The sequence below is a fragment of the Micromonospora sp. NBRC 110037 genome, assembly GCF_001652995.1.
Lineage (GTDB): Bacteria > Actinomycetota > Actinomycetes > Mycobacteriales > Micromonosporaceae > Micromonospora > Micromonospora chalcea.
On sequence record NZ_BBVA01000004.1, the window covers coordinates 1 to 55,501 of the forward strand.

The following is a 55,501-nucleotide window of genomic DNA, read 5'->3' on the forward strand; positions in this document are numbered from 1 at the left end:
GGTGGTTCGCTCGATGGCGCGATGACCACACGTTGATGCGTCTGCACGACCGGTTGCGGGAGCAGTGCCGTACCGCCGCCGGACGGCACGCGCATCCCAGCGCCGGAGCGATCGATTCTCAGTCGGTGCGCGCCGCGGACACCGTGCCCCGACACAGCCGCGGTTTCGACGTCGCGAAGAAGGTCAACGGCCGTAAACGCCACATCGTCGTGGACACCATGGGCCTGCTCCTGGCCGTCATGATCACCGGCGCGCACGTCAACGACCGCACCATCGCCCGTGACCTGCTCTGGCGCACCCGGCTGTTCCACCCCCGCCTACGCCTGCTCTGGGCAGACGGCGGCTACATCGGCACCCTGAGCACCTGGGCCCGCCACGCCCTCGACCTCACCGTGCACCTGGTCCACAAACTCCCCGGACAACACACCTTCGTCGTGCTGCCCCGCCGCTGGGTCGTCGAACGCACCTTCGCCTGGATCAGCAAGAAACGCCGCTGCGTCCGCGACTACGAACACCTACCCACAAGCCACGCCGCCTTCGTCACCTGGGCCATGATCCACGTCATGGTCACCCGCCTGGCCCGACACACGAAACCGGCCCAGGCAACCCACACCTGAGCCGGAATCTCAAACACTCACTAAGAGATACGAAGGCCGGCACCCCGAACCAACGGGGTGCCGGCCTTCACGCCTGTCCGGACCCGTCCGGGTGAACCCGGCGCGGTAGCCGGGGTGGGCGCGGCAGCGGCGGGGGTTGGATGCGGGACATGGACGAGGTGGACGTCGCGGCACTGCGGCAGGCGTACGACGAACTGTTCGCGGAGATCGACGCGGGCGGGTTCGGGCCGCCGCCGGAGGGGCAACTCAGCGCCGAGCAGATCGTCGCGCACCTCGCCGCCAACGACGAGCTGATGAGCGAGGCGACCGAGGCGGTGCTGGCCGGTTCGCCGTTCGCCTACTACGACCTGGACACCATTCACCGGCCGCAGCTGGACGCGCTGGTGTCCGAGTGCGGCGGGCTGGACGGCCTGGCGGTGCTGTTCCGGGCCACCAGCCAGAAGCTGTGCGCGCTGGCCGACCGGCTCGGCCCGGCGGCGGAGACACCTGTGGACACGGTGCTACGCGAGGGCTTCGACCTGGACGTGGACGAGTCGCTGCCCTGGGGCAGGGCGCTGGACCTGCACATCCGCGTGCACCTGCCGCTGCACCTGACCCAGCTCCGCGCCCTGCGCCGCCAGCCCCACCTCGCCTGACCGCGGGACCGCCCGCCGCCGATCCGCCCCGCCGCTGATCATGGAGTTGTGGCGGTGGACAATTCCGGCACGTCCGGCCTTCCAGGCGCCACAACTCCAAGATCGACGGGAGCGGGGCGCGGGGAACGCGGGGACGTCGCGGGGGACGCCGCGGGGGAAGGGTGGCGGAACGTGCGGCGGTAGGCGGTGGGGGCCACGCCGACCCGGGCGTGGAAGTGCTGGCGGAGCGCGGCTGTGGTGCCGAAACCCGCGTCCTGGGCGATGCGGTCGACGCTCAGGTCAGTGGTCTCCAGCAGCACCCGGGCGTGCTCGGTGCGCTGCTGGAGCAGCCACTGCGCCGGGCTGAGCCCGGTCTCGGAGCGGAAGTGCCGGGTGAACGTGCGGACGCTCATCCGCGCGTGCGCGGCCATCTCGCGCAACGCCACCGGCTCGTGCAGGCGCTGCCGGGCCCACTCGCGGGTGGCGGCGGTGCCGTGGTCGGTGCCCCGGGGCACCGGCCGTTCGATGTACTGGGCCTGCCCGCCGTCCCGCCACGGCGGCACCACGCAGCGCCGGGCCGCCCGGTTGGCCGCCGCGCTGCCGTGGTCGGTGCGGACGACGTGCAGGCACAGGTCGATGCCGGCGGCCACCCCGGCCGAGGTGAGCACGCGCCCGTCGTCGACGAAGAGCACGTCGGGGTCGAGTCGTACGCCGGGGTGCAGGCGACGGAAGCGTGGGGCGTACGCCCAGTGGGTGGTGGCCGGGCGGCCGTCGAGCAGACCGGCGGCGGCCAGCACGAACGCGCCGGTGCAGATGGACATGACGCGCGCTCCCCGGGTGTACGCGGCGCGCAGCGCGTCGGCCACCTCGGCGGCCACCGTGCCGTCGAGCAGCGGCGGACCGGCGTGGATGCCGGGGACGATCACGGTGTCGGCGGTGTCGAGGAGTTCCAGGCCGTGGTCGGGGAGCACCTGGAAGCCGGCGCTGCTGCGTACCGGCTGCCCGCCGGGGGTGCACGTGGCGACGAGGTACAGGGGGACGCCGCCGTCGGTGCGGGCGGCGCCGAAGACCTGGGCGGGGGTGCCGAGGTCGAGTGCCACCACGCCGTCGAGGGCGAGGACTGCGACCCGGTGCGGTACGGACATGGCCCGATTATTGCGCACGATGGCTTTCCGGCCACTCGTCGGCGAGGCCACCCCGGTCCGAGACTCGGCTGGTGAACCGATCCCGCCTGCACCCGGCCTGGCTCGTCGCCGCCGTCGCCTTCGTCGCGCTCGTCGGCGCGGCCGGTTTCCGGGCCACACCCGGCGTGCTACTGCACCCGCTGCACGCCGAGTTCGGCTGGCCGCTGGCGACCATCTCCGCCGCCGTCTCGGTCAACCTGCTGCTGTACGGGCTCACCGCGCCGTTCGCCGCCGCGCTGATGGACCGGTTCGGCATCCGCCGGGTGGTGGCCGGCGCGCTGGTGCTGGTGGCCGCCGGCAGTGGCCTGACCGTGGCGATGACCGAGAGCTGGCAGCTCATCCTGTGCTGGGGCGTCCTCGTCGGGCTGGGCACCGGCTCGATGGCCCTGGCGTTCGTGGCGACGGTGACCGGGCGCTGGTTCGTCAAGCGCCGGGGCCTGGTGACGGGTGTGCTCACCGCCGGTGGGGCGGCCGGGCAGCTGGTCTTCCTCCCGCTGCTGGCGGTGCTGGTGCGCGACCACGGCTGGCGCACGGCGGCACTCGTCGTGGCCGGGGCCGCGCTGGCGGTCGTACCCCTTGTGGTGTGGTTGTTGCGCGAGCACCCGGCGGATCTGGGGCGGCCCGCCTACGGCGCGACGGAGGTCGTGCCGCCGGCCCGGCCGGAGGGCGGCGCGGCGGCGCGGGCGGTCGGCGCGCTCGCCGCCGCCGCGCGGACGCGGCCGTTCTGGCTGCTCGCCGCTGGTTTCGCGATCTGCGGCGCGACCACGAACGGCCTGGTGGGTACGCACTTCGTGCCGGCCGCGCACGACCACGGCATGCCGGAGACCACAGCGGCCGGGCTGCTCGCCCTGGTCGGGCTCTTCGACATCGCCGGTTCGATCGCCTCCGGCTGGCTCACCGACCGGGTCGACGCGCGGCTGCTGCTCGGCGCCTACTACGCGTTGCGCGGGGCGTCGCTGCTGGTGCTGCCGAGCCTGTTCGCCGGGTCGGCCCGGCCGAGCATGCTGGTCTTCATCGTCTTCTACGGGCTGGACTGGGTGGCGACTGTGCCGCCCACCGTGGCGCTGTGCCGGGAGTGGTTCGGCGCGTCCGGGGCGGTGGTGTTCGGCTGGGTGTTCGCCGCGCACCAGTTCGGGGCCGCGCTCGCGGCCACCGGCGCGGGCCTGGTCCGGGATCGGCTCGGCGACTACGCGATGGCCTGGTACGTGGCGGGCGCGCTGTCGGTCGGCGCGGCCGGGCTGTCGCTGCTGCTGCGCCGCCGTCCCGCCGACGAACCGGCGTTCGCGCTCCCGGTGGTCGCGGGCCGGCGGGCCTGGAGCTATCGGGGTTGACGCCCGCGCTGCCGGTCAGCCGACCGCCCACTGCTGCTCCGGAGCGCCGCTGCAAGGCGCCTGCTCCAGCTCACGGCCGGGCTCGGTGCCCGCGTCGTCGACCTGCGCGCACTTGCCGCTGTGCACGGCGACCAGCAGCGCCACGCCGTCGCCGGCCTGCTGGAACCGCCACTGCTGGTTGGCCTGCCCGTTGCAGGACCACTGCTGCACGTCCGTGCCGTCGTCGGTCTTCGCCTCGTTGACGTCCAGGCACTTGTTGCTCGCGGCGTTGACCAGCAGGTAGGTGTCGTTCGTGACCGGCGTGACCACCCACTGCTGCTCGGGCCCGCCGGTGCAGTCGGCGAGCGCGGCCTGCGCGCCCTCGGCCTCGTCGCCGGTCACGCCGAGGCAGCGCCCGGACGGCACGCCCCGGAGCACCTTCGGCGTGGCCACCGGCGCGGCCGGGGTGGTCGGCGCCGCGCTCGGCGAGGGCGAAGACGACGGCGTGGGCTCCGCCGACGGTTCCGCGCTCGGCTCGCTCGCCGTCGCGGTCGGTACTGCCGCCGCCGGCACCACCGGCCGCTCGTCGCCACCGCCGAGCACGCCGGTGGCGAAGAAGGCCCCGAGGAGTACGCCGGTCACGCCGACGCCCAGCGCGATCCGCATCAGCGGGTCCTGCGGCAGCCGGAGACCACGGGCGCCACGGGCGCGGCGGGCCCCGTAGACGGTGCCGGACGGGTCGGAGTGCGGGTCGGCCATGGGAGCATGGTGACCCACCGGGGCCGCCGGGTGCCAGTCACCCCGGCGGCACGGTGACTCAGTCGACGACCCGGACGTCCTTCCAGAACGCCACCCGGTCGCGGACCATCTCCGCCTCCGGCTTCGGGTCGCTGTAGTACCAGACGGCGTCCGGGCTGGTCACGCCGCCGTGTTCGAGCGTGTAGTAGGAGGCGGTGCCCTTCCACGGGCAGACCGTGTGGGTGTCGGAGGGGCGGATCAGGTCCTGGCGCAGGGCCGTACGGGGGAAGTAGTGGTTGCCCTCGACCAGCACCGTGTCGTCGCTCTCGGCGACGACGAGGTCGTTCCAGACGGCTTTCGGCATGTCCTCCACGCTATGCCGCCGGCCCTCCACCGGCCACCGCTCAGCGCGTCGGCTCCTCGTCTGTCACGTCGGCCACAGTCGCGCCGAGCGTGGCCAGCGCGGTGTCCGCGTCGACGGCGACGGCGAGGCCGTGCTCGCCCGCGCCGAGCGTGATCTCCCGGCTGCGCAGCCGCTCGTCGGCGACCACCGGCCAGGCGGTGGTGGAGCCGAACGGCGTGATGGTGCCGCGCGCGTACCCGGTTGCGGCCTTCGCCGCCTCGGCGTCCGGCATCGACAGCCGGCTGACACCGAGCAGGGCGCGCAGCTTCGGCCAGGAGATCACCCGGCCGCCGGGGGTCAGCACGAACAGCAGGTCGCCCTCGCCGCGGCGGACCACGATCGTCTTGACCACGTCCGGCACCTCGACGCCGCGCGCCGCGGCCGCCTCGGCGAGGCTCGCCACCGGGCCGTGCCGGATGACCCGGTACGGCAGGCCGGTGTGGTCGAGAGCGGTCAGCGCGGGATTCGCCATGGCGGTCACGGTAACGCGCGCGCCGACTGTGAGTCGGCGAGGCCATCGTGGACGTCCCCCGAATTGTCGTACCCGCGCGTAAGGTGATCTCATGCACGCTGTCCGTGATCATGAACGGGCGGTGGACACGCTGCGGCGCTCCTACGCCGCGGTGCCCGCCGGGGAACCCGTACGGCTGGCCAAGCAGACCTCGAACCTCTTCCGGCCGCGTTCCGCTCCGCGAACGCCGGGTCTGGACGTGAGCGGCCTGACCGGGGTGCTCGCCGTCGACCCGGCGGCCCGCACCGCCGACGTGCAGGGCATGTGCACCTACGAGGATCTGGTCGACGCGACGCTGCCGCACGGCCTGATGCCGCTTGTCGTGCCGCAGTTGCGCACGATCACGCTGGGCGGCGCGGTGACCGGGCTGGGCATCGAGTCCACCTCCTTCCGCAACGGCCTGCCGCACGAGTCGGTGCTGGAGATGGACGTGCTCACCGGCTCGGGAGAGATCGTCACGACCCGGCCCCGGGGCGAGCACGCCGAGCTGCACCGGGCCTTCCCCAACTCGCTGGGCAGCCTCGGCTACGCCACCCGGCTGCGCATCGAGCTGCAACCGGTACGCCGTCACATGGCGCTGCGCAACATCCGGTTCACCCGGCTGGAGGAACTGGTCGACGCGGTCGGCGAGGTGGTGGCCAAGGGCGCCTGGGGCGGCGAGCCGGTCGACGCCATGGACGGGGTGATGTTCAGCCCCGGCGAGGCGTACCTGGTGCTCGGCACGTTCACCGACGAGGCCGAGGACGGTCCGTCCGACTACACCGGCCAGGAGATCTACTACCGCTCGTTGCGCCGGCGTACCCGGGACACGCTCACCGCGTACGACTATCTCTGGCGCTGGGACACCGACTGGTTCTGGTGTTCGGCGGCGTTCGGGGTGCAGCACCCGGTGGTGCGGCGGCTGTGGCCGCGGCGCTACCGGCGCAGCGACGTCTACCACCGGATCGTGCGGCTGGAGCACCGGCACCAGGTGGCCGCGCGCGTCGACAGGTGGCGGGGCCGCCCGGCCCGCGAACGGGTGGTGCAGGACGTGGAGGTTCCGCTGGACCGCACGCCCGAGTTCCTGCGCTGGTTCGCGGCGAACGTGGGCATGACGCCGGTGTGGCTGTGCCCGCTGCGGCTGCGCGAGCCCGCCGGCCCCGGGTCGGCGAAGGCGTGGCCGCTATATCCGCTCCGACCGGGCGAAACGTATGTGAACATCGGCTTCTGGGGAAGCGTGCCCATCGCGGCGGGCGCCGCCGACGGGGACGTCAACCGCCAGATCGAGCGCATGGTGTCGGAGGTGGGCGGTCACAAGTCGCTCTACTCCGACGCGTACTACGACCGGGGCGAGTTCGACCGGCTCTACGGCGGGGAGACCTGGCGTGCCGTGAAGGACCGCTACGACCCGGACCACCGACTCACCGGACTGTACGAGAAGGCGGTATCCCGAGCATGAGTCTGACCGACCGAACACCGGGGGCGGCGAGCGCCCCGGCCGGCCCGCCGGCGGGCGGCCGGCGTACCGGACCCACAGTCGCGGACGTGGTCCGCGCGGTCACCACCGGCGACCTGCCCGTCCGGGTGACCGGCTACGACGGCAGCGCGGTGGGCCCGGCCGACGCCGGCATCACCCTGGCGATCCACACCGAGCGCGGCTTGTCCTACCTGCTCACAGCGCCCGGCGACCTGGGCATGGCCCGGGCCTACGTCAGCGGCGACCTCGGGCTGGAGGGCGTGCACCCGGGCGACCCGTACGAGGCGCTGCGGGTCATCAAGGACGAGGTGCCGCTGCGGATCCCGGCGATGAGCGAGGCGCTCGCGCTGGTCCGCGGGCTGGGCTGGGAACGGCTGCGTCCGCCGCCGCCCCCGCCGCAGGAGGCGGCCCCGCGCTGGCGGCGGCTGATGACCGGGCTGCGTCACTCGCGTACCCGGGACAGCAGCGCGATCTCGCACCACTACGACGTGTCGAACGCCTTCTACGAGAAGGTGCTCGGGCCGTCCATGACGTACACCTGCGCGGTTTTCCGCAGCCCCGGCGACACCCTCGAAGAGGCGCAGCGGGCCAAGTACGACCTGGTCGCCGGCAAGCTGGCGCTCAAGCCGGGGATGCGGCTGCTGGACGTCGGCTGCGGCTGGGGCGGCATGGTCCGGCACGCGGCCCGCGAGTACGGCGTCAAGGCGCTCGGTGTGACGCTGTCGAAGGCTCAGGCCGAGTGGGCGCGGGCGGCGATCGAGCGGGAGGGGCTGAGCGAGCTGGCGGAGGTGCGCCACCTGGACTACCGGGACGCGCCGCACGAGCAGTTCGACGCGATCTCCTCGATCGGGCTGACCGAGCACATCGGCGTGCGCAACTACCCGGCCTACTTCGGCGCGCTGCGCTCCCGGCTCAAGCCCGGCGGGCGGCTGCTCAACCACTGCATCACCCGGGCCGACAACCGGGCGCCGCACCGCTCCGGCGCGTTCATCGACAGGTACGTCTTCCCGGACGGCGAGCTGGCCGGTCCGGGCCGTCTGATCAGCGAGATCCACGACGCCGGGTTCGAGGTGCACCACGAGGAGAACCTGCGCCAGCACTACGCGCTGACGCTCGCCGGCTGGTGCCGCAACCTGGTCGAGCACTGGGACTTCTGCGTCGGCGAGGTCGGGCCGGGCACCGCCAAGGTGTGGGGCCTCTACATGGCCGGCTCCCGGCTGGCGTTCGAGCGCAACGGCATCCAGCTGCACCACGTGCTCGCCACGCACAACGGCCCGGAAGGGGTGAGCGGGTACCCGCTGCGTCCGGACTGGACGCCCTGACCGGTCGTACCGACGAGAGGCCGCGCGGACCGCGCGGCCTTTCGTCGAAGTCATTGACAAAGAAGTTTTGTACGTACAAACTAATTTTGCCATGAGAGACGTCCTGTACCTGGAACAGCGCGAGCAGGCCGAAGCCCTGCTCAAGCCGCAGCGCATCGAGGTGCTGCGGCAACTGGCCGAACCCCGCACCTGCACCGAGGTCGCGGCCCGGCTGGAGCAGACGCCGCAGCGCGTCTACTACCACGTCAAGCAGCTCGTCGCGGCCGGGCTGGCCGAGCAGGTGGCGCAGCGCCAGGTGCGCGGCATCACCGAGGGCATCTACCAGGCCGCCGCCCGGTCGTACTGGCTCTCGCCCCGCCTGGTCGGCCGCATCGGCGGCGCCCGCCGCGCCCGCGACGAGCTGAGCCTGGGCTACCTGCTCGACCTCATGGAAGAGGTCCAGGCCGACATCGCCGCGCTCGACCGCGCCGCCCCCGAACTGCCGTCCATCGGCGTCTCCGGCGAGATCCGGGTGCCCGCCGAGCGACGGCAGGAGTTCCTGCACGACCTGCAGACGACGCTGCAGGACCTGTTCACGCGCTACGGCGGCGCCGAGGGCGACGCCTTCAAACTCGCCGTGGCCTGCTACCCGAAAGGCGACAAGCATGAGTGAGCCGATGACCATCCGCGCCCGCCTCGCCGCACCCGTGGCCACCGTCCGCCGGGCCCTGACCGACCCCGCCGAGCTGCGCGTCTGGCTGGCCGAGCACGCCGAGGTCGAGCTGCCCCGGCGGTACGAGTTCTGGGGCCGCTACACGCCCGAGGGCGACGCGCCACACCAGCGGCTGCTGCACGTCGACGACCGGACGCTGCGCTTCGCGTGGACGCTCGACGGGGTGGAGACCACCACCGAGTTCGAACTGGAGCCCGACGGCGACGGCACGATACTCACGCTGCGGCAGAGCCACTTCGACTACGCGGAGGCGATGAGCGGCAGCAGCATCCGGGGCGTGCTCCAGACGTACTGGTACCTGGCGATCGCCCACCTCAACGACCACCTGGACGGCCGGCCGCTGCTGCCGCGTACCGACTTCACCTCCGCCGACCTGCGCGGCGAGGTGGTCATCGACGCCCCGATGGACAAGGTGTGGACGTCGCTCACCGACTCGGAGCAGGTCACCGCCTGGTTCGGCTACCCGATCGGCGTGGAGCCCTGGGAGGGCGGCCGGTACGCGATGGGCGGCCTCGACGCCGGTGAGGCCGCAAAGGTGTTCGACGTGACGCCGGGGCGGGCGCTGTCCATCGACTGGGGGCCCGTCGGCGTGACGTCCTGGGAACTGGCGGAGTCCGACGGCCGGACGAAGCTGACGTTCGTGCAGTCCGGCTTCGACGAGGGCAACCCGCCGTACGCGGCGTGGAGCGGCAACGTGGCCGGGTGGGCCGAGCTGCGGCGCTTCCACGAGGTGCCCAACTGGAAGCCGATCTGGCTGTAAGGAAGGGCCCCCTCTTAACGCCTCCGGTAGAGGAGGGGGCCCCTTTTAACACGGCGCCCGGGTGGGTAATGCCGGGCGATGTTCTTCATCTTCGGGCTGCGGACCAAGGTCGTCCGGTCCGGCGTCGTCACCGAGGTCTGCCGCAACTGCGGCAACCATGCCGCCCAGGTGATCACTCGCCGGGTCACCAAGTTCAGCCTCTTCTTCGTCCCGCTGATCCCGCTGCGCACCCGGTACGCGCAGCAGTGCACGTTCTGCGGCGCCGAGTACGACATCTCCCGCGCCGAGGCCGAGCGCCTCCCGGTCGGCTGACCGTGACCCGCTTCCTCTACTGGCTGATCGGCCGGCAGCCGGCCGCTCCGGCCGCCCCGCCGGTGCACACCGCCGCCCGTCCACCCTGCACGCCCGGGCGCCGGCACCACCGCCGGCGTCGCCGGGTCGCGGGCGCGCAGTCGCCCCGCTCGCCCTGGAACCGTTCCGCCGACCGCTGACGCACCGTGTTAATAAGGGGCCCTTCCTCTACCGGAGGCGTTAACAGGGGGCCCTTCCTTACACTTCATCGGGTGGAAGATCGGCTGGCACGGATCAGGGGTGGTGGGCCGCCCCGGCGGCACAACGCCCGTACCATCGCCGCGCTGACCGGCAACCCCGGCTGCACCCGCCGCGCCGTGCTGGACAGCGCGGGCGCGGACAAGCCGGCGCTGGCCGAACGACTCGGCTTCCCGGCCCGCTTCGGTCAGTCCCGCTTCGCGATCACCCGCGGCAACGCGTTCGAGGCGCAGGTGAAGGCCGACGGCGGGAAGGAACTGCTGCGCCTGGTCGCGGAGCGGCTCGGCGTACCCGTCCCGGAATGCGCGACCTGGACCGACCTCGGCGCCGACGACGACCGGCCGGAACGGTCCCGGGCGGCGCTCACCGCGAGCGGCGACGGCCCGGCGCTGTTCGACCACCCGCTGCTCGGCCTGGACGTGGCGGGTACCCGGGTGCACCTGGAACCGGATCTGGTCGCCGCCCGGCTGGCGGGCCGGTTCCACGTCGTGGAGATCAAGTCGTTCCCGGTGATCGACGGGCAGGCCGACCCGGGCAAGGTCGCCGCCGCCGCGATCCAGTCCGCTGTCTACGTGCTGGCGTTGCGCGAGCTGCTCGCCGCCGAGGGACACGACCCGGAGCTGGTGTCGCACGAGGTGGTGCTGGTCTGCCCGCGCGACTTCGCCAACCAGCCGGTGGCCAGCCTGCTCGACGTGCGCCGCCAGCTGCTGGTGCTGCGCCGCCAGCTGGCCCGGATGGCCCGGGTCGAGGACCTGCTCGCCGCCGTACCGGCCGGGTTCACGGTCGACCCGGCGGCCGATCCGGCGACGCTCGCCGCCGCGCTGCACGAGGTGCCGGCCCGCTACGCGCCTGATTGCCTGGCCGCCTGCGAGCTGGCGTACTTCTGCCGGCACGAGGCGCGCGGGCAGACCGGCGCGCTGGGCCGGCCGGTCCGCGAGGCGCTGGGCGGCGTCGAGGAGGTGGCGGACGTGCTGGCGCTCGCCGAGGGTTCGGCCGCGCCCGAGCCGGGGCAGGCGGAGGCCGCCGCGCTGCTGCGGGCCGCCGCGCGCCTGCGCGCCGACGCCCTCGCCGGGCAGACCGCATGAGTACGCTGCGCGCGCTCGCCCGGGCGCAGGCGGTCGCCTCCGGGCGGGCCCAGCCGGTGGCCACCGTCCGGCACCTGCACCTGTCGGAGCGGCCCCTGGTGCTGGTGCCGCTCGCGCTCGCCGGTGAGGCGAACGCCCCGCTCGCCGCGATGGTCGGCGCCGCGCCCGACGACGCCCGGCTGCTGGTGGTGCCGCAGCCGCGCAACCGGGACCAGCGGTTCGCGTTCGCCGCCGAGCTGGCCGCGATCGTGCTGCCGTACCTGGACGAGTTCCGTGACCTGACCGAGGCGGTGCCGGTGGACCGGGGCCGCGACGTCCGCCACCGGTACGTCGACGCGCCGCAACTGCTGGTGCCGAACCCGGCCGGGATCACGTTCCTGCGGCTGTTCGGGCGCTCGACCCGGTTCCGCCGTACCGACGGCGACTATCCGGTGCACCAGTCGGTGCCGCTGCTGGGTCGCTGGCTGACGTTCTTCGCCGAGCGTGCCGAGCAGCCCGGCTCGTCGGCGCTGCTGGCGTTGACCGAGGCGCTGACGTTGCACTGGGCGACCGGGCAGAGCGTGGTGGAGGACCTGCATCTGCCGGCGGTGCTGGGCTGGCTGGACCCGCCGGCCGGGCTGACCGGGGCCGAGGCGGCGGCCCGCGCCGAGGACCCGGCACACTGCCCGCCGGCCGGGCCGGCCACCGACCCGGACTTCGACAACCGTCGGCTCGCCCCGGCGATCGAGGCGTACACCCGGGCCGGGGACGACCCGGCGGCCCGCGCGGCCGCGTACGACGAGCTCGCCGGCCTGCTGCGCGACCAGCTCGCGCCCACCTGGGAGCTGATGTGGCGCGGCGTCGGCCTGCTGCGGACGCTGCCGGCCGGTGCTCGGGTGGCCGGCCGGTGGGCCGGTGACCGGGACGCGTTCACCGCGCACGCCGAGCACGTCGACGCCGGGGGCGGCCCGCAGCCGCGGCGCGACGGCGCGGTGGCGGCGGCGCTGCGGTTGCAGCGGCTGGAACGGGCGTCGACCGCGTGGGCGGTGCAGCGCGCCTACGACGATCCGCTGGTGATGGCCGAGCACCGGCTGTCCGGTGAGGCGTTCGTCGGTGAGGTGACGCTCGCCGACCCGGCGCGGGTGGACGACTCCGGCAAACGGCCGGTGCTGCGCCCGCGCATCCAGGTGGTCACCACCGAGCCGGTGCCGATGCCGGTGGGCGCGAGGCTGTACTCGCCGCAGCGCCCGGCGCAGAAGGCGACTGTGGTGTTCGTGACGCCCGGCGCGGACGGCAAGACCGAGGTGGTGCTGGAGCTGTCCGGCGGGATGGGCCGGGGGCTGACCGCGCCGCCCGGCAGCGTTCCGGAGGTGGGCGAGCGGATCTGCCTGACCAGCCTCTCCGACGGTTTCCTGCCGGGTGGGGCGTTCCCCGCGCCGGAGGAGACGCCGTGGACGCACGGCGGCCCGCCCGGCACGGCCGCCGCAACGCCGGACCCGGCCCCGGCGGAGGACTGGTCCTGACCGTCACGGTCCGCTGACCGACAGCCGTCGACTCTGGCGGCGGCCCCCGGCGCTGACTAGGCTTGCGCCGTCCGTCGTCCTGCCCTCGGCGTCGAGGGTGCACGTCTGGAAGAGAGCCGGAGCGCATCGTTGTACCCCAGCTCGACGTGAGCCTCGCCGCCGCTGCGCCGGCCCGTCATCCGCTCGCCGGCCGTGTCGGACTTGTCGCGGCCGCCGTCGTCGTACTCGGGGAGACGGCCTGGCTGGTCGCCCGGCTGCCCGGCGCGGCGCTGGTCAGCGACCTCGGCGCGGTGGCGGTGTCGAGCCTCGCGGCGGTGCTCTGCGTCGGCGCGGCGCGGCGCCACCCGGTCGCGCTACGCCGGTTCTGGGAGCTGCTCGCGGTCACCATGGTCCTCGCCGCGCTCGGCCGTACGGTGTGGACGGTCGAACGTCTCGGCGGGCTCGGGCTGCCGCACACGCCGCTGGTCGCCGGACTGTTCGCCGGCGGCATCGTCACCGGCACCGCCGCCCTGCTCAGTTTCCGCGCCGGCCCGCGCAGCCTGATCGGCCGGGCCCGCACCCTGCTCGACGGGGTCATCGTCGGGCTGGCCCTCCTCCCGATCGGCTGGGTGGTGGTGTTCCAGGAGATCACCGAGGCCGGCCTGGCCGATCCGATGCGTACGTTCGGCCTGCTCTACCCGATGTTCGACCTGATGCAGCTCACCATCCTGGTGGCGGTCGCCGGCCCGGGCCGGCCGATGTGGCGGGCGCTCACCGTGATCGGGGCGGGCCTGGCGATCCGGGCCGGCGCGGACGCCGTCTACGTCTCCCTGGTCGCGCACGGCAACTACACGCCCGGTCACCCGGTCGACATCTGCTGGCCGCTGAGCTACCTGCTGGTCGGCCTGGCCACCCGCTATCCGCCGCCGGTCGACGAGGACGGCGACGACGACGTGGTCGAGTCACCGCTGCCGCCGTGGTGGCGGGTGGCGCTGCCGTACCTGCCGGTGGGCGGCGCGATCGTCGCGGTCATGCTGTCGCGGCGGCCCAGCGGGCAGACCCCGCACGTGGTCTTCGTCGGCATGATGGCCCTGCTCGGCGTACTGGCGCTGCGTCAGGGGCTGGCCGCGAACGAGAACCTGCGGCTGGTCGGCCGGCTGCGCCGGCTCGCGTACTCCGACCAGCTCACCGGCCTGCCGAACCGGCTGACGTTCGTCCGGCGGCTGCGGCGGGCGTTGCGCACCGGCGGGCCGGTCGCCGTGGTGCTGCTCGACCTGGACGGCTTCAAGCAGGTGAACGACAGGTTCGGGCACGCCGCCGGGGACCGGCTGCTCACCGCCACGGCGGAGCGCATGCGGGACGCGGTCGGCCCGGACGGGATGATCGCGCGGCTGGGCGGCGACGAGTTCGCGGTGCTGGTCGCCGGGGACCGCGCGGTGCCGCCCGAGCGGCTCGCGATCCGGCTGCTGGCCGCGCTGGAGCCGCTGCCCGGCGAGGAGGACCTGGGAGTGCACCCGTCGGCGAGCATCGGCATCGCCGAGTACGGGCCGCAGCACGCCTCGCACACCGACCTGCTCCGCGACGCCGACATCGCCATGTACGCGGCGAAGGCGGCCGGCAAGGCCGCGTACCGCACGTGCACGCCGCAACTGCGCGAGTCGGCGGTCAGCCGCGCCGAGCTGATCGCCGACCTGCGCCGGGCGGTGGACGAGGGCCAGTTGCTGATGGAGTTCCAGCCGATCGTCGACCTCGACACCGGCGCGGTACGCAGCGCCGAGGCGCTGGTGCGCTGGCGGCATCCCCGCCTCGGCGTGCTCACCCCGGCCCGGTTCCTGCCGCTGGCGGAGGAGACCGGGCTGATCGTGGCGATCGACAGGTGGGTCATCCACGAGGCGTGCCGGGCCGCCGCGACCTGGCGCGCGCACGCGCCGGAGGTGACGGTCGCGGTCAACATCGCCGCCGCCCACCTGTGCCGGCCCGACCTGATCGCCACCGTCACCGGCGCGGTCGCCGCGGCCGGCCTGCCGCCCCGCGCGCTCACCCTGGAACTCACCGAGTCCGCGCTGATCGAGGGCAGCGAGGCGGTGCTGGACCGGCTGTCCCAGCTGCGTGACCTCGGCATCCGCATCGCCATCGACGACTTCGGCACCGGGTACTCCTCGTTGAGCTATCTGCACCGCATCCCGGCCACCGAGCTGAAGATCGACAGGTCGTTCGTGTCCCGGCTGGACGCCGGGGACAGCCGCGCGTACGCCACAGTCGAGATGGTGAACCGGCTGGCCGGCGCGTTCGACCTGGCCGTGGTGGCCGAGGGGGTGGAGACGGTCGCGCAGCACGCGGCGGTCACCGCGATCGGCTGCCGGCAGGGCCAGGGCTGGCGGTACGGCCGCCCGGCCGCCCTGACCGACCTGCTTCCCGCGTTGTCCGGGGCGGGCGCGGACCGCTGACCGGCCCGGGTCCACGGGGGCCGAAGGTCCCGGACGGGACAGGGGGTTCGACCCTGCTCACGGGCGGTCCGGCACCGCCATGATGGTTCTCGTCAACAAGACGAACACACCCTCCACACGGGAGCTTGATATGAAGCGACGGACTCTCGACCTGCTGTTCAGCATCGGTGGGCTGGGCCTGGCGGTCCTGCTGCTCGTCGTCGGCGTCGTCCTGACGACGAACGCCAACTTCGCCAACGACTACGTACGCAGCCAGCTCGGCGAGCAGAACATCACCTTCACCCCGGCGGACAAGCTCTCCGACGAGGAGAAGAAGTCGGACTGCCTGCGCGAGTACGCCGGCCAGAAGATGACCACCGGCAAGCAGGCGGAGTGCTACGCCAACGAGTACATCGGCCTGCACCTGAAGAACATGGCCGGCGGCAAGACCTACGCCGACCTGGGCGAGCCGCAGAGCGCGCTTCGTGAGCAGGTGGCCCAGGCCGAGCAGAGCAACGCCGCCAACCTGGCCGACCTGCAGAAGCAGCTCGCCGAGGTGACCGCCCAGCGGGAGACCGTGTTCAAGGGTGAGACGCTGCGCGGCCTGCTGCTCACCTCGTACGGCTTCAGCGAGTTCGGCCGCAAGGCCGAGCAGGGCGCCCTGGCCGTGTACCTCGGCGCGGGCCTGCTCCTGCTGCTCTCCGCCGCCGGCCTGGTGCACGCCTTCCGCACCCCGCCGACCGCGACCTTCGCCGCCCCGGAGAAGGAGAAGGTCACCAACTGACCGCACCGACGACGCCCCCGGCCGATCCTGGTCGGGGGCGTCGTCGTGTTTTCCGGCTTGACCCTCACGCAGCGGAAGGCGGCAGCCTTGGTCGCGGAAGGGAGGGAACCATGGCGTACACGGTGGGGCAGGTGGCGCGGGCGGCCCGGGTGACGGTCCGGACGCTGCACCACTACGACGAGATCGGGCTGCTGCGGCCCAGCGGGCGCACGTCGGCGGGCTACCGCCGCTACGACGAGGCGGACCTGGACCGGTTGCAGCTCATCCGCTACTACCGGGAGCTGGGGTTCCCGCTGGAGGAGATCGCCGAGATCCTGGACGATCCGGACGCCGACCCGGTGGCGCACCTGCGCCGGCAGCACGAGCTGCTGTCCGGGCGGATCGGGAAGCTCCAGGAGATGGTCGCGGCGATCGAACACGCGATGGAGGCGAGGACGTTGGGGATCCAGTTGACGCCGGAGGAGCGGTTCGAGGTGTTCGGGGACTTCGACCCGGACGAGCACGCCGAGGAGGCGGAGCAGCGCTGGGGCGGCACCGAGGCGTACCGGCAGTCGCAGGAGCGCGCGGGCCGCTACTCGAAGGAGGACTGGCTGCGCAACAAGGCGGAGAACGAGGAGTGGGGGCGGCGGTTCGCCACGCTGATGGACTCGGGCGCGCCGGCTGACGGCCCGGAGGCGATGGCGCTGGCCGAGGAGCACCGGCAGCTCATCACCAAGTGGTGGTACGACTGCTCGTACGAGATCCACACCGGTCTGGCCGACATGTACGTGGCGGACCCGCGGTTCACCGCGTACTTCGAGGCGCTGCGGCCGGGGATGGCCGCGTACCTGAACGAGGCGATCCACGCCAACGCGATCACCCGGTCCTGACCGGGAGCGGGTGGCAGGATGGCCGGCATGCTCATCGTCGCCGGCACCCTCTACGTCGATCCGGCCCGGCGGGACGCCTACCTGGCGTCCTGCGAGGCTGCCGTCCGCGCGGCCCGGGACGCGCCCGGCTGCGTGGACTTCGCGGTCAGCGCCGACCTGGTCGAGCCGGGCCGGATCAACGTCTACGAGCGGTGGGAGTCCGACGAGCAGTTGCTGGCGTTCCGGGGCTCCGGCCCGGAGGCCGAGCAGGTGACGGAGATCCTCGGCGCCGAGGTGCACAAGTTCCGCATCTCCGGCGTCGAGGCTCCCTGACCGCCTCTAGATGAAGACGTCGAGCAGCAGGACGCCGAGGAAACCGACCACCGAGATGATGGTCTCCATCACCGACCAGCTCTTGATGGTCTGCCCGACGGTCAACCCGAAGTACTCCTTCACCAGCCAGAAGCCGGCGTCGTTGACGTGGGAGAAGAACAGCGATCCACAGCCGATGGCCAGCGCCAGCAGCGCCACCTCGGGGGCGGCGAGCGTGTCGGCCAGCGGCGCGACGATGCCGGCGGCGGTGATGGTGGCGACGGTGGCCGAGCCGGTGGCGACCCGGATGCCGACAGCTACCAGCCAGCCGAGCAGCAGCGGGGAGAGGTTCGCGCCGTCGGCGGCGTTCGCGACCAGGTCGCCCACGCCGGCGTCGACGAGCACCTGCTTGAAGCCGCCACCGGCGGCGACGATCAGCAGGATGCCGGCGATCGGCGGCAGCGAGCCGCCGAGGAAACCGGAGACCTGGGTACGGCTGAAGCCGGACCGGTAGCCCAGGAAGATCATGGCGAAGATGACGCCGGCGAGCAGGGCGATGATCGGGGTGCCGACGATGTCCAGCGCCTTGCGGCCGGTGGTGTCCTCGCCGAGCGTCAGCTCGCCGATCGCCCGCAGCAGCATCAGCACCACCGGCAGCAGCACGGTGACCACCGCCGCCCACAGCGCCGGGGCGCGGCGCGAGCGCCGTCCGGCCGGCTCGTCGATCGCGCCGCCGGGCCGCCCGGTGCCCGGGTTGACCAGGTCGTCCTCGGTGACCAGGTCGCCGTCGGCGTCGAGCCGTCCGTCACCGGGACGGGTCGGGCTGCGGTCGTCGGCGTCACGCCGGGTCGGCAGCAACTCGGCCGGGGCGGTGGCCGGCACGTACCGGGCGATGAAGTTACCGAAGACCGGCCCGGCGATGATCACCGTGGGGATCGCCACCAGCAGGCCCAGGGCGAGCGTCTGACCGAGGTTCGCGCCGAGCGCGTCGATGGCCACCAGCGGGCCGGGGTGCGGCGGCACCAGGCCGTGCAGCACCGACAGGCCGGCCAGCGCGGGAATGCCGATCTTGATCAGCGGCACGTTCACCCGCAGCGAGACGAGCAGCACGATCGGCACCAGCAGCACCACGCCGACCTCGAAGAACAGCGGCAGGCCGATGAGCGCGGCCACGCCGGCCATCGCCCAGGGCAGCGCGGTCCCGGAGACCCGGCCGACCACCCGTTCCACGATGCCGTCCGCGCCGCCGGACTCGGCCAGCAGGCCGCCGATCATCGCGCCGAGCGCGATCAGCAGGCCCACCCCGCCGACCGTGGAGCCGACGCCGCCGCTGAACGACGTGACGATCTTGTCGACGGGTACGGCGGCGACCACGCCGAGCACCGCGGCGCCGAGGATCAGCGCGAGGAACGGGTGCACCTTGCCCCACGCGATGAGCAGGACGACAGCGGCGATGCCGAGCAGGGCGGCGAGGACGAGCTGGGTGTCACCGGCGTTCGTGAGCGGTTCCGCTGGTGCGGCGAGCAGTGTGACCACGGCTATCACGCCCTTCGGTCGGTCAGCGGGGTGGTGCGGTGGGTGGGGGTTCCGGCGGCAGGCTCGGCGCCATCCGTCGCAGTGAGGCGAACGTGGGTACCAGTGCGTCGTACAGCTCGGAGAAGAGGGGGAGCAGCGCCGCGTACGTGGCGGCGGAGGCGGGATCCGGGCGGACCGTCTCCTCGATCCGGACCAGGTCGGCGGCGACCTCGATCGATTCGATGAGGCCGAGCGCCTGCATGCCGAGCAGCGCCGCGCCGAAGCCGGACCCCTCGTGCCCGGCGGGGAACCGCACCGGCATGCCGAGCGCGTCGGCGAGGATCTGCCGCCACAGCGGGCTGCGGGCGAAGCCGCCGCTGGCGCGGACCTCGCGTACCTCGTTGCCGGCCGCCCGGACCGAGGCGAGGACCAGCGCGAGTTGCTGGCAGACGCCCTCCAGTGCGGCCCGGACCAGGTGCGCCCGGCCGTGGCCGTGGGTCAGCCCGACGTACGCGCCGCGCGGCAGCGCGCTCCAGTGTGGTGCCCGTTCGCTGAGCAGGTACGGCAGCATGATCAGCCCGCCGGAGCCGACCGGTGCCGTGGCGGCCAGGTCGAGCAGTTCCTCCTCGGCGTGCTCGCCCAGTTCGGGGGCGAGCGCGTCGTTCGCCCACTGGAGGACGATCCCGCCGTTGTTGATGGCGCCGCCGACCACCCAGCGGTCCTCGGTGAGGGCGTAGCAGAACACGCCGCCGAGCGGGTCCACGCCGGGGCGTTCCACCATCACCCGCATCGCGCCGCTGGTGCCGATCGAGCAGGCCACCACGCCGGGGCGTACCGCGCCGAGGCCGAGGTTGGCCAGCGGCCCGTCGCCGGCGCCCACCACCAGCGGGGTGTCCGCCGGCAGGCCGGTGGCCCGCGCCGCCTCGGCGGTGAGCCCGGGCAGCACGTGCGTGGTGGGTACGAGCTGGGGGAGCTGCTCCTCGGTGATGCCGGCCAGGCGTAGCGCCTCGGTGTCCCAGGCCAGCCGGTGGATGTCCATCAGCCCGCTGGCGGAGGCGACCGAGTGGTCGGTGACGAGCGCGTCGGCGAGCCGCCGCAGCACCAGATCCTTGATGCCGACCCAGTGCGCGACCCGCTCGTGCAGTTTCGGCTCCTGCTCGGCGAACCAGACCAGCTTGGGCAGCGGCGCCATCGGGTGCACCGGGGTGCCGGTGCGGCGGTGCAGCGCGAGCCCGGACGGCACCGCCCGCAGCCGCTCGGCCTGCGCGCTGGCCCGGGAGTCGGCCCAGGTGATCGACGGGGTCAGCGGGGTGCCGTCGCCGTCCAGCCCGATCAGGCTGTGCATGGCGGTGCTGAACGACAGGCCGGCGATCGGCGCGGCCAGCTCGTCGACGACCGCGCGGATGACGCCGAGCACCGCTTCGTAGATGAGGTCCGGGTCCTGCTCGGCCCAGCCGGGGTTCGGCTCCTCCAGCGGGTAACCGATCGAGTGGCTCGCCAGTTGCCGGCCGGAGGTGTCGAACGCGACCGCCTTGGAACTGGTGGTGCCGATGTCCACGCCCACCACGACGGCCGGGTCGCCCACCGGTGCACCTCCTCGCCGCCCGGGGGCCGCGGTACGCCCCGCTGTGCGGCTGACGTTACCGACGTGCTCCCGCGCGCGCATGGCGAAGCAGCGCCGCCGGGAAGCGCGGGGGAGTTTCCGTCGATAGTGTCGGTCAATCAGCCGATCGGTCTAATTGGCGACTTTCGCGTGTCTTCGTACCCCTGCCGGATCGTTGACATGAATGACACCCCGATTGGTGGGCTCGCGCGGCGGAGGAGTCGGCGTGACGAAGACTGATTCGACGGGTTCCACATGGCGGTACCGGTGGGCGCACCGGCAGAACGAACGGCGGCAGCGGGCCTTCCGCGCGGCCGACGAGGCGTGGCGACGCCGCGACGACGAGCTGCGCCGCCTGCGTACGCTCGCGGTGTCCTTCCACGGCTCGGCCCAGGCGGGCGTCGGCCTGCCGATGGAGCTGGCCCCCGGTGAGGTGGTCTTCTGGACGCTCCCGGCCGCGCAACTGGTGGAGGTCCGGCACACCGCAGTGCTGCCCGCCCCCGAGCTGACGGTCGACCCCGACCCGCCCGTGCTGCGCCCGCGCCGCCCCGAGGGCGTCAAGGTGGTCGACGCCGGGCTCGCCGTGCTCACCAACCGCCGGCTGGTCCTGCTCGGCGGGCGAGGCCGGCGCGACTGGGCGTACGGCCGGATGACCGGCCTGTCCCACGACCCCGGCGCGCCGGTCACCCTGATCCAGGTGCTGGACCGGCGACGTACCTCCGGGCTGCTGCTGCCCACCGGCGCGGTGGCCGACTTCCGGTTCACGCTCACGCTCGCGTTCGCCGACGCCATCGAGCAGCGCGCCGCGGTCGTGGCCGAGCTGGACGAGCTGATCGAGGAGCACGCGGCGGAGCGCCCCCAGCGACCGCCCGTGCTCACTCCCGCCCAGGCCCGGGTCTCCGCGCTGGTGCCCGGCGGCCGGCGCACGGTGGCCGTCGGCGCGGCGCTCGCGCTCGTCGTCCCGGCGATGCTCTTCGAGTCCAACCCGCCGACCCGGGCCGGCTCGGAGCGCGCCGTCGCGGCCACCCCGGCGGCCACCGGAACCCCCGCGCCGCCGCAGGTCGCGCCCGCCGTCCAGGTCCGGCCCACCACCAGTCCCGAGCCGTCGCGCGCCCGTCCCGCGCCGCCGCGCGGCACGCCCCAGCCGCCGGTCGAGCGCCGCTGCGGCGCCCCGGCGAACCCCTTCGGGTACGACTTCTGCGGCGGCCAGCGGATCCGCAGGCCGGCCGCCGGGGTGTGCGACTGGTTCGAGTGCGTACCCGGGTTCTGGTCCGATCGCGGCTGGCTGGTGCAGTGCCGCGACGGCTCGATCAGCCGCACGGGTGGCCAGCGCGACGTGTGCGCCGGGCACCAGGGGTTGCGCCGCACCGTCTGGCGCTGAATCCGCTCGCCTCCCGTCGGGGCGTCCGGCTACCGTCCGGCCGTGTCCCGCACCGTCACGCTGATCCTGCTCGACGCCGCTGGCCGTCCGCTCGGCGCGCTGCCGCCGTTCGGCGTACCGGAGCCGTGGTGGCAGGAGGTCGCCTCGATCGTGGCCGAGGTTCGTCGTCGTCACGGTCTGGAAGTCGCCGTGCTGCGGCTGCTCGACGCCGACCGTCCCGCGCCGCCCGGCGGCCACGTCCGCTACCTGGCGCAGACCGCCGACGCTCCCGCCGTACCCCTGGAACCGGTTGCCGTGGACCTCGCGCCGCACCCGCTGCGCCAGCCGTGGGCGCGGGCCGGCGGCCCGGCGCGCAGCGTCGCCTGGGCGGCGGGTGAGCTGCGCCGGCTCGGCCGCCGGGTGACGGCGGTGGCGCAGCAGCGCACCTGGAACCTCTCCGCCATCTGGCGCCTGGACACCGACGCGGGCCCTACGTGGCTGAAGCAGCTCCCCCCTTTCGCCCGCCACGAGCCCACGGTCCTGGCGTTCCCCGGTGACCCGAGCTCCTTGGTCAACGGGCCGACGGTGCTCGCCGCCGACGGGGAGGGGCGGATGCTGCTGGCGGACGTGCCGGGGCAGGACCGGTACGGGGCCGGGGAAGGGGAGCGTGCCTCCATCGCGGTAGAGCATCACGCGGTGCAACTGCGGGCGTGTGGGGTCGTCGGTGAGCTGGTCGCCGCCGGGGTGCCGGATCTGCGCGGGACGGGGCTGGCGGACTGGATCCGCGAGCGGCTCGCCGGGCACGACGTGTCGGCGGCCGCCGGTCTGCTCGACGGGCTCGACCACCGGCTCCAGCAGGTCCGTGACTGCGGCCTGCCCGACACGCTCGTGCACGGCGACCTGCACCCCGGCAACGTGCGCGGCGACGGGCGGCGGCGGGTGGTGATCGACTGGGCGGACTCGTTCGTCGGCCACCCCGCCTTCGACATCCTGCGCCTCACCGAGGACGTCGACGCGGACGCCGCCGCCCGGCTGACCGGCGCGTGGGCGCGGCGCTGGCGCACCGACGTACCGGGCAGCGACCCGCACCGGGCCGTCGACCTGCTCCGGCCGGTCGCGCCGCTGCGGCTGGCCGCCGTGTACGCGATGTTCCTCGCCGCCATCGAGCCGGGCGAGCATCCGTACCACGTACACGACGTGCCGGCCGCGCTGGCGCGAGCGGCAGCTACTCCCTAGACCCGGCGGACCGGGATCCACAGCTCCGCGTCGGCGGTGCCGCCGTCCTCGGCGACCCGCACGCGCGAGATCTCCGGCCCCGGGCGGGCCTCGTACGGGTTGGACGGGAACCAGGACGTGAACACGGCCCGCCACAGGTGCTGCACCGCCACCGGGAACGCCCCGGAACTGGAGAACACCGCCCAGTCACCGGCCTCGACCGGCAGACTGTCCAGATCGCCGGGCACCTCCGCGCCGGTCACCGCCGCGTACCAGTAGTCCAGTTCGGCACCCTCGTCGCGGGAACCGGCCAGTTCGGCGCTGACGTTGACGATCCCGCGCGGCTCCTGGTCGGACAGCGCCTCGATGCGGCGTACGGTGGCCGGGTCGATGCCCCTGACGAACGCCACGATGTGCGGGTTCATCCCCTCGTGCACGAGCGGCACCCGCGCTTTCAGCCCGGCGAGCCGGAAGGCGTCCTTGGTCACGATCCGGTAGTCCATGCTGGTGTTCCCTTCGACGACGAGCCGGAAGGACAGCCGGGGCTGGGACCGCAGCACCGCCCCGGCCTGCCGGGCCTGCGTCGGCCCGACGCCGTGCACGGCCCGGAACGCGCGGGCGAACGCCTCGTTCGAGCCGTAACCCCAGCGGACCGCCACGTCGAGCAGTGACTCCCGCCCCGCGAGCACGTCCGCGCCGGCCAGCGTCATCCGGCGACGGCGGACGTACTCCGACAGCGGCAGCCCGGCCAGCGCCGAGAACAGCCGGCCGAAGTGGTGCTCCGAGACGCCCGCGATCCGGGCCAGCGCGGCCACGTCGAGCGGCTGCTCGAGCCGCTGTTCGAGGTAATCCAACGCGGCGTTGAGCCGATCCAGCACCCGATGTTCCTTCCTGGTGACGACCTCGACGCTAGGTTCCCGGCCGTCCACAGACCCGATCACACCGGACCCGGTCCGGTCGCCTCATTCGGCACTGGCGGGCGTGTCGCATCATGACGTGGTGATCTTCCGGAAGCGGCACCGCCACAAGAAGAAGAGCCGGGACTGGTGCAACTGCGACGTGCCCACCTGTGACGGGCCGGGCTGCTGCGACCTGGGCCTCTTCTCGATGCTGCTCACCCTCGGTTCGGTGACCGCCGGCGTCGTCCGGCGGCCCGCCGTGGACCGCGCCGGCCGGGCCGCCATCCTCGGTTACCGGCGCTGGCTGTCGCACCGCTGGCCGGCGACCTGCCGCTACACGCCCACGTGCAGCGCGTACGGGCTCGCAGCGGTCGAGCGGTACGGGCTGGCGGTGGGCGGTCGGATGGCCGCCGACCGGGTACGCCGATGCCGTCCCGACGTGCCGCACGGCACCCACGACCCGTTGCGCTGACGCGCCCTCGCCACGTCGGGGAGGTGGCGGTGTCCCGGTGCGCCGGATGCCGCCACTCCGGCGACCTGGTGTCGATCAAGGCGGTGGCGGTCACCCGACCGACGCGGGGCCGCCGAAGACGACGGGGACGCCGGGGGAGTAGAGCACGCTCGCCGGTGGGCCGTCCGGCGCGGGCAGGCCGGCGACCGTGACCAGTTCGTCGTCCAGGTCAAGCAGCTCGGCACGGTGCAGCGGCCACTGTGGATGCCAATTCGGCACGTGAAGGGTGCGGCTGTACGCGCGGGTGTGCAGACCCCAGCGCGCGGTGAGGAAGTGCTCCAGCGGCGTCGGCTCGGCGATCGGCGCGCCGACGCGCACCGTCATCCGGCTGGACGCGCCGGACGGACCGGGCCAGCGGCGGCGGCAGCGGTAGGTGAGCGTGTCGCCGGAGCGGTCCAGCCGCATCGCCGACCACTTGTATGGCAGGCGCAGACTCAGTTGGGCCACCAGCACCGGCACCAGCCGGGACGCGTCGAGCGAGCGGAACACGACGGCGCGCCGCCCGGAGCCGTCGACGGAGTAGAGCCGGACGTTCGTCTCCCAGAACGTGCCGAAGTACGGCACGCCCGGGCCGACGCCGAACCCCAGCCCGACCATCTGGAACCCGATCAGCCCGACGTAGGTGAGCCCGTCGAACGTGTCCGGCCGGGTGCCGGCGGGCAGCAGTGGAGCCACCCGCTCCGGCGGGACCGCCCAGTGCAGGAACGTCAGGTCGTGCCAGCGCTGTGCCAGCCAGGACCGGCGGATGGCGCGTACCGGAGCGTGCTCGACCGGTTCGATCTCCACCGGTCCATCCTGCCTCCGCGACGCAACCGGACTCACTCCGGGCGGTGGCAGACCGCCTCGACGTTGTTGCCGTCCGGGTCGCGGACGAACGCGCCGTAGTAGGTGGCGTGGTATTCCGGCCACTCCTTCGGCGCGTGCAGCACCTCCGCGCCGGCCGCCACCGCCGCGTCGTGGAACGCCCGTACCGTGGCGCGGTCAGCGGCGGTGAACGCGATGTGCACGGGCACCGGCGTGGCGTTGGACGGCGCGGGTTCCACCCAGAAGTCGGGCTTGTCGACGCCGTAACCGATCGGGCCGGGCTCCATGAGCCGCCGCGCGCCCAGCGGGGCGAGCACCGTGTCGTAGAAGGCGCCGCTGGCCGTCAGGTCGCGTACCGCTACGGAGAAGTGGTCGAGCACGTCGCCTCCCTACGATCGTCGTTGACCGCGCCAGGCTACGAGCCCTCTACGACACTTTCGCCGCCCGGTTTGCGTCGCGCCCGCCGCCGGGCAGCCGTCGCGGTGACGCCAGCCGTCGTCGAGCGCCCGGGCTCGGTGGTCCAGCCTCGTTGAAGACGTGTGCCATCCAGAGCGATATACCTCAGAGTCGCTTCTGCCTCCATGTATTTCCGGCGGCGGTAAGGACCGTCGGGCGGGATGCGTGTCGCCGCCGGGCGGTGAATGAACTCGCCCACCGCGCCCCGGATTTCCGCACGCCACCCACCACGTAGTGGGTTCTGTCCTCGGCGCCGAGCCGTACCGTGCTCTGCGCCAGCAGCGCTCCGAACACGACGGCGTACCCGATCAGCGGCGGGGCGTCGGGGTTGGTGGACCGTCAGCACGGGGGCGAGCACCGGCGCCGCGAGCACGGGCCACCAGCGCGGTGGAGACCGGATCGTCGACGAAGTCCGCGAGCCGTCCGAAAGGGATTGCTCACGCAGCGTAGGATCGCGTGCGACACAGCCGAACACACGGGGGAAACGATGTTCGAGCGCCTGGGCAGATTCGTCGTGGGCAAGGCGTGGTGGGTGATCGGCGGCTGGGTCGTCGCCGCGATAGCGATCATCGCCGCCAGCCCGTCACTAAGCGACATCACCTCAGCCGACCAGGAGAGCTTCCTGCCGAGCTCCTACGAGTCTGTGCAGGCCACCGAGCTGGCCGGGAAGTCGTTTCCACAGGCGGCCACCGCCACCGCCACCGTCGTGGTCAAACGCGGCGACGGCAAGCCGCTCACCGCGGCCGACGAGGCGCGCGTGGGGCAGCTCGCCGCCGCGCTCAAGGCGCGGAACATCCCGCAGACCTCCGGCTACCTGACCGGGCCGCAGGCCGTCGCGCCGGACAAATCGGTGCAGGTGGTCACCGTCGGTCTCGACGCCGACAGCCCGGACGACCCGGGCCTGCTCGACGCCGTACGCGATCTGCGTGCCGCCCTCGGGCCGGACCTGGCCGGCAGCGGCCTTACCGCAGGGGTGGCCGGCGACGTGGCCAGCTTCGTCGACAACGAGGACACGTTCAACGACGCGTTCGCGGTGGTCGGCGTCGCCACCATCATCCTCATCATCGGGCTGATCCTGATCATCTTCCGCAGCCCGATCGCCGCGCTGCTGCCGGTGGTGGTGATCAGCGTGGTCATGTCCGTCACCACCGGGCTGGTCGCCGCCGCCGGCAAGGCGTTCGACCTCAACGTCAGCCAGGACCTGCAGACCATCCTGCTGATCGTGCTGTTCGGCATCGGCACCGACTACATCCTGTTCCTGCTGTTCCGCTACCGGGAACGGCTGCGCGCCGGTGACGACAAGCGCACCGCGATGGTCGTCTCGGTGCAGCGGGTCGGCGAGGTCATCACCTCCGCCGCCGGTGCGGTCATCGTGGCGTTCCTGGTGCTGCTGCTCGCCTCGCTCGGCTTCTTCGGCTCGCTCGGCCCGGCGCTCGCCATCGCCGTCGGCGTCATGCTCGTCACCTCGCTGACCCTGATCCCGGCACTGGTGTCGCTGCTCGGCCGATGGGTGTTCTGGCCGTCGAAGGCGTGGCAGCGCCCACCGAAGGCGACTCTGTCCCGGCGGCTCGGCGCCGCCGTCGGCCGTCGCCCGGCTGTCGTCGCAGCCGCCTCCGGTGTGCTGCTCGTCGCGCTCGCCGCCGGGGTGCTCGGCTACAAGGCCGACTACGACTTCAGCGCCGGATTCCCGCAGGACACCGAGTCGGCGCGGGCCGCCCAGGACCTCCAGCGCGGATTCGCCGCCGGTGCGCTCGCGCCCACCGAGGTCTACCTGACCACCGGCAACGGCACCCCGCTCACCGACCAGCAGGTGAACGACTTCGCCGCCGCGTCGGCCAAGGCGCCGGGCGTCGGGCGGGCGCAGCCGCCGGAGCGCAGCGCCACCGACCCCAGCGTCGCCCGGATCAGCCTGCTGCTCAACGAGAACCCGATGTCCAACGAGGCGATCACGCTGGTCCGCGACGACCTGCGGGACGCGCTGCACGCCGCCGCGCCGCCGGGCACCAAGGCCCTGGTCGGCGGCGCCACCGCGATCTTCGCGGACATCAACTCGGCGAACAACAGGGACCTCTCGGTCATCCTGCCGGTTGCCGCCGGCCTGATCGCGCTCATCCTCGGGTTGCTGCTGCGCAGCCTCGTCGCGCCGGTCTACCTGGTGGTCGCGGTACTGCTCAACTTCGCCGCCACGCTCGGCGCGACCGTGTACGTGTTCCAAGGGCTCCAGGGCAACCCCGGCGTGACGTTCCAGCTGCCGATCATCCTCTACCTGTTCGTGGTGGCGATCGGCACCGACTACAACATCCTGATGATCGCCCGGCTTCGCGAGGAGGCGCGCGAAGGGCACGAACCGCACGAGGCCGCCGCGATCGGGGTGGAACACGCCGGCCCGACAGTCGCCGCGGCCGGGCTGATCCTGGCCGGCACGTTCGGGGTGCTGATGCTCGCGCCGATCTCGTTCCTGCAGCAGATGGGTTTCGCGGTGGCGATCGGGATCGTGCTGTCCGCGTTCGTCATGTCGATGTTCTTCGTACCGGCGCTGACCGGGCTGATCGGCCACACGGCATGGTGGCCGGGGCACGGCGACGAACGGCGCAACGGCGGTGGCGGTGGCGGCCGGCACGCCGCGCCCGAGCCGGCCGACGCGACGCCGGTCTGACACTCACCCGCCCCGGCGCGGCTCAGCCCTCGCCGGGGCGGACCAGCCCGCTCTCGTACGCGATCACGACGAGCTGCGCTCGATCCCGGGCGTTCAACTTCTGCAGTAGCCGGCTCACGTAGGTGCGGGCGGTATCCGGGCTCAGGAACAGCGCCTGCCCGATCTCCGTGTTCGACCGTCCGGCGCCCACCTGCGCGAGCACGTCCCGCTCCCGCGCGGTCAGTCCGGCCAGCCGCGCCGGGTCAGCCACCGGCGAGCGGGCCGCCGCCGCGAGCACCCGCCGGGTGACGGCGGGGGACAGCAGCGCGTCGCCGCCGGCCACCGTCCGGACCGCGTCCCGCAGGGCGTCCGGCGCGGTGTCCTTGAGCAGGAAACCGGCCGCCCCGGCGCGGATCGCCTCGAACAGGTACTCGTCGTCGTCGAACGTCGTCAGCATGAGCACCTGCACGCCGTCCAGCGTCGGGTCGGTGAGGATCCGCCGGGTCGCCGCAAGCCCGTCCCCGCCGGGCATCCGTACGTCCATCAGCACGATGTCGGGCCGCTGCTCGCGTACCACGGCGAGGCCGCTGCGGCCGTCGCCCGCCTCGCCCACCACCTCGATGTCCGGCGCCCGGTCGAGCAGCGCCCGCAGGCCGGTACGGACGAGGTGCTGGTCGTCGACGAGGACGACGCGGATCGGGCTCACGCGGCGACTCCCGCCAGCGGCAGGCTGACCGCCACCCGGAAGCCGGTGCCACCGGATGCGGCGGTGCCGTTCCGGACCGTGCCGGTTTCGACGGTGCCGCCCAGCAGGGCGACCCGCTCGGCCATGCCGCGCAGGCCCTGACCCCTCCCGTCCGCCCGACCGGCGGGTGGGCCGCCGCGACCGTCGTCCACCACCTCCAGCGCGAGCCGACCGGCCGTGACGCGCACCGTGACGGTGACCCGGGTGGCCCCGGCATGGCGCAGCACGTTCGTCAACGCCTCCTGCACGACCCGGTAGACGGTGCTGCCCACCACCGCCGGCAGTCTGTCCACCGGCCCCTCGACGCGCAGGTCGACTGCCAGCCCGCCCTGGCGTACGCCGTCCACGAGCGCCGGGAGCCGGTCGAAGCCGGGTACCGGCTCCCGCGGCCCCGGTTCGCGGCGCAGCGTGCCGAGCGTGGCCCGCAACTCCGCCATCGCGCTGCCGCTCACCGACCGGATCGCTGCGAGCGCGCTCTCCGCCTGCGCCGGATCGCTGTCAGCGAGCGCCTCCTGGGCGACTGCGGACTGCAACGTGATCACCGACATGGTGTGGCCGAGCGTGTCGTGCACCTCCCGGGCGATGCGCAGCCGTTCCGCCTCGACCTGACGGGCCGCCTCCCGGTGGCGCTCCTCGTCGGCCGCGACCGCCTGGCGGATCAACGCCGCCCGTAGCGACCTGCGGTTGCGTACCGCATCACCGAGGGCGATGACGGCGAGCAGCAACGCCGCCTCCGAGCCCAGTTGCGTACCGACGACGACGCCGATGTCGTCGCCCTCGGCCAGCCGCGCGACCACCGATACGGCCAGCAGGCTCCCGGCGACCACAGCAGCAGGGACCACCCGCCCGCGTTCCGACGCCCGGTAGAGAACTGCGGCGGCCGGAGCGGCCACGCCGACCGGCGGCAGGTCCAGCGCGTAGTACAGGAGGATGGCGACCGCCGTGGCCAGCAGCGCCGGCACCGGCCACCGCCTGGCGCACAGCACCAGCCCACCGAGCACCGCGCCGACCACCACGGCGAGCGCCGCGCCGCCGGCAGCGGGCCGCTCGGCCGCCACGGCCACCGCGACCAGGCCGAGCGTGGCCGCGGCGAGCAGCGCATCGGCACGTGTGGGCAGGGCGTCGGGCACGCTTCGAGCCTAGGTCCGCGCGGCCCTTCGCCGCTGTCGTCCGTAGGCGTCAGGGACAACCCCGAGGCGTACGCCGAGAAGCGACAACCGGTCGCGCGGCCACGCGGACGACGGTGCCCGGCCCCCGACCTAGCGTCGATGGCGTCCCCGAAACGTGAGGAGAACCCTCGTGGTACGCACACGACTGACCTGGATAGCCCTAATTGCGATGGTTTGGGCTTCGATGATGTCGTTCGGCGGGGTCGCCGCCGAGACAGTCATGCTCTACCCGAACATCTTCAACGACGCGCCCGCCTCCCTCGACCGGGCCCGCGAGTTCCTCGTCCACGGCGGCCCGCACGACTACTTCCCGCCGCTCGGCGCGTCGGTGATCCTGAGCAGCGTCGCCGCGACCCTGCTCACCTGGCGCGACGGCCGGCTGCGCTGGTGGATCGCCGGCGCCACAGCCGTCTTCGTCGTCTGCGAGTTCCTGTTCTCGGCCGTCTTCTTCTGGCCACGCAACGAAATCATGTTCGTGGACCCGGTGGGGACGCACTCGCCGGAGTACCTGCGGCAGGTCGCGGCCGAGTTCGTCGCCGGGCACTGGGTGCGCGTCGCCGGAGGGGCGGTCACCGCCGTCCTGGCGTTCGTCGCGCTGTTGAAGTTCGTGCGCTCGACCGCGCCGGCCCCGGTTTCGGCTCCCGCGCCTGCTTCTGTTTCGGTTGCGGATTCTTCCGAGGCGACGCGATGAGCGGGGCCCGCCGTACCCTCGGGTTCTCCTGGCCGGCGCTGGTCGCGCTCGCCGCGCTGGCCGCCCCGCGCGTGGCTCTGCACGACCTGGGCGTCGTGCCGGAGGGCACGATCGTGGCCGCGCTGCTGGCGGTCGGGCCGCCGCTGTGCTGGGTGGCCGTCGTGCTGTGGCGGCGACCGCCGCGCCCGTTCCTGACGCTCGTCGTGGTCGGGGCGCTGTACGGGGTGTTCCTGGCGGCCGGTCACCAGGTGTTCTGGGACTCGTCGCTGGGGATGGACGCGCCGGGGCCGGCCGGGCTGGCGCCGGGGGCGCGGGAGGCGTTGTTGCGGGGTGCAGCGGTGATGTCGAGCCTGGTCACCGGGACGATGGTCGGAGTGATCGCCGGTGGGGCAGCGGTGTTGCTGAGCCGGGCGCTGCCCGCGCCAGCCCGACCGACAGAGCTCAGCTAACAGGTGGTCTTCTAGGCAGCCGCCCGGAATTTCTCGTAGCGTGCCTCAAGTCTTTGACGATGGGGATGAGCAGAGCGCTCCCTAGGCAGCGCAATCTGGCATCCATGCATCTCCTGGATTCCATGCCGCAGCATCGGTCCATCGATCTCAATTAAAATATCGGATCGCACCTCGACTCGGTAGTCAGGTCGGATGCCGATGATGTTCTGATCGAACGCCGCGTGATGAATCTTGCAGAGGGCTAGGCCGTTGGGCACGATCGGGTCACCCGCCGGTTGGCCGTCCGGGATGATGTGAGCGGCGTCCAGTAGTGACCGGTGGCGTAGCCGGCAGATCGCGCACGTCGTCCCGTAGGCCTGTATTACCCTAGCCCGGAAAACCGGCTGGTGAAGACGTAGCTTCGTCAGACGTTCGATGTACCTCCGTCTATCCGTATCGACCACTCCTCCCGGTTGGATCAAACGCTGCGCCTCGTCAAGCGCAACCGCGAACTGTAGTTGTTCCGGCTCGTCTGCGATTAACCACACCGGATACCTCGGCAGGTAAAGAGCCGGTGCAATGCCGACGAACCAGATCAGTGGTAGCTGGTGTTGGTAGGCGCGGCGCAACGCGATATTCTCATGGTGGTTTGGGTCGTTTCCGCGGTACTTGTATCGGAGGAGCCCGTCCGGTCCCTCTCGGTCCTCGTAAGGCGGTGGGTGACCCGGTGGGGTGAACGTTGTGCGGATGGACAGCGCTGCATCAAGAAACGCAGGCTTACGGATACCGCGCTGTGGATCCAGGAGAGCGACTCGTCGGCCTTCGAAGGTGAACTGTGCTAGCTCTTCCTTTGTTGCCAGTTCCTGCTGGCGCAGTGCTCGTTCGGCAAGCCAAGCAGCAGCTGCTTTGCGAAGGCGGAGGTCGAGAGCCGCATCTGCCATGATCGACATACTGTCACGCCAGCCGCGGCCCTCCTTCCACTGAACGGCTAGAGATCGGGAACCACGTAGGCCCGACCGGACCGCGGCGACTTACGCCGTGGTGTAGCAGGCTGGAAGAATGCCTGCCGCTTGGGTTCTGAAGGCTCTGGGAGCTCAACATGAGTTCCTTGTGCGAACTTCGAACAGCGGTGCTCCCTCCCGCGTGGGCTGGAGCCACCCGGCCGGTTGCCAACCCCAGGAGTCGTATGCCTGCTGCGCAGCGGCGTTGTCCGGCCGCACGAGCAGCGTGGCCCTCTGCTCCCGTCGCGTGCTGAGGAGCCGGTCGTGGAGCGCCCGCGCGATGCCTCGGCATTGCCACGATCGCCGTACCAGCAGTTCGCAGACCGGGAAAGCCGGGCGCCCGTCTTCGTCCATGAAGCCGTCCGGCACCGGCTCATGAATGCCGTCCCACCAACGCGAATCGGCTCCGAGCGGGAAGCCGTACACGTAGCCGACCAGATCGTCATCGATCCTGGCCGTCACCAGCTCCCAGCCTTCCCGGAGCATGTGCGCCGCGAGTTGCTGTTCGTACCGCTCGGCCGTGTAACGCGGGCCGTCGTCGGCGTGCGCGTCGAGGTAAACGTCCACAAGCTGGTCTACCAGGCCCTCGGCTCCCGCTGCGGTCTCCTGCCGTAGTCGCAGATTCTCCAGCACGATCACAGGATCCCACCGGGCGGCAGTCACTCGCCGAGAGGCTCTCAGACGAGATCGGCGAATGGCTTCCAACGTAGACCGTGGTCGCCTTGGATGACCGACTGCAATCGCTTGTCAAACTCGGCTGCGACCTTCCCCGAACTTGCGAGAAGCGGCGTGGCAGCAGCGATCATCTTGAGCTCTCGGGCTTCCCGCAGAAGTGGCCAGTCGCGGTCGGATGTCACGTCATACCCGTACGCCTCGGCGAGCGCCCGATGCGCCCCGGTCTTCCCGAAGCGGACCTCACCCACGGCGACCGCTGCCAGGTCCACCTGCCAAGGCCCGAGACAAGTGGCGTCGAAGTCGCAGAGCAGGATGCCGCGCGACACATCCCGGAGAAGGTTGCCGACGTGCGCGTCCCCGTGGACGAGCGACTGCTCCCCGCGCTGGTTGAGGTCGGCGACCTGCGGCTCCAGGCGGTCGCACCACGCCGCCAGGTAGTCGTGGTCCTCTGCGCTCAACCCGTCGGCATCCGCCAGGCGTCGACGCGCGTCCCCGATCGGATCCCAGGTGGCCAGCGGGAAGGGCGGGGGTCCGAGCGCATGAAACCGCCGCAGCGCCGAGCCGAGGTCATTCATCGTCGGAGTAGGCGCGGCGGGTGGCACGTAGACCCACACCGAGGCCACCAAGTCACCGACCGCAACCGGCTGCGCCACGCCGGGCGCCAGCCGGATCGTGGGCGCGTCCAGCTCGGCGAACCATCGCGCAAGCTGAACGACCTTCGTCACCCGGCCCCGGAGCCGGTGCGTCCGCGCGATGCGGATGACGAGCCCGGATTCCGGCAACGCGAACACGGCGTTGTTGGTCAGCCGAAGGAGGCGGGCATCCTCGGTCGGCACCTCAAGTCCGCCGGCGATCTCCCGCATGGCGAGGGTCATCGCTTCTTCCGAGAACCGTCCGTTCATACCGTGGCCGCAGCTCGTGCGGTGAGCGTGCGTTCGAATTCGGCAACGACGGGAAGGTGGCGGTGCCGTCCGAGATCGCGGCGCAGGTTGAGTACTCGATCAACGACTCGACTGGAACTCAGCGCACGCGACTGCTCGACCACACGCGTGCCGACAGCGACCGCCCGCTCGGGCTCATCGGTGAGGAAAAGCGCGCTGCACAACCCGACCTCGTTCAGGACCATGCTGCGGACGTTCGCCGGGCCGAAGGCGACGATCGCCTCTTCGACGCTCCGCACCGCCTGCGTCGCGTGCGTGCCGGCCTGCCGAGCCATGTCGCGGTACACGCGACCGTACTGCGCTAGCAGCTCGCCACGGTCGTAGAAGGCCATCCAGGTTGGCTCGCGCTCGGGATCCACACGCTCGAACTGATCACTCGCCTGACCGAGGAGGGCCAGCGCGTTCTGGTGGTCGCCGAGTGCGGCTGACGAGGCTGCCTCCGCGCCCCAGAGCAGCGCCTTCACGGCAGGGGTCGCCCGGGATCCCAGCTCTGAGTGGGCCAGCCGCAGCGTGGCCAGAGCATCGTGGTTGTGCCGAAGGTGTTGCAGTTGCTTGGCCTGCGAGTAGCGGATCAGAGCCGCCAGCGGAGCGTCGTCAGCGGGCATCGCGGCCCGCTCGCCGGCGGCGAAATGCCGTTGAGCGTCCGCGTGCCGGCCGGCGTCGAGCGCGGTCCAGCCAGCCAACTGGCGAGCTGCCGCGATGGCCGCGACCAGGCGGGGTGTCACCCCGGGCGAGTGTGACCAGTCGAGCATGCGGTACACCGACTCCGCGAACCGGGCGACCTCCCGATAGAGCAGACCGCCACCGCATTCGTAGTCGACCGACCGGTAGAGCTCCAGTACCGCGTTTAGTCGAGTCACGTCCGCGCTGCCGATTCGGCGAGGACGGGGATCCTCAAGGGCTCCGACCAGCCCGGCCCCTGCCGACACCGCCGCGATGCCAGCCAGGAGGGTTCGCCGGCCCAGGTCTGGTGCAGCGCGGCTCCCGTCGGCCCGAGCGCTGACCGGGGAGTCTGGACCGACGGCGAACCAGAGAGACCTCGGCGGGATGCGGAGCACGGTCGCCCAATGCGCAAGCCGGTCGAGATGCACCAGGGCTGGGCCGTTCTCGATCCGGCTCAACTGCGCCTGCGTGATCCCCAGCCACCCCGCAACGACGCTCTGCGGCAGCGGGTTCCGCCCGTGGTACGGGTGGTGTCGGTACGCCCGGATCACCTGCCCGAGATGCCGCCGGGCCAACGCCGTCCGTACCGGTTCATGGTCCCAGAACGAGTCGGGCACGCCGGGCGGCGTGCTGAGGCGGTCGCGTTCGGCGGCCTGGCAGGGCGCGCAGCGTCCCGTGTCGTTGTCGCGCGCCAGGCGCCCGCCGCAGCGGGGGCAGTTCGCAGGTGTCACCGGCAACCTCGCCGTTCGCGGAGAACCTGTGTCCGAAGTCGAGCCTAGCCATTCAACCCGTTCCGGAGCGGCCCGGTATACGCATCGTGCATATCGCCGGATGTCTCGCGACGGTTACCGAGAGTATGCGGTGTGTGCATTGCGGTCACGATCATCAGCGCATGCGCTTCCTGCCGGGAAGGCCTGAGGGTCGGCGCATGGCCCGGGGCGGGTGCCGGGCTCCGGTGGCACCGCGTCCCCCGATCGCGGCTCCCGCCGTCCCCGCCCGCTCCGGTGCCACTCCACGAGAACCGACCCGGAGGCGCCAGCCGATGTCCGCCGTACTCGCCGACTTTCCCGTCCTCACCCCGGTCACCGACGAGGATCTGCTCGTTGCCGCGCTGGCCGTGCGCGTACACGTTCCCGAGCACTGGCCGCAGGGACCGCTGTGCCGCAGCGAACGCGTCCCGTACCCCTGCCGGCTGGCCCGGTGGGGGAGGGCGACGCTCGCCGCGGCCGGGCTGCCCGACGACGCCGTGGCGGCCGGGATGGTGGCGTTGTGATCTACGTGACCGGGGAGCGGGTGCAGGCGTACCAGGTGCGCAGCGCCGTCTTCGACACCCGCTGGCGCGGGCTGGACCCGGCGCAGGTGCACGACTACCTGTGCCGGGTCGCCGACGAGATGGACCGCCTGCACCGGGAGCTGACCACCGCGCGCACCGAGTCGGAGCGGGTCCGTCAGGCGTTGCGGCAGTGGCAGTCCCGCCACAACGGGTGCCGGCGACGCGGTCACGATGACTGAGCCGCGCTGGATCATCCATCTGCCGACCACGCTGACCAGCCGGGACGCCGCCGCCGACCTGGCCGCCGCGCTCGCCCGGTCGCTCGGGCACCTGGATGCCGTCGATTTCGGCGAGACCACGCTCAGCGAGGAGGACGCACAGCACCTGCGGCACCGGGTCTGGTGCGATCAGCGGTTGCCCGAGGGTGGACGCTGTGGGCTGCGGAACGGTCACGGCGGGTTGTGCGGGGCGACGGAGCCGCGCTGACGCCGGTACCGTCCCCGCCGTGCTGGACACCGAAGAACTACTCGCCGAGTTCACGTCGCCCCGCCCGTACACGATGGCGGTCGTTGCCGACGCGCCGGCCGCGCCCGGCGTGCACCTGGTGCTCGACGGTGGCGTGGTGGTCTACGTCGGCTACACCGGTAACCTGCGCTCCCGGCTGCGGCAGCACCTCACCGGCAACCGCGACTCGTCGGTGCTGCACGACCAGGTCGGCCAGCTCCTCGACACGCCCGGCCGCCCAGCGACCCGCGACGACATCGCCGGGTGGCTGGGGCGGCGCGAGGTCCGGTGGCTGGAGACCGACCACCCCGAGGGTACGAAGGACGCGCTGGTCCTGGCGTTGCGTCCCCGCTTCAACCGGCAGGTGCCGAAGCCTCGCTGAGGCGGCGCGTGTTAAGAAGGGGCCCCGCCTCTACCGGAGACGTTAAAAGGGGGCCCTTCCTTGCACGAAGCGGAGCAGGTGATCCAACGGGTGCTGCGGGACCTCCGGGAGGGGGCGCACCGCGGCGTCGTCGTGGACTCGCCGCCGGGCGCCGGGAAGTCCACCCTCGTGGTCCGCGCCGCGGTCGAGATCGCCGCCACCGGCGACCCGCTGATGATCGTGGCGCAGACCAACGAGCAGGTGGACGACCTCATCGACCGGCTCGGCCGTAAGGCCCCGGACCTGCGCGTCGGGCGGCTCTCCGCGACCGACTACCGGCCCACCGAGCGGGTAACCGGGCATCCGGCGGTCCGGGTCGCGGCGAAGGTCGCCGATCTGGGTGGCCCGGCGGTCACCATCGGTACGGCGGCCAAGTGGGCCACCGTCACCGAGGGGAGCTGGCCGTGGGCGATCGTGGACGAGGCGTACCAGATGCGCGCGGACGCGCTGCTGCGCGTGGCGGGGCGGTTCGAGCGGGCGCTGTTCGTCGGCGATCCCGGGCAGCTCGATCCGTTCTCCACTGTGGAGACGTTCCGCTGGACCGGGCTGACCTGGGATCCGATGCAGTCGGCGGTGGCCACGCTGCTGCGGCACAACCCGGAGCTGCCGGTGCACCGGCTGCCGGTGTCGTGGCGGCTGCCCGACTCGGCCGCGCCGGTGGTGTCCGCCGCGTTCTACCCGTTCACCGGGTTCCGGGCCGGTACCGGGCCGGCCGACCGGGTGCTGACGTTCACCGAGCCCGGTCCGGGGGACGCCTACGACGCCTCGGTGGAGGTGGCCGCCGCGACCGGCTGGGCGTTGCACGAGCTGCCGGCCCGGCACACCGTGCGTACCGATGCCGAAGCCGCCGCGGCCTGCGCGGAGCTGGCGTTGCGGGTGCTGGCGCGCGGCGCGGTCGCGGTGAGCGAAGCAGCGCCGGGCGGCGCGCCGGTCGCCGCGGACCGGATCGCCGTCGGGGCCGCGCACCGCGACCAGGTCGCGGCCATCCGGTCCCGGCTGGGCACGGCCGGGGCGGGCATCACCGTGGACACCGCCAACCGGCTCCAGGGCCGGGAGTACGACGTGACGATAGTGCTGCACCCACTCTCCGGCCGGCGGGACGCGACCGCGTTCCACCTGGAGTCGGGGCGGCTGTGCGTGCTGGCGTCGCGGCACCGGCACGCCTGCGTGGTGGTGGCCCGGGCGGGGATCGGTGAGCTGCTCGACGCGTACCCGTCGACCGAGCGGGTGCACCTGGACGTGCCGGTGAAGTTCCCGGACGGCTGGGAGGCCAACCAGACGGTGCTCACCCATCTGGACGCGCACCGGGCGTGACGACGGGCCGTCGTGGCATGTCCGGCGAACCGAACGGATCTTCCGGGCGGTGGAGGGCGGTGGGCACGATGGCCGGATGTACCCTCACGACCCGTATCAGCAGGATCCGTACCAGCAGCAGTATCCGCCGCCGCAGTACCCGCAGTACCCGCCGCAGGCGTACGCGCCGCAGCCGGAGCAGCCGACGAACAGGTGGGCGATCGTCCTGTGGGTGGCGTTGCCGGCGCTGCTGGTGATCCTCTGCTGTGCCGGCTGTGTCGCGTCCGGGTTCGCGGGCGGGTTCATCGAGGGGTTCAACGAGGGCTATTCGTCGTCGTAGGCGTACCTCGCCGCGCGCCGCTGGCGGCGGTGCGTTAGGAAGGGATCATGACCGCGAGTGTGCTGCCCTGGCTGGGCGGGGGCGTGGTGGCCCTGGCGGCCGGGTTCCTCGCCGCGTTGCTGCCCCGGCGCCGCGCCCGCGCGCAGGGCCGGCGCGTCGCCTGGTCCTCGGCGCGGGCGGCGATCCACGACGCCACCGTGAGCCGGGACGCGTCCCCGACGGCGGTGCCGGAGGCGGAGCGGCTGCTGGCCCGGGCCGAGATACTCGCCGCCGCCCGGGGCGGCGCCGACGCGGCCCGGGCCGCGGCCGAGCACGCCCGCCGGGCCGACGAGCTGTGGCGGGCCGGCCGGTGACCGCGCCGAGGTTGCCGGTACGCCGGGATCTGGTGCGCTGGTCGCTGCTGGCCGCCGCGGCGGCAGTGCTGGTGGTGTTCCTGGGGGCGCAGCGGCAGAGCGTGGAGGTCAGCTACGGGCGGTCCCCGTCGGCGGGCGCGCTGCCGCAGGAGGGGTCGGCCGGGGAGCTGAGCGACGCGAGCGTGCCGTCGGTCGAGGAGATGACGGCGCTGGTCGCGGCCGAACCCGTGGTGCGGCTGCCCGGGGCGGTCGCGCGCTGGGACGAGCAGCGGGTACGGGCGGCCATCGGTGACCGGGGCACCCGGATCCTGGTTGCCCCGCCCGGTCTGGACGAGGCGGAACGCCGCCGGGTCAAGGACGTGGAGAACGCCGAGATCCGGATCGTCGGCACCGAGGTCAGCGGCGGGCTCTACGTGGCTTCGCCGGACGACCTGCCGGGCTGGCGGGCCCGGTTCGCCACCCGTGACGTGACCAGCTCGCTGCTCACGCTGCTGGCCACACTGCACGACCAGCCGACCCCGCCCGACCGCGACGACCTGCGCTGGCGGGAACCGACCGGTCCGGAGCTGGCACCGATGGTGGCCGCGTTGCGCGCCACCGGCCGGTACGTGGGCCCCGGCGCCACGCTGACCAAGCTGCCGGAGAAGGCGGCGAGCAGCGCGTTCCCGGACGGGGCCTGGTTCGTGGTGCTGCCCGCGCAGCCGTACGGGGAGCCGCTGCCCGCGTACGGGCCGGCGCTGCACCGGCTCGCCCCGGATCAGCCGCTCCTGGTGATGTACGGCGACTGGATCGAGTACCACGGTCCGAGTGCGGCGGAGTTCGCCGAGGTGGCCGGCGCGAGCTTCTACGCCCAGTTCGGCAGCCGGCTCGGCCGGTACGCCTACCCGCAGCAGAACGTGCTCGCCACGTACCTTGGCCAGGTGACCGACGTGCGGTACGCGGGGCTGTTCGACCGTCCGCTGCCGTACCGTCCGTTCGATCCGCTGCGGGTGGCGCTGCCGGCGTTGCCCTGGATCTTCGCCGCCTGCGTGGCCGGTTTCGTGGCGCTGTCGATCCGTACCGTGCGGGGCAGCGGTCGCCGTCCGGCCGACGTCGGTCCGGGCGGTACGCCGGCCCGGCTGGCCGGGCTCTCCGCGCTGGCGGTGGAGCTGTCGCTGCTCACCGACGCCCGCACCGACCCGGCGCTGGTGCGGGGCGTGGGCCGGTTGCGGGCGGCCCGGGACGCGCTGGGCGAGGGGTTGCCCGACCGGCACGTACGCGAATTGCTGGCCGACGCGGCGGCCGAGCTGGACGACGTGGCCCGGGACGTGCGGATGCCCGGCTACCGGCCGGACGTCTACCTGCGGGCGAGGCTGTCGTGAGCGGCGTCGCGACCCGGCCCGCGCGGGTGCCCGCCCGGCGCGGCGCGGCGGCGACCGGTCCGCGCCGGCTGCTCGGCCGCCTGGTCGGCACCGCGTTCGGCCGGGCGACGCTCGCCTGCCTGGCGCTGGCCGGCTGGGCGCTGTGGTCCGGCGGCATCCTGGACGGGCCGGTCGCGCGGCAGGTGCGCGTCTCGTCGGTCTACACCGCTCCCGGGGTGGACCTGGACCGGGCCGCCGCCGAGCGGGTCATCGGCAACCGGCGGCTGGTGGTGCTGATCATGGAGCCGGGCGCCGACCTGCGCGAGGCGTGCGCCGACACGAAGCGCGCCGCCCAGGGCACGCTGGTGCTGGCGATGAGCCGCGACGGCGAGGACTGGGACACCTACGGCTGCTCCCGGCTCGGTGGCGACGGCGCCAAGGACCTCGGCCGGGCCGTGGTCGCCGAGACCACCATCGGCCGGGGCGCCGACGCGTTCGTGGACCGGCCGGTCGAGGCGCTGAAGGTGATCGTGCTCAACTACGACCGGCTGGTCCGGGCCGGTCTGGTGCCGGACGGCGCTCGTACCATCAGCCCGTCGCTGCCCCGGTACCTGCTGGCCGGTGGCGCGGTGACCGGCGTGGTGGCCGGCGCGGCGGTGCTCTGGTTCGGCGGTCGCCGGGCCGGTCGCCTGGCCGACGCGCGCCGGGCCGGGCGGGACGCGCGCGCCGACGAACGGGCCGCGCTCGGCGCCGCCACCGCTGTGCTCGCCCAGCAGATCATCGACCTGGACGGGTACGCCGGTCCGGCCGCGCCGGCGCACCGGCGGCTGGCCGCCGACTACGTCGGCCTGCTCGACGAGGTGTCCGAGGTGGACGACGACGCCGGGGCGTTGCGCCGGCTCCGGGAGCGGGTCGAGGAGCTGAACCGCCGCGCGGCGGCTCTGGCCGACGACGCCGCGTCCGGGCGGGGCGCCGATCGCGCGGGTGGCCGCAAGCAGGACAAGCCGCCGGCCGGGAGCGCCGGCAGGTCGGCGGGCGGGCGGCCGGGCCGGACGGCGGCCGGCGCGCCGGGGAAGGGCCGGACGCGCGGACGGGGCCGGCGGTGACCCGCCGACCCCGTCGTCACTGCGTCGTCAACGCTGGGCGCCCACCGTCGCGGCGGCCGGCCAGCTGCCGGTGAAGACCTGGGCGGGCGTCGCGCTGCGGGCCGCGAAGCCGAACAGCGAGTCGACCCGGGAGGCCTCGGCGGAGCTGGGGTACGGGTTGGTGCAGCTCGTACCGGCGCTGCCGCCGGACATCAGGATGGCGCAGTTGCCGTTGTAGTTGTCCGGCAGGCCGAGGATGTGGCCGATCTCGTGCGTCATGATGCGCAGTGCCGAGTACTGCTGGGCCTGGTTGTAATCGATCACCACGCGGCCGTTGCCGAGGCTGGTGCGCTGGGCGTACGAGCCGCCGCCGTAGGTGTAGGTGATCCGCAGGTTGGACCCGCACTGGGCCATGTTGATGTTGTTCGTGTAGTTGTTCCAGATCGCCGCCGCCTGCACCGCCGTGTTGGCGAACGGGCCGGCCTGGCTGATGTTGTAGCAGACGTTGCGGACGGCGGCGGAGGCCGGAGCCGGGTTGACGGCTACCGCGCCGAGCGCTGCCAGCGTCGCGGCCGCGAGGGTGGCGAGGATCCGGGACAGCTTGGGCTTACGCATGGTTCACACTCCTTGGGATGGGGGGTGAGCGGAACGCCGCCAGCCTATAGATTGGTATCCATCGATATCAAGTGTCGCGGTGAACTGACCGGGCTCGATCATCCGTACCCCTTGTCGTGCGGACCACGGAGCTGGTGACCTGTCCCCGCGAGCCGCGCGACCGGCTCGGCCCGGTCGCCGTACGCGAGGCGGTGCACCGCTGGCTGCGGCTGATCGCGGCGGACGCGGAACTGGCCCCGTACCTGATCGGGGTCGACCGCCGCCGGCTCGCGGCGCTGCTCACCGACCGGCTGGACGCGGCGCTCGGCGGTGTGTGGCGCAGTCCCGGCGGCACCGGGTCGGATGGCGGGCCGGTCCTCGGCGGCGCGCGGCGACCGCCGTTGAGCGAGGAGCAGCGCTGGCGCGTCCTGGACTACCTGGCCGCCGCGCTCTGGACGCTCGACCTGCCGCCGACCGCGCTCGTGGACGCCCAGCGGGCCGTCGCCGGACTGCTGCACGCCTGATCGCCCACCAGCACAGGAATGGTCGTTCACGCCGCCGGGAATCCCCGGTTTTCCTGTCAACCTCCCGTCACGCGGGGTGTTTTTCTGATCGCTTCCGGTCGATAACGTCGGGCCACTGCCGTCGACGAAGGGCCGACGATGAACGACAACGGACACCCGCTCGACCGCCGGCGACTGCTCGCCGGCGCGGCGGCAGCCTCGGCGGTCACAGTGACCGGCCTGGCCGTCGCCTCCACCGGAGCCGCCGCCGCGGCGGCTCCCGCCCGTCCCGCGACACCGCTGATCGCCCGGGACCGCATCGCCACCGCCGCGCTGCGCGCGCCCGACGGCTCCGCGCCCGCGGTCGGCGTCCAGACCGACTTCCACGCCCGGCTCGCCGCCTGGCTCGCCTTCTGGTCGGCGAACTCGCCGCCGGCCTGGAGTACGCCGGTGCACGTGGTCGCCCGGGTCGAGCCGGCCGGCGACGCGCTGGTGCTGCACGCGATCCGGCACCGCCGCGACGACGAGCTGCACGCCGGGTTCGCCGCCGGCCGGCGCGACGCCACCCACCTGGCCACGCTGGCCAGCCTGCACCACCACTTCCCGGACGTGCGGGTCCGGCCGGACGGCACGATCCGGGTCGCCGATGGACCGGCCGGGTTCACCGGCGCGCCGGAGCAGGTCGCCTTCGCGGTCGCGGCCTGCCGCGAACTGTGGGGCGACGCCGCGGCCACCCCCGGCCGCTGGGCGGAACACGCCGCCCGGGTGCTCGCCCGCGCCGGGCAACGCACCGACGCCGCCTCGCACGCCGGCTGGGCGGCCTTCACCCGAACCAGCCTGCGTCGCGGGCTGGGCACCGAATCGTACGAGTGACCGGAGGAAGCACATGGCCCGCAACGAGTTCCGCTTCGTGGTCGACGGTGTCGACCTGAGCGCCGAGCAGCAGACGCTGATCGCCGCGGAGATCCAGAAGGCCGGCCTGGCCGCCCTGCGTACCGCCGACGCGAAACTGACCAACCCGCTGACCGTCGGCCACGGCAACATCAAGCTGCGCCCCGAGTGGTACGGGCTCTGGGTCATCGACGGCCCGTTCGCCCAGGACCTCGGGCAGAAGATCAACGACATCGGGTTCTGGATCCAGCGGTGACCGACGCCGCCCGGCCGGCCGGCGCGCCGGAGCGGATGTGCCCGAGCACCCCGGCGTCGAACGCCACGGTGTTCCTGGGCATGATCACTCCGGCGGGCCGGGTGGCCTACGTGACCCCGGCCGTACCGGCCGAGGTGGCGCTCGCCGGGCTCGGCGACTCCGACGAGCCGGTCGAGGCACGGGTCCGGCTCGCCGGTCCGTGCGTCACCTCGTCCTGCGGATTCTGGACCGGCTCGCACTGCGGGCTGGGCGCGCGGATGGCCGCCTCGTACGCCGAGACCGCCCCGCCCGCCGAGGAGGCGCTGCCGAAGTGCGCCATCCGGCGTACCTGCCGGTGGTTCGCCGAGCAGGGGCCGTCGGCGTGCCCGGCGTGCGCGCACGTGGTGACCGACGCGCGGACCTGATCGCTGTCGTCTTGTCGGACCCCTCGACTAGCGTCGGGAGGTCATGGAGCCGCGGTTCGGCGAGCAGATCATCGGGCGGGAACACCCCGCGGCGCTGTTGCGCGCCGAGGTGGCCCGGCTGACCGCGGGCCACGGCGGCCTCGCCCTGGTCACCGGCGAGCCGGGCATCGGCAAGACCACACTGGTCTCGGCCGCCGCCGACGAGGCCCGCCGAAGCGGCGCGCTCGTGCTCGGCGCCGCGTGCTGGGACTCCGACACCGCCCCCGACTACTGGCCCTGGGTCCAGGTGCTGCGCCGGCTGGCCCGCTTCGCCGACGACCCGTCCGGCGCCCGCGAAGCGGTCGACGCCGGGCTGGCCGCGCTGCTCGGCGAGCGCCCCGCCGGAGAGGGCGACGAGCCGGGGGACGACGGCGACGAGGCGGGGGACGGCGGCCGGGCCGAGTTCGACAGGCACGACGCGGTGACCGCGGCGCTCGTCGCCGTCGCGCAGCACCGGCCGGTCGTGGTGGTCCTCGACGACCTGCACTGGGCCGACCCGGCGTCGGTCCGGCTGCTCCAGTTCGTCACCCGGCACACCTGGTTCGAGCGGCTGCTGTTCGTCGGCACCTACCGGGACGCCGAGGTCGAGTCCGGCGAGCATCCGCTGCGCCCGTTGCTGGTGCCGCTGAGCGCGAAGGCCACCACGGTCACGCTCACCGGCCTCGGCCGGGACGACGTGGCCGCCCTGATGACCCGCACCGCCGGCCGCGAGCCGGGCGCCGACCTGGTCGCCGAGGTGCACCGGCGCACCGGCGGGAACCCGTTCTTCGTCGAGCAGACCGCCCGGCTCTGGCACACCGACGGCCTCACCGACACCATCGCGCCCGGCGTCCGGGAGGTGGTGCGCCGCCGGCTCGACCAGTTGACCGCCCCGGTCGTCGAGGCGCTCACCGTCGCCGCGGTGCTCGGCCACGAGTTCGACAGGGGGACGGTGGCGGCCTGCGTACCCGCTCCGGTCGCACAGGTCGACCGCATGCTCGGCCGCGCCGCCGCGGCCCGGCTGGTGCTGCCCCGGGGCGGCGGGCGGTTCGTCTTCGTGCACGACCTGGTCCGCGAGACGCTCTACGACGGGCTCGCCGCGGACGCGCGGCGGGCCCGGCACGCGGGCGTCGTCCGCGCCGTGGACAGGTCCGGCGCGCTCGCCGGCGCGCTCAGCCCCGCCCACCTGGCCCGGCACGCGTGGCTGGCCGGCGCCGAGCTGGACCCGGTACGCGCCGGTGAGCTGCTGGTCACAGCCGCGCGGGACGCGGCCGGCCGGCTCGCCGTGGACGAGTCGGTCCGGCACTACCGGCGGGCGCTCGATCTTCCCGGTGAGCCCGTCCCGCGGGTCCGGCTGCTGCTGGAACTGGCCGGGCTGCTGCACCACATCGGCCCGGCCGAGGAGGTCGAGCGGCTGCTGACCGAGGCCGCCGCGCTGGCCCGGCAGGCCGACGACCCCGGCGTGCTGACCCGGGTGGCGCTCACCGCGCACCGGCGGCACTCGGCCACCCGCCGCCGGCTCGACGCCGACGACCTGGTCCGCGAGGCGTACCGGCGGTTGATCGGCGAGCCGGATCCGCAGCGGTCCGTGCGCAGCCTGGTCACCGACCTGATCACCGCCACCGAGACGCTCGCGAGGCACGGCAGCGACGACGAGGCGCTCACGTTCAGCCTGTGGGCCCGCCACGACACCACCTGGGGCCTCGGGACCGCCGAGGAGCGAGCCCAGGTGACCGCCGAGATCCGGGAGGTGGCCCGCCGCGGCGGCGACCGGGAGACCGAGCTGTGGGCCACCGCGCTGCGCTGGGTCGCGCTGCTGGAACTGGGCGACCCGGGATACCGCCGGGAACTGGCCTCGTTCGTGGCCGGCGCCCGGCAGGGCGAGGTCCCCCGGCAGCGGATGGCGGCCACCATGGACAGCGGCATCATCGCCGCGTTCCGGGGCGACCTCGCCACCGCCGAGGAGTGCTTCGCCGAGGTGGAGAGCCACCCCGAGCCGGAACACTCCGACCACGCCTTCATGACGCACCACATCCGCTGGTCGGTGCTGCTTCTCTACGGCCGCGTCGCCGAGGCCGAGGCCCTGCTCGACAAGGTGGGCGCCGGCCATCCGCACGCCGAGCTGCTCCGGGCGATCACCGCCGCCGAACGCGGCGACCCGGCCGCCGTACGCGGGCTCACCGCCGGGATCGAGGCCGCCGGCGCCACGTACCCCCGGTCGGTGTCGCCGCTGTGGCTGCGGCTGCGGGCCCAGGCGGCGGCAGTGGACGGCGACCCGGGCCGGTGCGCCGAGGCGCGGGCGGCGCTGGCGCCGCACCGGGGACGGTGGATGGCCGCGCTGTTCGGCTGCGACATCGCCGGCCCGGTCGACCTGTGGCTGGCCGCGGTGGACGCGGCCGACGGCCGGTGGGACGACGCGGTCGCCGGTTACACGGCGGCCCGGGACGCCGCCGACCGGCTGGGCGCCCGCCCGTGGTCGGTGCTGGCCCGGGTCGGGCTGGTGGCCGCGCTGACCGGGCGCGACGGGCCGGGCGACGCGGCCGAGGCGCGGCGGCTGCGCGCCGCGACGGCGGCCGAGGCGCGGGCGCTGGGCATGAGACAGGTGCCCGGCCGGCTGGCCGCCGCCCGGGCGGACCCTCCGGCGGTGGCGGTCTCTCCGCTGACCGCTGTTCGCCCGGCGGTGTCCGCTCCGCCGGAGTTCCGCCCGGACGGGCCGGTGTGGCGCCTCGGGTACGGCGGTGTGGTGGTGCACCTACCCGACGCCAAAGGGCTGCACGACCTGCGGCTGCTGTTGAGCCGGCCCGGCACCGACGTGCCCGCCGTCGAGCTGCTCGACCCGGCCGCCGGCCCGGAACTTGTCGCGGCCCGCCGCCTCGGCGCCGACCCGGTGCTGGACGACGAGGCGAAGGCCCGCTACCGCCGGCATCTGCGGCGGCTCGACGACGAGATCGACCGGGCCGCCGTACGCCACGACGAGCGGCGGCTGTCCGCGCTGGACGCGGAGCGCGCCGCGCTGCTCGACCAGTTGCGGACCGCCGCCGGGCTGGCCGGGCGCAGCCGCCGCCTCGGTGACCAGGCCGAACGGGCACGCAAGGCGGTGACCGGGCGGATCCGGGACACGCTGCGCCGCATCGACCAGCGGCATCCGGCGCTCGCCGCCCATCTGCGCGAGTCCGTCACCACCGGCGGCGCCTGCCGCTACCTGCCGCCCGAACCGGTGTCCTGGCGGCTCTGACCTGCCGTACGCCGGGGTGGCGGGTTCGGGTCCCGCCACCCCGGCGGGCGGTCAGTGGCGGTTGTAGCGGTACATGGTCAGCGTGCCGAAGACGGCCACGAAACCGGCGCTCCAGAGCAGCAACCACATCGTGTTCGGGCCGTCCATTGAGCCGGCCATCGCCGCGCGGACCGCGCCGACCAGGTGGGTGATCGGGTTGACCTTGACGAACGCCTGCAGCCAACCGGGCATGGTGGACGGTTCCACGAACACGTTGCTGAGGAACGTCAGCGGGAACAGCGCCATCATGCTGACCCCCATCACCGACTTCTCGCTGCGCAGCACCAGGCCGAAGAACGTCCACACCCAGGAGAACGCGAACGAGAAGACCACGAGCAGCCCGATCCCGGCCAGCACCCCGAGCAGCCCGCCGTCGGGGCGGAAGCCGAGCACCAGCCCGACCGAGAGGATGACCACCGCGGCGAGCACGTAGCGCAGCACGTCCCCGAAGATCATCCCGACCAGCGCGGCCGGCCGCCAGACCGGCAGCGTACGGATCCGGTCGAAGACACCCTTCTCGATGTCGTTGTTCAGCCCGACCCCGGTGTACATGGTGATCATCACGACGCTCGTGACCATGATGCCGGGCAGGAAGAACTGCAGGTACGCACGCGGGCTGTCGGCGAGCGCGCCACCGAACAGGTACGTGAACATCAGCACCATGATGATCGGGAACGCGGTCACGTCGAACAGCTGCTCCGGCACGTGCTTGATCTTCAGCAGGGCCCGCCAGCCGAACGTCAGCGACGCGGCGAGCGGACTCGGCCGGGCCGGCCGTTCCGCCGGGGCGAGCACCGTGGCGAGCGCCTCGGCGGACGGGACGTAGACGGACGGCGCGCGCCCGGTGGTGATCGCGGTGTCGCTCATCGCGCCGCCTCCAGCTCGTCGTCCCGCTCGTCCGCCGGGACGGCCGGGTGGTCGGTCAGGGCCAGGAAGACCTCGTCCAGGCTGGGCTGGCCGAGGGAGAAGTCGTCCACCACGATGCCGGCGCCGGCCAGCTCACCGAGCGCGCGGGCGGCCTGCGCGCTCGCCTCCAGGTCGGTGCCGTCCTCGCCGACCCGGGCGGTCAGCGCCACCGGGTCCGTGTCGAGCTGCACCGGTACGCCCAGCGCCGCCCGCAGCACCTTCTCGGCCTGGGGGCGCTGCCCCGGATCGCGCAGCCGGATGTGGACGCTGCCGGATCCGACCGACGACTTCAACTCGCCCGGGGTGCCCTCCGCGATCACCCGGCCGTGGTCGACCACCGCGATCCGCCCGGCGAGCTGGTCCGCCTCGTCCAGGTACTGCGTGGTCAGCAGCACAGTGGTGCCGTAGGCCACCACCGCCCGCACGATCGCCCACACCTGGTTGCGGCTGCGCGGATCCAGCCCGGTGGTCGGCTCGTCCAGGAACAGCAGATCCGGGGTGTTGAGGATGCTCGCGGCGATGTCGATGCGCCGCCGCATCCCGCCGGAGTACTTCTTCACCTGCCGCCCGGCGGCCTCGGTCAGCCCGAAGGCGGCGAGCAGCTGGTCGGCGCGGTCCCGGGCGCCGGCCCGGCTCAGCCCGAGCAGCCGCGCCAGCAGAATCAGGTTCTCCGCACCGGTCAGGTCCTCGTCCAGCGAGGCGTACTGGCCGGTCAGGCTCACCCGGGAGCGGACCGCGTCGGCGTCGCGCACCACGTCGTGGCCGAAGACCCGCGCGGTGCCGCCGTCCGGGCGCAGCAGCGTCGCCAGCACCCGTACGGCTGTGGTCTTGCCGGCGCCGTTGGGGCCCAGCACCCCGTACACGGTGCCGGCGGGGACCCGCAGGTCCAGCCCGTCGAGCGCCCGCGTCGTACCGAAGGACCGGACCAGGCCCTCGGCCTCGACGGCCAGGCCGGTGTTCCGGTTACTCATGGATTGCTACCTCTCTCGTCGGTGTCTCGACAGGCGTACGGCGTGCCGCCGGACCGATCGCCTGTTTCAACGAGGCCGGGGAGCTGTGGTGTTGTGCCGGCCTCACCTCTTCGGCGCCAGACGGTCCGCCAGATCCGATCTGGCGGTGGCGACGCCCGGCCGACGGCGGCCGGTACGGGAGAAAGGCGCGGTTATGACCGTTCCCGCAGCAGTCCGCCGGATGACCGGTCGCGGACAGTGCGCGATCGATCGTCTGCCATATGCTGCGCCGGCATCCGACGCACGGGGGGCGTGCCCTGGTTGTGGTGACGCGGACGCCTCTTGAGCGCATTGAAACCGAGAGGGGTCCACCGTGTCCATCGTCCGAAGAGTGCTCGGCGCACTCGCCGTGGCGGCCCTGGCCGTCACCGCCGCACCCACCGCCGCCGGTGCGGCGGCGGATCCGGCAGGCGTGCTCCACCTGACCGTCACCGGGACCGACGGCAGCCCGGCCGGCGGCAACGTCGCCGTGACCGCAGCCGACAGCAGCTACGACAAGGACCTGCTGCCGCTGGACGAGTCCGGGCAGCTCAGCGTGGAGGTGCCGGCCGGCGACTACAAGATCGCCATCACCCCGTTGTACAGCGACGGCCAGGACGACGAGGTGCTCCGGCAGTGGGTGCCGGGCCGCACCAGCTGGGCGCAGGCCGGAACGGTCCGGGTGTCCGCGGGGGACACGACGGAGGTCTCCGAGCGCCTGGTCACGCCCAGCGGGTCGACCCTGCGGGCGCGCGACGCGGTCACCGGCGCCGCGGTCGACGGGGTGTGCGTGTTCCTCGACCCCCGGCGCAATCCGTGCGGCGACACCCGGGTGACCGTCCCGCCGCTGATCCCCGGCCCGCAGGAGGTGTGGGTCTACACCCGGGACGACACCCACCTGCCCCGCTACGCCACGGTGAACGTCCTGCCCGACGGCAGCGGCACCGCCGTGGTCGTCCTGACCCCGGCCGCGAACGTGGTCTCCCGGGTGGTCGACGCGGCGACCGGCGCACCAGTCGCCGGGGCCTGTGTGACGCCGGCGCCCGCCGGTACCGGCGAGCTGCCCGCCAACCCGGGACGGTACTGCTCCGACGCCTCCGGGAACGTCCGCGTCGGCCTGGTCGCGGCCGGCTCCTGGAACCTGTTCGCCCGCCCCGCCGGCGGATCGGCGTACGGCGCGCAGTGGGTCGGCGCGACCGGCGGCACCGGTGACGCGAAGCAGGCCCGGGTGGTCACGCTCCGCGCCGGGCAGACGGTCACCGTGCCGCCGATCCGGCTCGACCGCGCCGGCGTGGTCACCGGCACCGTGACCAGCGCGGCCACCGGCAGGACGGCGACCTCCGGCGCCGTGACGCTCGCGCCCGAGCCGGGCTCCTTCCCGGATTGGGGAGTGGAACTGGACGCGCAGGGCCGCTACCGGATCGACTGGCTCGGCCCGTACGCCTGGCCGCTGCTGTTCACCACCGCCGACAACGCCACCCAGTGGTCCGGCGGGTTCGCCCTGCGGGGCAAGGCCGTGCCGGTCACGGTCCGGGTCGGCGCCACCACCGTCTACGACCTCGCCGTGCGGCGAGGCGTCCTGGTCACCGGCCGGCTCGTCGATCCGGAGGGCCGCCCGGTGGTCGCCGAGCTGACGGTGCGCAACGCGCGTACCCGTGAGGTCATCGGCTGGACGCTGGATCGCGACGGCGAGTACGCGCTGCGCGTGCTCGGCCCCCAGCCGGTCATCGTGGCCTGGCTGTGGACGCCGCCGTTCGTCAGCTACGCCGGCTGGTTCGACGGCGCGGCCCGCCCGGCCGACGCCACCGAGGTGACCCTGCCGGGCACCGGCACCCTGCGGCTGGACGTCGCTGTCGACCGGTACCCGGCCGGCTGAGCGACACGATCCGGTCGAACGGCACGAGCGGTCGATCGGCACGGGCCGGGTGGCGTGTGAGCCACCCGGCCCGGCGCCGGTCAGCGCGCCGAGTCCAGCAGGGTCCGCTGCTCGGCGGTCAGCTCCAGGTCGACAGCGCCCAGGCTCTCCTCCAGCTGCGCCACCGAGGAGAAACCGACGAGCGGGATCGACGGGATGTCGCCGCCCATCAGCCAGGCCAGCACCACCTGGTTGACGGTGGCCCCGGTCTCGGCGGCCACCGCCCGCAACGCCTCCAGCCGGGCCGGGGTGGCGGGCACCGCGTACTCCTCGCCGAGCCGTTCCGGCCGGACGTACGCGCCCTTGAGCAGCGGCGAGTACGCCACCAGCGTGAGCTGCGGCTCGGCCCGCAGGTAGCTGAGCAGGTCCGGGCCGACCCAGCCGACGTCCCCGTCCCGGTCCAGCTCGCTCGGCACGTCGAGACGCCGGGGCAGGTAGCTGCGGTGGTACTGCAGCACCTCGTACCCGGGCAACCCGGCCGCGGCGGCGAGCGCCCGCGCCCGCTCCACCCGCCAGGCGCGGTGGTTGCTGGCGCCCAGCAGCCCGACGGTGCCCTCCGCGACCAGCTCGGCGAAGCCCTCCACGGTCTCCCGCAGCGCAACCGTGTGGTCCTCGATGTGGGCGTAGAGCAGGTCGATGCGGTCGAGCCCGAGCCGCTCCCGGCTGCGTTCGGCGGACTCGCGGATCACCTTCGCCGACAGCCCTTCGGGGTTGTCCACGTAGCTGGTGCCCGGGGCGAGTGGCCGGGCACCGAGCTTCGTGGCGATGACCACCTCGTCGCCGACCCCGCGGCTGCGCCGCCAGCGGCCGAGCAGTTCCTCGCTCTCGCCACCCTGGCCCCCGTTCTGCCAGAAGGCATAGTTGTCCGAGGTGTCGATGAACGTGCCGCCGGCCTCCACGTAGCGGTCGAGGATGGCGAACGAGGTGGCCTCGTCGGTGGCGGTGCCGAAGAGCATCGCGCCGAGGCTGAGCACGCTGACCTTGCGGCGCGTCGCAGGGTCGGTGCCGATGGTGCGGTAGCGCATGGATTTCCTCCCCGTCGGAGCTTTGCCGGTCACCCTGCCCCTTCGAGTGCGCGCGAAGTCAAACGTCGAAGGGCCTCGGTTCCCCGGGCCCTTCGGTGTGCGGCGGTTCAGCTCGGGATGTAGTCGAACTCGTCCGGGTTCGGGCCCGTCCGGCCGTCCTCGCCCCGGTCCAGCGAGGTGAGCCGCTCCATCGCGGTGTCGTCGAGCGTGAAGTCGAAGATCGCGAAGTTCTCCTCGATCCGCTTCGGGGTGGTCGACTTCGGGAAGACGATGTCGCCGCGCTGCACGTGCCAGCGCAGCACCACCTGGGCCGGGGTCCGGCCGACCTGCTCGGCCACGTCGACGACCGTCGGGTCGCCGAGCACCGCGCCCTGCGCGATCGGCGACCACGCCTCGGTGAGGATGCCGTGCGCCTTGTCGTACGCCCGCACCTCCTCGTTGCCGAGGTAGGGGTGCGCCTCGATCTGGTTGACCGCCGGCACCACGTCCGCCTCGGCGGCCAGCCGCTCCAGGTGCGCGACCTGGAAGTTGGACACGCCGATCGACCGGACCGTGCCCGCGTCACGCAGCTCCTCCAGCACCTTCCAGGTGGAGACGAAGTCGCCGTCGTAGCGGGTGGGCAGCGGCCAGTGGATCAGGAACAGGTCGAGGTAGTCGAACTTGAGTTCCCGCAGCGTCTGCTCGAACGCCTTGCGGGCGTCGTCCGGGCGGTGGAAGCCGTTGTTCAGCTTGCTGGTCACGAAGACCTCGCCGCGGTCCAGCCCGGAGGCGCGCAGCGCCTGACCCACCTCGGCCTCGTTGCCGTACATCTGGGCGGTGTCGATGTGCCGGTAGCCGATCTCCAGCGCGGTGCCGACCGCCCGGGCGGTGTCCTTCGGTTCGATCTGGAACACGCCGAAGCCGAGCTGTGGGATGGAGTTTCCGTCGTTGAGCGCGATGTCCGGAACGCTGTTGGGGGCCATGAAGAGTCTCATCTCCGATCGTGCGGTGCCGGGGCGCGTCCGTGCCGCCCGCCCCGGCCGTGCCAACCGGATGTCTCTACCCGCTCGCCACGCTTCCTCACATCGGGGACGAGCGTCAACTCCAGATCGACCGGGCCCACTCCGGGTGGTCGACGAACGGGTTGCGGTTGCCCTGCCAGCGTTCGTAGATCCGCTGGTTGCGTCGCTGCTCGAAGGCGTCCGGCGGGTCCTGGTCGTTCCAGGCCAGCAGCTTCGACAGCCGCCCGAGCCGGGGCGCGGAGCCGTTCGACACCGAGTCGTTCGGTTCCAGGTCCGGCCAGCCGTCGCCGCCCTCGTACCGGATCGCCATGTACAGGATCATCCGGGCCACGTCGCCCTTCACCGCGTCGCGCGGCTCGAACGAGTCGGCGTCGGTGTAGCAGCCGGGCGCCTCGGCGACCGCGCCGCCGCCGGCGTCGAAGTCCTTGTTGCCGCGCAGCGAGTTGACCGACACGTCCTCCGGCCGCAGGTGGTGCACGTCGGTGCCGGGGCCGGTGGCGGTGCCGAAGTCGCCGTGCGACTTGGCCCAGACGTGCTCCCGGTTCCAGTCGTTCGCACCGCCGCCGTTGCTGGTCTTGCTCTGCGAGCGTCCGCTGTAGAGCAGGATCACGTTCGCCGGGTTGGCCGGGTCCTGGTCGGTGTCCTTGAGCGCGTCCCACACCTGGTCGTAGCTGAGCTTCGTCTGCACCCGGATGATGCCGTGCAGCGCGGTGCGCAGCGCCGGCCCGGTCTTGCCGGCCGCGGCCGCGTAGTAGGCGTCGGACGTGCCGGTCGGCGCCGGGGTCGGGGTCGGGGAAGGGCTCGGCGTGGCGCCGCCGCCGAGGCTCATCGCGCTCGGGTTCTTCAGCCCGCCGTGACTGAAGTACGCGGTCAGCGCGCCGGTCGCGGTCACCTGCCGCCCGCGCAGCGACGGGTTGCCGAGCAGCCCGAAGGTGCTCCGCCAGGCGGCCGTGACCTGCACGTACAGCATCCGGGAGGTGCCGGTCTCGCCAGCCTGGTCGGCGATTGCGATCGCGGTGTCGGCGGTGAAGCCGGAGGTGAGCACCGTGTTGGTGGCGGTGGGCTGGCCGATGACGTAGCCGGTCACGGTGGCGGTCCGGCCGTCCTGCGCGGCGAGCGCCTGCGCCACGGTCAGCGTGGTCGCGGCCGAGGCGGCGCCGGTCACGCCGAGCGGGATCGCGACCGCGACGGCGAGCACGACCGCCGCGAACATCCGCCCGGATCGCGAGCGGGTGACGCGCTTCATATTCATGAGCAGCAATGCTAGGTGCCGCGGGCCGGTTTGAGGAGAGGCTCAGGCGGCGGTGAGGTCGCGCAGGGCCAGCACCGACCGCCAGTTGCGGGCCGTCGCCACCACACCCAGCTTCTTCTCCAGGTACGCGGCGGTGAACTTCGTCCGCCCGTAGCCGCCGGCCGGGAAGTGCAGGTGCGCCTCCCGGCCGATCACCTCGTACTCCATCGTCTCGCCCGGCGGCACGGCCAGCTCGCGCACCCGCGCGGCGGCGGGCGCGGCCGACAGGAACACCACGAGCACCCGCGTGTGGTCGTCCTGCCGGCCCGCGTACGGGCTCGCGGCGGCCACCGCGGCCAGCTCGTCCCCGTCGCGGACCAGCACCGGCACCCGCAGGCCCAGTTCGTCGCCGAGCCGGTTCGCGATGCCCTCGGCCAGCGTCTCCGGCCGGGCCGGCGGGCTGGTGAAGACCACGTTGCCGCTCTGCAGGTAGGTCTTGACGTCGGTGTGACCGAGGTCGGTGACCACGCGGCGCAGGTCGGCCATGGCCAGCTTGTTGACCCCGACGTTGACGGCCCGCAGCAGAGCGGCGTACCTGGCCATCGGCCCTCCTCGGCTCGTGCCCGGGGCCGACCCTACGTCAGGAGTCCGACAGCCGGGCGTAGACGTCGCCGGAGCGGCCGCCGGGACGGTACGTCTCCAGCAGCCGCACCAGCCCGGCCGCGTCCAGCCAGCTCTCGCTCGCGAACCGCATGGTCTCCACCGGCGAGTAGTTGTAGCGGTACGCGCCCAGCTGTTCCACGAGGTCCAGCGACGCGAGCGCGGCGTCGTGCGCCGGTGGCAGGTACTCGAAGGACAGCCCGCGCACCGGGTGGCTGAGCCCGGACAGCACGTCGACCTCGAAGCCCTCGACGTCGACCTTGCAGAACGCCGGTACGCCGTGCCGCGCCACCAGGTCGTCGAGCGTCACCACCGGCACCTCGACCGACCGGTCCCAGCGGACCCCGGCGAAGCTCGGATCGGCGGTGACCGACTCGATCCAGGACGACGACATGGTGGACACCGTCGGCGTCGCCGACGACAGCTCCAGCCGCGCGCTCCCGGACCGCGCACCGACCGCCGTCGGCTCGATCACCACGTCGGCGTCCCGCCCGAAGCCCAGGCGCAGCACCCGCAGGCAGTCGGGCTGCGGCTCCACCGCGACCACCCGCGCGCCCAGCCGCCGCCAGGTGCGCACCCGGCCGCCGACGTGGGCGCCGATGTCGAAGGCGAGGTCGCCGGGGGAGAGGAACTGCCCGTAGAGCTGCCGGGCACGCCGGTGCTTGGCCGGCTGACCGTGGTAGACGGCCAGGGAACGGGTGATCCCCCAGGCCCGCGCGAGCATCGTCACGACATCCCTAACTGTGAGTGGTGGACTGCGGTCCGAACGCCCGCAGGAAGCGGTCCCGGAACGACTCCATCG

The 55,501-nt window shown here is 73.2% G+C and carries 60 protein-coding genes (1 of these 60 cut by a window edge); 36 read left to right on the forward strand and 24 right to left on the reverse strand.

Annotation, left to right across the window (positions count from 1 at the left end; translation table 11 throughout):
• Both A4R25_RS12920 and A4R25_RS12925 read left to right on the forward strand, forming a co-directional pair.
• Positions 1-617: IS5 family transposase (locus A4R25_RS12920; protein WP_157539055.1), on the forward strand; the 617-nt coding region annotated here is incomplete at its 5' end.
• Between the two features lie 158 nt (positions 618-775).
• On the forward strand, positions 776-1,252 hold the full coding sequence (locus tag A4R25_RS12925) for a hypothetical protein (RefSeq protein WP_064447233.1): 477 nt from the start codon (positions 776-778) through the stop codon (positions 1,250-1,252).
• A gap of 38 nt (positions 1,253-1,290) precedes the next feature.
• On the opposite strand, the gene A4R25_RS12930 is transcribed toward A4R25_RS12925, so the two are convergent.
• Positions 1,291-2,376: a GlxA family transcriptional regulator gene (locus tag A4R25_RS12930; RefSeq protein ID WP_197494902.1), complete on the reverse strand. Its 1,086-nt coding sequence runs from the start codon at positions 2,374-2,376 to the stop codon at positions 1,291-1,293.
• A gap of 71 nt (positions 2,377-2,447) precedes the next feature.
• On the opposite strand from A4R25_RS12930, the gene A4R25_RS12935 reads away from it, so the two are divergent.
• On the forward strand, positions 2,448-3,746 hold the full coding sequence (locus A4R25_RS12935) for an MFS transporter (RefSeq protein ID WP_064446869.1): 1,299 nt from the start codon (positions 2,448-2,450) through the stop codon (positions 3,744-3,746).
• Between the two features lie 15 nt (positions 3,747-3,761).
• Here A4R25_RS12935 and A4R25_RS12940 read toward each other — a convergent pair whose 3' ends face one another.
• Genes A4R25_RS12940 through A4R25_RS12950 form a run of 3 tightly spaced genes read right to left on the reverse strand, consistent with a single transcriptional unit; the run spans position 3,762 to position 5,338 of the window.
• Positions 3,762-4,484, reverse strand: a complete 723-nt coding sequence (locus tag A4R25_RS12940) for an RICIN domain-containing protein (protein ID WP_064446870.1) — start codon at positions 4,482-4,484, stop codon at positions 3,762-3,764.
• Between the two features lie 58 nt (positions 4,485-4,542).
• Complete coding sequence (locus A4R25_RS12945) at positions 4,543-4,827, reverse strand: DUF427 domain-containing protein (RefSeq protein ID WP_064447234.1); 285 nt, start codon at positions 4,825-4,827, stop codon at positions 4,543-4,545.
• Positions 4,828-4,867: 40 nt separating this feature from the next.
• Positions 4,868-5,338: an aminoacyl-tRNA deacylase gene (locus tag A4R25_RS12950; protein ID WP_064447235.1), complete on the reverse strand. Its 471-nt coding sequence runs from the start codon at positions 5,336-5,338 to the stop codon at positions 4,868-4,870.
• A 91-nt stretch (positions 5,339-5,429) separates the two neighbouring features.
• Between A4R25_RS12950 and A4R25_RS12955 the strand changes: the two genes are divergently transcribed.
• The 12 genes from A4R25_RS12955 to A4R25_RS13005 all read left to right on the forward strand — a co-directional run bounded on the left by A4R25_RS12955 (position 5,430) and on the right by A4R25_RS13005 (position 17,133).
• Complete coding sequence (locus A4R25_RS12955) at positions 5,430-6,815, forward strand: FAD-binding oxidoreductase (protein ID WP_064446871.1); 1,386 nt, start codon at positions 5,430-5,432, stop codon at positions 6,813-6,815.
• Entirely contained in the window at positions 6,812-8,155 is a 1,344-nt protein-coding gene (locus A4R25_RS12960) for a class I SAM-dependent methyltransferase (RefSeq protein WP_064446872.1), read from the forward strand. The genes A4R25_RS12955 and A4R25_RS12960 overlap by 4 nt, the downstream gene beginning before the upstream one ends.
• Before the next feature lie 91 nt (positions 8,156-8,246).
• Positions 8,247-8,807: a helix-turn-helix domain-containing protein gene (locus tag A4R25_RS12965; protein WP_064446873.1), complete on the forward strand. Its 561-nt coding sequence runs from the start codon at positions 8,247-8,249 to the stop codon at positions 8,805-8,807.
• Positions 8,800-9,627 carry an SRPBCC domain-containing protein gene (locus A4R25_RS12970; protein ID WP_043326334.1) on the forward strand — a complete coding sequence of 276 codons (828 nt, stop codon included), beginning with the start codon at positions 8,800-8,802 and terminating at the stop codon, positions 9,625-9,627. The genes A4R25_RS12965 and A4R25_RS12970 overlap by 8 nt, the downstream gene beginning before the upstream one ends.
• 78 nt (positions 9,628-9,705) lie before the next feature.
• Positions 9,706-9,939, forward strand: a complete 234-nt coding sequence (locus A4R25_RS12975; RefSeq protein WP_064446874.1) for a zinc-ribbon domain-containing protein — start codon at positions 9,706-9,708, stop codon at positions 9,937-9,939.
• A gap of 2 nt (positions 9,940-9,941) precedes the next feature.
• Entirely contained in the window at positions 9,942-10,118 is a 177-nt protein-coding gene (locus A4R25_RS31110) for a hypothetical protein (protein WP_157539057.1), read from the forward strand.
• Between the two features lie 72 nt (positions 10,119-10,190).
• On the forward strand, positions 10,191-11,261 hold the full coding sequence (locus A4R25_RS12980; protein WP_064446875.1) for a hypothetical protein: 1,071 nt from the start codon (positions 10,191-10,193) through the stop codon (positions 11,259-11,261).
• Entirely contained in the window at positions 11,258-12,763 is a 1,506-nt protein-coding gene (locus A4R25_RS12985; RefSeq protein WP_043326328.1) for a hypothetical protein, read from the forward strand. Before A4R25_RS12980 ends, A4R25_RS12985 begins: the two co-directional genes overlap by 4 nt.
• 146 nt (positions 12,764-12,909) lie before the next feature.
• Positions 12,910-15,189, forward strand: a complete 2,280-nt coding sequence (locus tag A4R25_RS12990; protein WP_181373807.1) for a bifunctional diguanylate cyclase/phosphodiesterase — start codon at positions 12,910-12,912, stop codon at positions 15,187-15,189.
• Positions 15,190-15,319: 130 nt separating this feature from the next.
• The gene (locus A4R25_RS12995) at positions 15,320-15,952 is read left to right on the forward strand and encodes a hypothetical protein (RefSeq protein ID WP_043326326.1); all 633 of its coding nucleotides are present in this window, start codon (positions 15,320-15,322) and stop codon (positions 15,950-15,952) included.
• A gap of 110 nt (positions 15,953-16,062) precedes the next feature.
• Entirely contained in the window at positions 16,063-16,821 is a 759-nt protein-coding gene (locus tag A4R25_RS13000) for a MerR family transcriptional regulator (RefSeq protein ID WP_064446876.1), read from the forward strand.
• 27 nt (positions 16,822-16,848) lie between these two features.
• A complete protein-coding gene (locus A4R25_RS13005; RefSeq protein ID WP_013474158.1) occupies positions 16,849-17,133 on the forward strand; it encodes a putative quinol monooxygenase in 285 nt (94 codons plus the stop codon).
• Between the two features lie 6 nt (positions 17,134-17,139).
• Here the strand turns inward: A4R25_RS13005 and A4R25_RS13010 are convergent, their stop codons facing one another.
• Positions 17,140-18,648 (reverse strand): SLC13 family permease, encoded by a 1,509-nt coding sequence (locus A4R25_RS13010; RefSeq protein ID WP_043326323.1) that lies wholly within the window; start codon positions 18,646-18,648, stop codon positions 17,140-17,142.
• 22 nt (positions 18,649-18,670) lie between these two features.
• Positions 18,671-20,212, reverse strand: coding sequence for a gluconokinase (locus A4R25_RS13015; RefSeq protein ID WP_064446877.1), 1,542 nt, complete (start codon positions 20,210-20,212; stop codon positions 18,671-18,673).
• A gap of 244 nt (positions 20,213-20,456) precedes the next feature.
• Between A4R25_RS13015 and A4R25_RS13020 the strand changes: the two genes are divergently transcribed.
• Positions 20,457-21,611 (forward strand): hypothetical protein, encoded by a 1,155-nt coding sequence (locus A4R25_RS13020; RefSeq protein ID WP_043326319.1) that lies wholly within the window; start codon positions 20,457-20,459, stop codon positions 21,609-21,611.
• A 42-nt stretch (positions 21,612-21,653) separates the two neighbouring features.
• Positions 21,654-22,826 (forward strand): phosphotransferase family protein, encoded by a 1,173-nt coding sequence (locus tag A4R25_RS13025; RefSeq protein WP_064446878.1) that lies wholly within the window; start codon positions 21,654-21,656, stop codon positions 22,824-22,826.
• Here the strand turns inward: A4R25_RS13025 and A4R25_RS13030 are convergent.
• A complete protein-coding gene (locus A4R25_RS13030; protein ID WP_064446879.1) occupies positions 22,823-23,683 on the reverse strand; it encodes an AraC family transcriptional regulator in 861 nt (286 codons plus the stop codon). The two genes, A4R25_RS13025 and A4R25_RS13030, sit on opposite strands and share 4 nt — an antisense overlap.
• Before the next feature lie 121 nt (positions 23,684-23,804).
• Between A4R25_RS13030 and yidD the strand changes: the two genes are divergently transcribed.
• Positions 23,805-24,176: a membrane protein insertion efficiency factor YidD gene (gene yidD, locus A4R25_RS13035; protein WP_231915509.1), complete on the forward strand. Its 372-nt coding sequence runs from the start codon at positions 23,805-23,807 to the stop codon at positions 24,174-24,176.
• A gap of 90 nt (positions 24,177-24,266) precedes the next feature.
• Here yidD and A4R25_RS13040 read toward each other — a convergent pair whose 3' ends face one another.
• Both A4R25_RS13040 and A4R25_RS13045 read right to left on the reverse strand, forming a co-directional pair.
• Positions 24,267-25,001, reverse strand: a complete 735-nt coding sequence (locus tag A4R25_RS13040; RefSeq protein WP_064446880.1) for a YqjF family protein — start codon at positions 24,999-25,001, stop codon at positions 24,267-24,269.
• A 32-nt stretch (positions 25,002-25,033) separates the two neighbouring features.
• On the reverse strand, positions 25,034-25,399 hold the full coding sequence (locus tag A4R25_RS13045) for a VOC family protein (RefSeq protein ID WP_064446881.1): 366 nt from the start codon (positions 25,397-25,399) through the stop codon (positions 25,034-25,036).
• A 563-nt stretch (positions 25,400-25,962) separates the two neighbouring features.
• On the opposite strand from A4R25_RS13045, the gene A4R25_RS13050 reads away from it, so the two are divergent.
• A complete protein-coding gene (locus A4R25_RS13050; protein ID WP_064446882.1) occupies positions 25,963-28,131 on the forward strand; it encodes an MMPL family transporter in 2,169 nt (722 codons plus the stop codon).
• Between the two features lie 22 nt (positions 28,132-28,153).
• On the opposite strand, the gene A4R25_RS13055 is transcribed toward A4R25_RS13050, so the two are convergent.
• Positions 28,154-28,816, reverse strand: coding sequence for a response regulator transcription factor (locus A4R25_RS13055; protein WP_064446883.1), 663 nt, complete (start codon positions 28,814-28,816; stop codon positions 28,154-28,156).
• On the reverse strand, positions 28,813-29,985 hold the full coding sequence (locus tag A4R25_RS13060) for a sensor histidine kinase (protein ID WP_064446884.1): 1,173 nt from the start codon (positions 29,983-29,985) through the stop codon (positions 28,813-28,815). Before A4R25_RS13060 ends, A4R25_RS13055 begins: the two co-directional genes overlap by 4 nt.
• A gap of 223 nt (positions 29,986-30,208) precedes the next feature.
• Between A4R25_RS13060 and A4R25_RS13065 the strand changes: the two genes are divergently transcribed.
• Together A4R25_RS13065 and A4R25_RS13070 are read left to right on the forward strand one after the other, a co-directional pair.
• Positions 30,209-30,715 carry a DUF1772 domain-containing protein gene (locus A4R25_RS13065; RefSeq protein ID WP_064446885.1) on the forward strand — a complete coding sequence of 169 codons (507 nt, stop codon included), beginning with the start codon at positions 30,209-30,211 and terminating at the stop codon, positions 30,713-30,715.
• Complete coding sequence (locus A4R25_RS13070) at positions 30,712-31,164, forward strand: hypothetical protein (RefSeq protein ID WP_064446886.1); 453 nt, start codon at positions 30,712-30,714, stop codon at positions 31,162-31,164. Before A4R25_RS13065 ends, A4R25_RS13070 begins: the two co-directional genes overlap by 4 nt.
• A gap of 11 nt (positions 31,165-31,175) precedes the next feature.
• On the opposite strand, the gene A4R25_RS30620 is transcribed toward A4R25_RS13070, so the two are convergent.
• From A4R25_RS30620 to A4R25_RS13085, 4 genes are all read right to left on the reverse strand, one after another.
• Complete coding sequence (locus A4R25_RS30620; protein WP_082931006.1) at positions 31,176-32,093, reverse strand: HNH endonuclease; 918 nt, start codon at positions 32,091-32,093, stop codon at positions 31,176-31,178.
• 144 nt (positions 32,094-32,237) lie between these two features.
• Positions 32,238-32,777 (reverse strand): GNAT family N-acetyltransferase, encoded by a 540-nt coding sequence (locus tag A4R25_RS13075; RefSeq protein ID WP_064447237.1) that lies wholly within the window; start codon positions 32,775-32,777, stop codon positions 32,238-32,240.
• A 44-nt stretch (positions 32,778-32,821) separates the two neighbouring features.
• Positions 32,822-33,721 carry a phosphotransferase enzyme family protein gene (locus A4R25_RS13080; protein ID WP_064446887.1) on the reverse strand — a complete coding sequence of 300 codons (900 nt, stop codon included), beginning with the start codon at positions 33,719-33,721 and terminating at the stop codon, positions 32,822-32,824.
• A complete protein-coding gene (locus tag A4R25_RS13085; protein WP_064446888.1) occupies positions 33,718-35,154 on the reverse strand; it encodes a helix-turn-helix domain-containing protein in 1,437 nt (478 codons plus the stop codon). The genes A4R25_RS13080 and A4R25_RS13085 overlap by 4 nt, the downstream gene beginning before the upstream one ends.
• 311 nt (positions 35,155-35,465) lie before the next feature.
• Between A4R25_RS13085 and A4R25_RS13090 the strand changes: the two genes are divergently transcribed.
• The 9 genes from A4R25_RS13090 (at position 35,466) to A4R25_RS13130 (ending at position 41,053) form a co-directional block, all read left to right on the forward strand.
• The gene (locus A4R25_RS13090) at positions 35,466-35,696 is read left to right on the forward strand and encodes a hypothetical protein (protein WP_064446889.1); all 231 of its coding nucleotides are present in this window, start codon (positions 35,466-35,468) and stop codon (positions 35,694-35,696) included.
• On the forward strand, positions 35,693-35,935 hold the full coding sequence (locus A4R25_RS13095; RefSeq protein WP_064446890.1) for a DivIVA domain-containing protein: 243 nt from the start codon (positions 35,693-35,695) through the stop codon (positions 35,933-35,935). Before A4R25_RS13090 ends, A4R25_RS13095 begins: the two co-directional genes overlap by 4 nt.
• Positions 35,928-36,182, forward strand: coding sequence for a hypothetical protein (locus A4R25_RS13100; RefSeq protein WP_064446891.1), 255 nt, complete (start codon positions 35,928-35,930; stop codon positions 36,180-36,182). The genes A4R25_RS13095 and A4R25_RS13100 overlap by 8 nt, the downstream gene beginning before the upstream one ends.
• A 19-nt stretch (positions 36,183-36,201) precedes the next feature.
• Positions 36,202-36,582 carry a hypothetical protein gene (locus A4R25_RS13105; RefSeq protein WP_064446892.1) on the forward strand — a complete coding sequence of 127 codons (381 nt, stop codon included), beginning with the start codon at positions 36,202-36,204 and terminating at the stop codon, positions 36,580-36,582.
• A gap of 60 nt (positions 36,583-36,642) precedes the next feature.
• Positions 36,643-37,935: an AAA family ATPase gene (locus A4R25_RS13110; RefSeq protein WP_064446893.1), complete on the forward strand. Its 1,293-nt coding sequence runs from the start codon at positions 36,643-36,645 to the stop codon at positions 37,933-37,935.
• Positions 37,936-38,011: 76 nt separating this feature from the next.
• Positions 38,012-38,254, forward strand: coding sequence for a hypothetical protein (locus tag A4R25_RS13115; protein WP_043326278.1), 243 nt, complete (start codon positions 38,012-38,014; stop codon positions 38,252-38,254).
• A 47-nt stretch (positions 38,255-38,301) separates the two neighbouring features.
• Positions 38,302-38,607: a DUF6403 family protein gene (locus tag A4R25_RS13120; RefSeq protein ID WP_064446894.1), complete on the forward strand. Its 306-nt coding sequence runs from the start codon at positions 38,302-38,304 to the stop codon at positions 38,605-38,607.
• Positions 38,604-39,968, forward strand: coding sequence for a hypothetical protein (locus tag A4R25_RS13125; protein WP_231915510.1), 1,365 nt, complete (start codon positions 38,604-38,606; stop codon positions 39,966-39,968). The genes A4R25_RS13120 and A4R25_RS13125 overlap by 4 nt, the downstream gene beginning before the upstream one ends.
• Complete coding sequence (locus tag A4R25_RS13130; protein WP_064446895.1) at positions 39,965-41,053, forward strand: hypothetical protein; 1,089 nt, start codon at positions 39,965-39,967, stop codon at positions 41,051-41,053. The genes A4R25_RS13125 and A4R25_RS13130 overlap by 4 nt, the downstream gene beginning before the upstream one ends.
• 27 nt (positions 41,054-41,080) lie before the next feature.
• Here A4R25_RS13130 and A4R25_RS13135 read toward each other — a convergent pair whose 3' ends face one another.
• Complete coding sequence (locus A4R25_RS13135) at positions 41,081-41,647, reverse strand: snapalysin family zinc-dependent metalloprotease (protein WP_064446896.1); 567 nt, start codon at positions 41,645-41,647, stop codon at positions 41,081-41,083.
• 116 nt (positions 41,648-41,763) lie between these two features.
• Here A4R25_RS13135 and A4R25_RS13140 point away from each other — a divergent pair, with 116 nt between their 5' ends.
• The 5 genes from A4R25_RS13140 (at position 41,764) to A4R25_RS13160 (ending at position 46,933) form a co-directional block, all read left to right on the forward strand.
• Complete coding sequence (locus tag A4R25_RS13140) at positions 41,764-42,150, forward strand: globin (RefSeq protein ID WP_231915511.1); 387 nt, start codon at positions 41,764-41,766, stop codon at positions 42,148-42,150.
• A 138-nt stretch (positions 42,151-42,288) separates the two neighbouring features.
• Positions 42,289-43,002: a hypothetical protein gene (locus A4R25_RS13145; RefSeq protein ID WP_064446897.1), complete on the forward strand. Its 714-nt coding sequence runs from the start codon at positions 42,289-42,291 to the stop codon at positions 43,000-43,002.
• A 13-nt stretch (positions 43,003-43,015) separates the two neighbouring features.
• The gene (locus tag A4R25_RS13150) at positions 43,016-43,276 is read left to right on the forward strand and encodes a hypothetical protein (protein WP_030501893.1); all 261 of its coding nucleotides are present in this window, start codon (positions 43,016-43,018) and stop codon (positions 43,274-43,276) included.
• Positions 43,273-43,680 carry a hypothetical protein gene (locus A4R25_RS13155; protein ID WP_030501892.1) on the forward strand — a complete coding sequence of 136 codons (408 nt, stop codon included), beginning with the start codon at positions 43,273-43,275 and terminating at the stop codon, positions 43,678-43,680. The genes A4R25_RS13150 and A4R25_RS13155 overlap by 4 nt, the downstream gene beginning before the upstream one ends.
• A 43-nt stretch (positions 43,681-43,723) precedes the next feature.
• Positions 43,724-46,933, forward strand: coding sequence for an AAA family ATPase (locus A4R25_RS13160; protein ID WP_064446898.1), 3,210 nt, complete (start codon positions 43,724-43,726; stop codon positions 46,931-46,933).
• A 51-nt stretch (positions 46,934-46,984) separates the two neighbouring features.
• On the opposite strand, the gene A4R25_RS13165 is transcribed toward A4R25_RS13160, so the two are convergent.
• A complete protein-coding gene (locus A4R25_RS13165; protein WP_064446899.1) occupies positions 46,985-47,839 on the reverse strand; it encodes an ABC transporter permease in 855 nt (284 codons plus the stop codon).
• Positions 47,836-48,849 carry an ATP-binding cassette domain-containing protein gene (locus A4R25_RS13170; protein WP_064446900.1) on the reverse strand — a complete coding sequence of 338 codons (1,014 nt, stop codon included), beginning with the start codon at positions 48,847-48,849 and terminating at the stop codon, positions 47,836-47,838. The genes A4R25_RS13165 and A4R25_RS13170 overlap by 4 nt, the downstream gene beginning before the upstream one ends.
• 370 nt (positions 48,850-49,219) lie before the next feature.
• Here A4R25_RS13170 and A4R25_RS13175 point away from each other — a divergent pair, with 370 nt between their 5' ends.
• Positions 49,220-50,743 carry a carboxypeptidase-like regulatory domain-containing protein gene (locus A4R25_RS13175; protein ID WP_064446901.1) on the forward strand — a complete coding sequence of 508 codons (1,524 nt, stop codon included), beginning with the start codon at positions 49,220-49,222 and terminating at the stop codon, positions 50,741-50,743.
• A gap of 80 nt (positions 50,744-50,823) precedes the next feature.
• Here A4R25_RS13175 and A4R25_RS13180 read toward each other — a convergent pair whose 3' ends face one another.
• From A4R25_RS13180 to A4R25_RS13205, 6 genes are all read right to left on the reverse strand, one after another.
• Positions 50,824-51,807, reverse strand: coding sequence for an aldo/keto reductase (locus A4R25_RS13180; RefSeq protein ID WP_064446902.1), 984 nt, complete (start codon positions 51,805-51,807; stop codon positions 50,824-50,826).
• 107 nt (positions 51,808-51,914) lie between these two features.
• Positions 51,915-52,769 carry an aldo/keto reductase gene (locus A4R25_RS13185; RefSeq protein WP_064446903.1) on the reverse strand — a complete coding sequence of 285 codons (855 nt, stop codon included), beginning with the start codon at positions 52,767-52,769 and terminating at the stop codon, positions 51,915-51,917.
• Positions 52,770-52,884: 115 nt separating this feature from the next.
• Complete coding sequence (locus A4R25_RS13190; RefSeq protein WP_064446904.1) at positions 52,885-54,060, reverse strand: endonuclease; 1,176 nt, start codon at positions 54,058-54,060, stop codon at positions 52,885-52,887.
• Between the two features lie 42 nt (positions 54,061-54,102).
• On the reverse strand, positions 54,103-54,642 hold the full coding sequence (locus tag A4R25_RS13195; RefSeq protein ID WP_043326260.1) for a DUF1697 domain-containing protein: 540 nt from the start codon (positions 54,640-54,642) through the stop codon (positions 54,103-54,105).
• Positions 54,643-54,679: 37 nt separating this feature from the next.
• Entirely contained in the window at positions 54,680-55,423 is a 744-nt protein-coding gene (locus A4R25_RS13200) for an FkbM family methyltransferase (protein ID WP_064446905.1), read from the reverse strand.
• Positions 55,424-55,436: 13 nt separating this feature from the next.
• Positions 55,437-55,501: the 3' end of a sulfatase gene (locus A4R25_RS13205; RefSeq protein WP_082931007.1), read on the reverse strand. Its footprint extends 1,705 nt past the window's final position; the window shows 65 of its 1,770 coding nt (coding positions 1,706-1,770); its start codon lies off the right edge, out of view; it ends in the stop codon at positions 55,437-55,439.

Excerpts from the sequence above, each read along its gene's own strand:
- A4R25_RS12985 (WP_043326328.1), top strand. The coding sequence starts at position 11,258 with ATGAGTACGCTGCGCGCGCTCGCCCGGGCGCAGGCGGTCGCCTCCGGG.
- A4R25_RS12930 (WP_197494902.1), bottom strand. The coding sequence starts at position 2,376 with ATGTCCGTACCGCACCGGGTCGCAGTCCTCGCCCTCGACGGCGTGGTG.
- A4R25_RS13150 (WP_030501893.1), top strand. The coding sequence starts at position 43,016 with ATGGCCCGCAACGAGTTCCGCTTCGTGGTCGACGGTGTCGACCTGAGC.
- A4R25_RS12960 (WP_064446872.1), top strand. The coding sequence starts at position 6,812 with ATGAGTCTGACCGACCGAACACCGGGGGCGGCGAGCGCCCCGGCCGGC.
- A4R25_RS13120 (WP_064446894.1), top strand. The coding sequence starts at position 38,302 with ATGACCGCGAGTGTGCTGCCCTGGCTGGGCGGGGGCGTGGTGGCCCTG.
- A4R25_RS12965 (WP_064446873.1), top strand. The coding sequence starts at position 8,247 with ATGAGAGACGTCCTGTACCTGGAACAGCGCGAGCAGGCCGAAGCCCTG.
- A4R25_RS13000 (WP_064446876.1), top strand. The coding sequence starts at position 16,063 with ATGGCGTACACGGTGGGGCAGGTGGCGCGGGCGGCCCGGGTGACGGTC.
- A4R25_RS13200 (WP_064446905.1), bottom strand. The coding sequence starts at position 55,423 with ATGCTCGCGCGGGCCTGGGGGATCACCCGTTCCCTGGCCGTCTACCAC.
- A4R25_RS13100 (WP_064446891.1), top strand. The coding sequence starts at position 35,928 with ATGACTGAGCCGCGCTGGATCATCCATCTGCCGACCACGCTGACCAGC.
- A4R25_RS13190 (WP_064446904.1), bottom strand. The coding sequence starts at position 54,060 with ATGAATATGAAGCGCGTCACCCGCTCGCGATCCGGGCGGATGTTCGCG.
- A4R25_RS13145 (WP_064446897.1), top strand. The coding sequence starts at position 42,289 with ATGAACGACAACGGACACCCGCTCGACCGCCGGCGACTGCTCGCCGGC.
- A4R25_RS13090 (WP_064446889.1), top strand. The coding sequence starts at position 35,466 with ATGTCCGCCGTACTCGCCGACTTTCCCGTCCTCACCCCGGTCACCGAC.
- A4R25_RS13170 (WP_064446900.1), bottom strand. The coding sequence starts at position 48,849 with ATGAGTAACCGGAACACCGGCCTGGCCGTCGAGGCCGAGGGCCTGGTC.
- A4R25_RS12975 (WP_064446874.1), top strand. The coding sequence starts at position 9,706 with ATGTTCTTCATCTTCGGGCTGCGGACCAAGGTCGTCCGGTCCGGCGTC.
- A4R25_RS13135 (WP_064446896.1), bottom strand. The coding sequence starts at position 41,647 with ATGCGTAAGCCCAAGCTGTCCCGGATCCTCGCCACCCTCGCGGCCGCG.
- A4R25_RS12970 (WP_043326334.1), top strand. The coding sequence starts at position 8,800 with ATGAGTGAGCCGATGACCATCCGCGCCCGCCTCGCCGCACCCGTGGCC.
- A4R25_RS13005 (WP_013474158.1), top strand. The coding sequence starts at position 16,849 with ATGCTCATCGTCGCCGGCACCCTCTACGTCGATCCGGCCCGGCGGGAC.
- A4R25_RS13080 (WP_064446887.1), bottom strand. The coding sequence starts at position 33,721 with ATGAACGGACGGTTCTCGGAAGAAGCGATGACCCTCGCCATGCGGGAG.
- A4R25_RS13160 (WP_064446898.1), top strand. The coding sequence starts at position 43,724 with ATGGAGCCGCGGTTCGGCGAGCAGATCATCGGGCGGGAACACCCCGCG.
- A4R25_RS12940 (WP_064446870.1), bottom strand. The coding sequence starts at position 4,484 with ATGGCCGACCCGCACTCCGACCCGTCCGGCACCGTCTACGGGGCCCGC.
- A4R25_RS12945 (WP_064447234.1), bottom strand. The coding sequence starts at position 4,827 with ATGCCGAAAGCCGTCTGGAACGACCTCGTCGTCGCCGAGAGCGACGAC.
- A4R25_RS12950 (WP_064447235.1), bottom strand. The coding sequence starts at position 5,338 with ATGGCGAATCCCGCGCTGACCGCTCTCGACCACACCGGCCTGCCGTAC.
- A4R25_RS13115 (WP_043326278.1), top strand. The coding sequence starts at position 38,012 with ATGTACCCTCACGACCCGTATCAGCAGGATCCGTACCAGCAGCAGTAT.
- A4R25_RS13195 (WP_043326260.1), bottom strand. The coding sequence starts at position 54,642 with ATGGCCAGGTACGCCGCTCTGCTGCGGGCCGTCAACGTCGGGGTCAAC.
- A4R25_RS12955 (WP_064446871.1), top strand. The coding sequence starts at position 5,430 with ATGCACGCTGTCCGTGATCATGAACGGGCGGTGGACACGCTGCGGCGC.
- A4R25_RS13050 (WP_064446882.1), top strand. The coding sequence starts at position 25,963 with ATGTTCGAGCGCCTGGGCAGATTCGTCGTGGGCAAGGCGTGGTGGGTG.
- A4R25_RS13185 (WP_064446903.1), bottom strand. The coding sequence starts at position 52,769 with ATGGCCCCCAACAGCGTTCCGGACATCGCGCTCAACGACGGAAACTCC.
- A4R25_RS12995 (WP_043326326.1), top strand. The coding sequence starts at position 15,320 with ATGAAGCGACGGACTCTCGACCTGCTGTTCAGCATCGGTGGGCTGGGC.
- A4R25_RS13165 (WP_064446899.1), bottom strand. The coding sequence starts at position 47,839 with ATGAGCGACACCGCGATCACCACCGGGCGCGCGCCGTCCGTCTACGTC.
- A4R25_RS30620 (WP_082931006.1), bottom strand. The coding sequence starts at position 32,093 with ATGTCGATCATGGCAGATGCGGCTCTCGACCTCCGCCTTCGCAAAGCA.
- A4R25_RS13180 (WP_064446902.1), bottom strand. The coding sequence starts at position 51,807 with ATGCGCTACCGCACCATCGGCACCGACCCTGCGACGCGCCGCAAGGTC.
- A4R25_RS13070 (WP_064446886.1), top strand. The coding sequence starts at position 30,712 with ATGAGCGGGGCCCGCCGTACCCTCGGGTTCTCCTGGCCGGCGCTGGTC.
- A4R25_RS13065 (WP_064446885.1), top strand. The coding sequence starts at position 30,209 with ATGATGTCGTTCGGCGGGGTCGCCGCCGAGACAGTCATGCTCTACCCG.